The sequence below is a fragment of the Niastella yeongjuensis genome (assembly GCF_900110245.1).
Classification (GTDB): domain Bacteria; phylum Bacteroidota; class Bacteroidia; order Chitinophagales; family Chitinophagaceae; genus Niastella; species Niastella yeongjuensis.
In genome coordinates this window covers 288,358-346,028 of sequence record NZ_FOCZ01000002.1, presented here as the reverse complement: position 1 = coordinate 346,028, position 57,671 = coordinate 288,358, and the positions used below count along the sequence as shown (strand labels likewise).

Below are 57,671 nucleotides of genomic sequence, written 5' to 3'. Positions count from 1 at the left end.
GAATGTGCAAAGAGATACAACAGCCCGATATGCCCTATATTGCAGGCCTAAAAAAAAGCAGAGGGCAGAAGGCAGAAGGCTGCAAATGAAATACTAGGGGCCTTGCGTTCTGCGTTAAGCTTTCGGCGCTAAGCATTAAATAATCATTCCAAGATGAAACGAACTGGATTAGTACTGTTGATCATTGCCGGATTATTTTCCTGTAAAGACAAAGACGTTCCCAATGTATCGAATATAAAGGTTGATCTTACCGTAAAGCGGTTCGAAAAAGATTTCTTTTCCCTAGATACCAATCATATCATGAACTCCATGGAGCAGCTGGGCCCTAAATACCCGCTTTTCCTGGGCGACTTTTTATACAATATTATGGAACTGCCGGGGCTTAGTGATACCAGCGTACAGGAACACGCATTGCTGAAAAAGTTCATTGGCGACTACAAAACGGTAAAAGATTCAGCCGACCAGGTATTCAAAAACTTCAGCGATATTGAAAAGGACGTAAAAAAGGGTTTGCAGTTTGTTAAATATTATTTTCCTGCTTATAAAGCACCTTCGCAGCTCATCACCTACATTGGTCCCATGGAAGGTTACAGCGATGTGATCACACGCGATGCACTGGCCGTAGGTTTACAGCTGCACATGGGCAGCAGCTACTCCCTGTATCAAAGCAGCATGGGCCAGGCGGTTTTTCCTGGTTATATTTCCCGCCGGTTCACCCCCGATTATATTGTGGTGAACTGTATGAAAAATATCATCAATGATATTTCGCCCGAAAAAAGCGGCAGCAAGCCCCTGATCGAACAAATGGTTGAAAAAGGAAAGCGGATATATGTGTTGGATAAGATCCTCCCCTATACCGCAGATTCGCTTAAAACCGGTTATACAGCTGCACAGCTCACCGGATGTTATAAGAACGAAGGGCTTATCTGGAACCACTTTCTCACCCACAATTTATTGTTCACTATTGAACCGGCTGATATCAGGCCTTATATGGAGGAAGCGCCTAACACGCCTGAGATCAGCGAACAATCACCCGGGGCCATTGGCATCTTCGTTGGCTGGCAGATAGTAAAAAAATACATGACTAAACACAGCGACCTTTCGTTAAATGAGCTGCTGAATACGGATGCCCGAGGGATTTTTGAAGAAAGTAAATACAGACCGAATTAGTGAGTAGTGAGCAGTGAGTTGTGAGTGGGCGCCCGAAATTCGAGGCTCAAAAAAACCGGCAATTCCACTGGATTTTAGGCACCCCAGCGCGGCAAATCGCGACGGGGCCTTTTCAACGTGTTAACTCGCCAACCTGTTAACTCGTCAACGTGTCAACTGATCAACTACTTCTTCCCTACCTTTTCCCGAAGCATTTCCCTTACCGTCTGCAGGTCGGTAATATCCTTAAATGCATCTTTCGGTACCAGGAAAAAGGAGCGGGCATCGAAATAGAGGTGAAAAAAATAAGGGCTTTCAATAAAATAGCTGAATTTCTTCCAGTCCCAGCCTTTGGAACCCTTGGCAGTTTCCAGCATTACGCCTTCGCCTTCAAAATGCATGGTAAAATGATCTTTGAAGGTGAGCGCCTTGCGATAAATACTGGCTGGCAAAATGCGCCAGATCACCAGCATCAGCAGGAACCACAAAAAAGAGAATATTAAAAAAGAGACAGGTTGTATTTTCTTCAACGCAAACAGTACCGCAGAGGTAATGGCAAATACATTGATCAAAACCAACAGGATCTTGATTTCAGGACGCATTAAAAAGTGGTATCGCAAGGCTTGAATTACCTGCTTCTTATCATAACCAAATTGAACTGTCATTCAGTTTTCCCCCATTAAGGGCGTAAAAGTAAGAATTCCCAGACAAGGCTGGGATAAAAACAGGGTCCAAATTAATGAACCCTGTCCAGCAGTGCACATGAAACTATCCCGCCGAAGCGGGAATGTCCTGTTTTCAGGGCAAAATTGTTCTTAATGGCTACACTTGAGGTTTAGTAATTCGTTCGAATAATGTAGTGCAGAGGGCAAAAAGGCTTCGTGTTGCAAAAGTATTGTGGAAAGTGGCGGTTTACAATACCACTTTGTGGTGGGGTGCGAAATGACGTAAATTATTAACATAATGGATATCAACGACATAAGAATAAAACGCATATTGGGGTGATCGGGTATATTTGACTGGGGGGTGGGATGGTGGGGATGAGATGATCGGAACAAAAATGCCCAGTAACCCGAAAAAACAGGATACTGCGCAATAAATAAGTTTAATGGGTTAAATGGATTCTCATCGTACTCCGCGACCACATTTAGCACGGCCATTGGCTGCTTCATATGGTGAAATAAATCTTGTACAGGAGGCAAAAAAAATAAGGCAGATAACTGCCAGTAAGAGAGATCTCCATTTCATGTGCATGGGGTTGGGATTTAGGGATAAACGTACCTGGCTTTTAGATTAATACTTTAAAACATATAAATAAATGCTAAAGCGAATGAATCTCCGACATTTGAGATAGGATTTCACCCTATTTTCCCGGGATTTCATACCATTTCCCCGGGGTTTTAAACAAAAAATCCGCCCATTGACATGAGCGGATTAAAATTTATAAAATATAACCGTCCAAAAAATGAGCTTAAGGCGGTCTTCACAATCACAGTCTACTAACTACACCCCATGCTATTACCGCAATTGAGGCATTTATAGCAGGTTCCGCTGCGGATGGTAATATGCCCGCAGGTATTACAGGCCGGCGCATCACTTTGCATGCTTTTCGCGGCAGCATTGATGGCATCGATGCCTGCTTCTGCTTTTTTAACAGTGGCTTTTACGGGTTTTAAAGATTCTGCTTCTGGTGTTTTTGTAGGTTTACCGGGAACAACCCGTACATCACTCAATGGAGGCGTTTTCTTATCATACTCCAGTGATGTGGGAATTTCATCCCATTCATCTACTCCGGTATTCATTACTTCCGGCTTGTCGAGTACATGTACCAGGTCGGTTCTACCCAGGTATTCATACGCCAGGGCACGGAAAATAAAGTCTACAATTGAAGTGGTGCTCTTAATGTTCGGGTGATCAACCATACCTGCCGGATCAAATCGGGTGAACACAAACTTCTCAACATACTCTTCCAACGGCACCCCATATTGCAGGCCAATGGAAATAGCAATAGCAAAACAATTCAGCATACTACGCATGGTAGCGCCTTCTTTTGCCATGTCGATAAAGATCTCTCCTACCGTTCCATCGCCATATTCTCCAGTGCGTAAGAACAATGCCTGTCCGTTTATTTTGGCCTTTTGTGTAAAGCCACGGCGTTTGGCCGGTAAGGTTCTGCGTTCAACAATACGCGCCAGTTCCCGTTTCAGTTTGGTATCGGGCGAGGCCTGCACGCGTTTTTGTACCTCACCCAGCAACTCGGTGATGGTAAGTTTGCCCAGGTCAACAATGTTCGATTCCTGTGGTTCAGCGGCTGTTGTGGTTTCGCTGGTCTCGTCTTCTGCTTTCTTCTTCTTATCGCTCTTATTGCTGAGCGGCTGACTTAACTTGGAACCATCGCGGTATAACGCGCAAGCTTTTAAGCCCAGTTTCCAGCTCATCATGTACGCATCGGCAATTTCATCTATTGTTGCCTCATTGGGCAGGTTAATGGTTTTTGAAATAGCACCACTCAGGAAGGGCTGTGCGGCGGCCATCATGCGAATATGGCCATGGGCATGAATGTACCGTTGTCCCTTTTTACCGCACTTGTTGGCACAGTCAAAAACGGGCAAATGTTCGGCCTTCAGGAAGGGGGCGCCTTCAATGGTCATGGTACCGCAGATGTAATCATTGGCGGCTTCTACTTCTTCGTCGGTAAAGCCTAATGCTTCCAGCAGGCTCCACTCGAAATTAAAATACTGTTCGGGTTTGAATCCCAGGCGTTGCAGGCATTCTTCGCCAAGCGTGTACACATTGAATACGAATCCGATCTCAAAGGCAGATGCTACTGCGGCATCTAACTTTCTTATTTCTTCAGCTATAAATCCTTTCTCGCTTAATGTCTGGTGATTGATATGCGGAGCGCCTACAAAAGTACCTGCGCCTACTGCATATTTTACAATACTTTCGATTTCACGTGTTTGATAACCCAGGTTTTTCAATGCGGTGGGTACACTCTGGTTAATGATCTTGAAGTAGCCACCACCACTGAGTTTTTTAAATTTAACCAGCGCAAAATCGGGTTCCACACCAGTGGTATCGCAATCCATAACCAGGCCAATGGTGCCGGTAGGGGCAATTACAGTAACCTGTGCATTGCGATAACCATATTTCTCGCCTAACTGTACCGCTTCATCCCATGCTTTTGTAGCAGCTTTCAACAGGTAATCCGGACAATATTTTGCTTTTATACCCTGAGGTTTTATGTGCAGTTTTTCATAGTCATCTGCATCATAGGCGGCCAGGCGGTGGTTGCGCATAACCCGCAACATATCTTCGCGGTTCTCTTCAAACCGGCTGAAGGGCCCCAGTATAGATGCAATTTCTGCCGATGTTTTATATGCAATACCCGTCATGATAGCGGTGATAGCGCCAGAGATACCGCGGGCTTCTTCACTATCATAAGGAATGCCCATCACCATCAACATGGAACCCAGGTTGGCATAACCAAGGCCCAGCGTACGATAATCGTAGCTCAGCTGCGCTACTTCTTTTGACGGGAACTGTGCCATCAGCACAGAGATCTCCAACACTACCGTCCACAAACGGCAGATATATTCAAAACCTGCTACGTCGAATGTATTGGTAGTCTCGTTATAAAAACGGCGCAGGTTGGCCGATGCCAGGTTACAGGCCGTATTATCTAGGAACATGTATTCACTACAAGGATTGGAAGCGTTGATGCGACCGCCTTTGGGACTGGTATGCCACTCGTTGATGGTGGTATCATACTGCGTACCAGGATCGGCACAACGCCAGGCAGCATAGGAGATCTGGTTCCATACTTCCTTAGCCGGAATGCGTTTCATTACACGGCCATCGGTGCGGGCTTTTAATTCCCAGTCTTCATCATTCTCCAGCTTTTCGAAAAACTCATTGGAGATGCGAATGGAGTTGTTGGAGTTTTGTCCGCTCACGGTTCTGTATGCTTCGCCTTCGTAATCGCTGGGATAACCTGCGGCGATGAGTGCGCCTACTTTCTTTTCTTCTTCAACTTTCCAGTTTATGAATTCCATGATCTCGGGGTGATCGAGGTCAAGACAAACCATTTTGGCTGCCCTGCGGGTGGTACCACCGCTTTTGATGGCGCCGGCTGCACGGTCACCGATCTTTAAAAAGCTCATCAACCCACTGGAAGTTCCGCCGCCGCTTAATTTCTCCCCTTCGCCTCTGATGTGTGAGAAGTTAGTTCCTACCCCACTACCATATTTAAAGATGCGGGCTTCGCGCATCCACAGATCCATGATCCCACCTTCGTTCACCAGGTCATCTTCCACGCTTAAGATGAAACAGGCATGTGGTTGTGGACGTTCATATGCTGAGGTTGATTTCTTTAATTGACCATCAACAGGGTCTACATAATAGTGCCCCTGTGGTTTGCCTTTAATGCCATAGCTTTCAAACAAACCTGAATTGAACCATTGCGGGCTGTTAGGTGTGCAGGACTGGTTCAGGATACAATGCACCAATTCTTCATAAAAAATAGTGGCATCCTGCTCTGAAGCAAAATAGCCATGTTTTTCACCCCATACCCGCCAGCAGTTCGCCATACGGTGGGCCACTTGTTTTACCGATGTTTCGCGACCTAAAGACCCATCCTGTTGGGGAACGCCTGCCTTGCGGAAATACTTCTGGGCCAGAATATCTGTAGCAATCTGACTCCAGTGTTTGGGCACCTCCACATTGTTCATTTCAAACACCACTTCACCACTTGGGTTGCGAATAACCGACGTTCGGTAATCGTATTCAAACTGATCAAAAACGGACACTCCATCACGGGTGAATCGGCGATTGAACTGTAAGCCTTTCGATTGCTTTTTAATGGCCATTGGTTAGTAAGTTTTTAACATGATTAAATCAAGGTGAAGGGATACGGGGTGAAGAACGAAAGTATCTTTCAACGGCCACATTTCCGAGCCTGAAATATGCACAGCTGTGGAAAAAGGATGTGAAAAATACTAAGATGCAAGCTGGTTGTGACTTACTTGATTTTTGCACAGAATACGGCGTAATGTTGATTACTTTTTAGGGAAATCTTCATTTTCTTTGCCCCCATGTCCTTTTATAAACAATTAACGTGGGTGATGGTTGGAATGATCGCTGGTTATAACAGCCGGTCACAGATTGCTTTATCTGGCTGGGCTACAACGAATAACCAGTTCTCGATCTCACGTAAAGTAGTGTATCAGTTAGAGGCCAGTTTCCGCAGTGATCCCCAAAGACAATACCTGCAAACCTTTTTATTACGGACCGGTGCTTTTGTACAATTGAACAGCCAGTGGAGTGTGGGCGGCGGCTATTGCCTTACCGACAACCGCCGTACAATTAGCGGCACTACCGGCTATGCCGCAGAGCATCAGGCACTTGAACAGGCCTGGTATATTCATCCCGTTTATTTTGGTACCGAAGGGCATCGCCATAAAACTTTTATGCGGCACCGGCTGCGGCTCGAAAACCGGTGGCTGCCCAACCTGGTAGAGGGAAATGATGACCTGAAAAAAACGGGAACTTCCTTCAGCAACCGGTTACGTTATCAGCTCAGGGAACAGATTCCCCTGGTTTCATTCGTAAACGACTTTAACAAAGGCACTTATGTGTTGCTGCAAAATGAATTCTTTTTTAATGTGAGCGGCCGGCAGTATGTAAATGGCAAGTGGTTCGATCAAAATCGCAGCCTGGTAGGCGCCGGTTACCGGTTCAACCGGCATATTGACCTGGAGTTATCGTACATGTTACGGCTTATCAAAGATGCGGCAGCGGGATGGTCGCACGAAAACCTGGTTCAGGTGACTGCTTTTAGCAGATTATAATGCCCTGAATAACAATAAACGGTAAAAGTTTCGGCACGTTATCGCCCCTTTGGAAAACTTTTTGCATTTTTGTAGTCACCAATAGCCCAGCATGACGAATCGCATATATCAATCTTTACTGCAACATAAGGCGAATGGACAGAAGTCTTTTGCGGTACTGATTGACCCAGACAAGGTTACGGTAGATAAGATAGATGAATTGACCGCATTGGCAATTGAAGCAAAAGTGGATTACTTGCTGGTGGGTGGAAGCCTGGTTGTTACCAACCGCCTCGATGAGGTAGTACAGCAAATAAAAAAGAATTGCAATATTCCGGTGATCCTGTTCCCGGGCAGTCCATCGCAAATAACTTCATATGCCGATGCTTTGCTTTACCTGTCGCTTATTTCCGGTCGCAATGCAGAACTGCTGATCGGTCAGCACGTTATTTCTGCTCCGTTTGTAAAACAAAGCCGGTTAGAGATCATCTCAACCGGGTATATGGTCATTGACGGTGGCGCTCCCACAACCGTTTCTTACATCAGCAATGCGGCACCTATACCTGCCGATAAAAATGAAATTGCTATGTGTACCGCCATGGCCGGTGAAATGCTGGGCATGAAGCTGATCTTTATGGATGCAGGCAGCGGTGCCAAACGCCCCATCAACGAAAGCATGATTGAGAAGGTGGCGCAGGTAATTGAAGTGCCACTTGTAGTTGGTGGCGGTATACTTGACCCTGAAAAGGCTTATCTTAATTGCAAAGCCGGTGCCGATATGATCGTTATTGGGAATGCCATCGAGAAAGATGCTTCGCTGATAAAAGAAATGAGCGCCGCCATCCATTCGGTGCCTACCCGTATAGTTTAGTTTATTGAACAATTTGACTGTTTGATTGTCTTATTGCAGAAAGGTGCTTACACAATTAATTTGGGAATTAGCTAAAATTTTACACCAAAAATCCCCATTGATTGTAAAAAGTTGTTTTTCTTTGCGGTGACAAAATCTATTGATTTAAAAGCATACCCGTTTAAAATGCAAAAAAATCTCACCATAATACTCGCTGATGTAGTCGCGCAAGCCGTGATTACTATAGTGCGTGGGGTTTTTCCTGTACGTCTCAGTACAGTTTTTTTCTTCCAACCTATCCCCGTAAGGGTGCGACGTTGATACTCACTGACCATACAGCATGCTTTGTGGTATTTGGAATGAACCTCATTCCAACAAGCCCTCGTCTCCGGCACGATGTTTTAAGCCGTTGCATTTTTCACATTTAGCCTTGTTTCAAAAATGGAAACCCAACATCAATTTCAGGTAATTGTAGCCAACGAATCACACCTCAGCTTTGCTCAGATCATATGCGATGAAATGGCCGCATCGGCCAAAGCCCGCGGAACCGGTATAGCTAAACGTTCGCCCGATTATATACAACAGAAGATGCGTGAAGGAAAAGCAGTGATCGCTTTTAACCAGGATGGCATCTGGGCCGGCTTTTGTTACATTGAAACCTGGAGCCATGGCGAGTATGTTGCCAATTCGGGGCTGATCGTTTCGCCCAACTTCCGCAAAGGCGGCCTGGCAAAAGCTATTAAGAAAAAGATCTTTGAGCTTAGCCGGCAAACCTTCCCCGAGTCAAAGATCTTTGGTCTTACTACCGGCCTTGCCGTTATGAAGATCAACAGCGATCTCGGTTACGAGCCCGTTACCTATTCAGAGCTTACGCAGGATGAAGCCTTCTGGGCCGGTTGCAAAAGCTGTGTGAACTACGATATTCTCATGAGCAAAGAGCGCAAGAACTGTTTGTGCACCGCCATGCTGTATGATCCTAAAGATCACTACGAGCCAGAGGAAACAAAAGAGTTCTTCGAAGAGAAGAAGAGCGTGTTCGAGCGCCTGTTACGAATAAAACAATGGAAATTGCTGAAGCCTTTCTTTAAGGAAGATAAAGACTCCAACACCCCTTCTGGCGGCGGAGCCGGCAAGATCAAATCTTTTTTTCACTACTTTTTTAATCTCTAAAAACAATTCTTGCGAAGATGGCAAAGAAAGTTGTTCTCGGTTTTAGCGGTGGTTTAGACACTACATTTTGTGTAAAATACCTGGGCGAAGACCAGGGCTACGAAGTGCACAGCATTATTGTAAATACCGGTGGTTTCAGCGATGAGGAATTGAAGAAAATTGAAGAGCACGCTTATAATCTGGGTGTAAAAACACATACAACAGTTAACGCCATAAAAGGATACTACGATCGCATTATAAAATACCTCATTTACGGGAATGTGTTAAAGAACAACACCTATCCTTTAAGTGTGAGCGCCGAACGGTTGAGCCAGGCCCTGCACATTGCAGAGCACGTAAAGAAATTAAACGCCGACGCCGTAGCACATGGCAGCACCGGTGCCGGTAACGACCAGGTTCGTTTCGACATGGTATTCCACATTTTGATCCCCGGTGTAGAGATCATTACCCCTATCCGCGATCTGAAACTGAGCCGCGAAGCAGAAATTGAATACCTGAAAGGCAAAGGCGTGAACATGAACTTCGCCAAAGCCGTTTATTCTATCAATAAAGGCCTGTGGGGAACCAGCGTAGGTGGTAAAGAAACATTGTCATCAAAAGGTATGCTGCCAGAAGAAGCATGGCCAACCCAGGTTACCCAAACCGGCAGCGAAGAAGTAAAACTGCGCTTTGAAAAAGGAGAACTGAAAAAGATCAACGATAAAGAATTCGCTCACCCCAGCGAAGCCATCCAGTACCTGCAAACCATCGCCGGTGCATATGGCGTTGGCCGCGATATTCACGTAGGCGATACCATCATTGGCATTAAAGGCCGTGTAGGTTTTGAAGCAGCCGCTCCCATGGTGATACTGAAAGCACACCACGCGTTGGAAAAGCACGTACTCACCAAATGGCAGTTGAACTGGAAAGACCAGCTGGCCCAATTCTATGGCAACTGGTTACACGAAGGACAGATCATGGACCCCGTGATGCGCGATATTGAAGCGTACCTCGAAAATTCCCAGGCCCATGTAACCGGCGACGTATTTGTTCACCTGCAACCCTATCGCTTCCAGATCATCGGTATTGAATCAACCTATGATCTTATGAGCAGCAAGTTTGGCAAATATGGTGAAATGAATACCGGCTTTACAGGCGAAGACGTTCGTGGGTTCAGCAAAATATTTGGTAACCAGACTTCAATCTGGAAATCGGTTACAGAAGAGAATGAGAAGAAATAGTTGATCAGTTGACCAGTTAACAAGTTGGCGAAGGAGATTGATAGTGTTTATAAGGTTGACAGAGTTGACAATGGGTCAATTCACAATTAAATGAATTTTATGAGTAAGAAAGTAAGAGTAGGCATAATAGGAGGAGCAGGATATACCGGTGGTGAATTGCTCAGGTTACTGGTCAATCACCCACAAGTTGAGATCGCCTTCATAAATAGTAAAAGCAATGCCGGCAATCCCATTTCGCAGGTGCATGCCGACCTGATCGGTGAAACAGACCTTCTGTTTTCTGATGATCTTTCCCCCTTACAGGATGGCAGCGTAGATGTTATTTTCCTGTGTGTGGGACATGGCGATGCCCGCAAGTTCTTATCGGAGTATACTGTAAACGATAAAATAAAGATCATCGATCTGTCGCAGGATTTCAGACTTGCCCCGAAATCTTCGATCGGCAACCGGCAATTCGTATACGGATTGCCTGAGTTGAACAAAGACCAGATCAAAAGTGCACAGAATATCGCCAACCCCGGTTGTTTTGCTACCGGTATTCAGTTAGGCTTGTTGCCCCTGGCAAAAGCCGGCCTGCTGGGCCCGGTTTATACCACCGGCATTACAGGTTCTACCGGGGCCGGACAAGGATTATCGGCCACCTCGCACTTCAGCTGGCGCGCCAATAACATTCAGGCGTATAAAACGCTAACCCATCAGCATTTAAAAGAGATCACGCAGTCGATTCAACAACTGCAACCCGGCTTTTCGCCGGTAACCGCAGAAGGTTCATCAGAATCATTGAGCTTTATTCCCTGGCGTGGTGATTTTACCCGCGGCATTTTCATCAGTTCCCTGGTCGATTGCGACTGGAAACTGGAACAGCTGATTGAACTGTACAGTGACTTCTATAAAGGCCAGCCTTTCACCGTACTGAGCAAAAGCGAGATTTTTTTAAAGCAGGTAGTGAATACCAATAAATGTGTTATTCAACTGGAGAAAATAGGCAGCAAACTGGTGGTGCACAGCGCCATCGATAACCTTACCAAGGGCGCCTCCGGCCAGGCAGTTCAGAATATGAACCTGATCTTCGGATTAGAGGAGACTGCCGGGCTGAAATTGAAAGCGAATTATTTTTAATCATAACGGCGGAGTGGGCAACCACGATGTAAACATTTACAACCATGAAACTCTTTGACGTTTATCCTGTCAACAACATCGTCATAGATAAGGCTAAAGGCTCTTATGTATGGGATGACAAAGGGGAACAATACCTTGACCTGTATGGCGGTCACGCGGTAATTAGTATTGGCCATACCCATCCGCATTATGTAGAACGATTAACCAATCAGTTAAATAAAGTCGGCTTCTATTCCAATTCGGTTAAAATGCCTTTGCAGGAAGAACTGGCGGAAAAACTGGGTAAATTATCCGGCAAACCCGATTATCAGTTATTCCTGATCAGCTCAGGCGCAGAAGCTAATGAAAATGCCCTTAAGCTGGCCTCCTTTCACAATGGCCGCAAAAAAATAATAGCGTTTAAGAAAGCTTTCCACGGACGTACCTCCCTGGCAGTTGCTACCACTGACAACCCATCTATAGTAGCACCGGTGAACCAAACATCGAATGTGATCTTTCTTCCCTTCAATGATGTAGCAGCGCTGGAAGCCTGCTTCGCAGAACAGGGTAATGAAATTTCCTCGGTGATCATCGAAGGCATACAGGGCGTGGGCGGCATCAATGTAGCCAGCGAATCATTTTTACAAGCCATCCGTCGCTTATGTGATCAATATGGCGCGGTATACATTGCCGACAGCGTACAATGCGGTTATGGCAGAAGCGGTAAATTCTTTTCCCATGACTGGGCAGGTGTAAATGCGGACATCTACACCATGGCCAAAGGCATGGGTAATGGTTTCCCTGTTGCCGGCATCATCATTGCTCCGCATTTACAACCCAAACATGGGATGCTGGGCACAACATTCGGCGGTAATCACCTGGCCTGCGCAGCAGCCCTGGCAGTAGTAGAGACTATTGAGAAAGAGAACCTGATTCAGAATGCAGCCGAAATAGGTGAATACCTGATGACTGAACTGAAAAAAATACCCCAGCTGCAAAATGTACGTGGCCGTGGTTTAATGATCGGGTTTGATGTACCCGAACAGTTCAAAGACCTGCGCAAGAACTTGCTGTGGAAACACAAGATCTTCACCGGCGAAGCAAAACCAAACGTGATCCGGTTGCTGCCTTCGCTGGCCCTGCGCAAAAAAGATGCAGACCAACTGCTGGAAGCCATCAAAGAAGAAATTCAGGTAGGCGCTGAAAGCATGGCAAAATAAATTGAACGGTAACATTATTATTCATTCTCCTTTCCGCTACAGGCATGAAAAATTTCACAAGTGTACACGATGTCCCCAGTATCGACGAGCTGGTAATTAAGGCCCTCTCTTACAAAACCACTCCGTTTATAGACAAATCTTTGGGAGCTGGTAAACGTATTGGTTTATTGTTCCTGAACCCAAGTATGCGTACGCGCCTTAGTACCCAGATCGCAGCCCAGAACCTGGGTATGGAACCCATCGTGTTCAATGTAGGTCAGGAAGGCTGGGCACTGGAGTTTGAAGACGAAGCCATCATGAGCGGAAGCACCGTAGAACACGTAAAAGATGCTGCGCCCATCATGGGTAATTATTTTGACATTCTGGCCATTCGCACCTTCCCTTCCTTAAAGAACCGGGAAGACGATTACAGCGAACTGTACATAAAACAATTCATAAAGTACGCCGGCATTCCGGTGGTAAGTCTGGAAAGCGCTACCCTGCACCCGCTGCAAAGCCTTACGGATATCATTACCATTACAGAATCCCTGAAAAAGAAACCACTGCCGGCAGGCAAAAAGCCCAAGATCGTTCTTACCTGGGCCCCCCACGTAAAACCATTGCCGCAATGCGTGGCCAATAGCTTTTCGCAATGGGTGAACGCCTGGGGACAAGCCGACTTTGTGATCACTCACCCCGAAGATTATGAGCTGGACGAACAATTCACCAAAGGCGCTACCATTACACACAACCAGGATGAAGCGTTAAAAGACGCCGACTTTGTATATGTGAAAAACTGGAGCACCTTTAAAGATTACGGTAAGATTTACACCAACGATCCCGAGTGGATGCTGACCAATAAAAAACTGGCCGTTACCAACAATGCCAAAGTTATGCATTGCTTACCGGTTCGCCGTAATGTGGAATTGAGCGATGAAATACTGGATGGGCTCAACAGCATTGTTACCCAGGAAGCCAGTAACCGCGTTTGGGCAGCACAGGCCGTACTCAGTGAAATACTCGAATCGTTAAAATAAACAAGCAATCGGTGTCTACATTATATGTTGTTAAGATAGGCGGTAACATCATCGATGATGAAAAGAAGTTATCGGATTTTCTGAAAGACTTTGCGGCAGTAAAAGGCCAGAAGATCCTGATCCATGGCGGTGGCAAACTGGCCACCAAACTGGCCGAACAAATGAACGTTCCGCAACAAATGATCGATGGCCGGCGCATTACCGACGCAGAGACCCTGAAGATTGTTACGATGGTATACGCTGGTTATATCAACAAGAACGTGGTGGCGCAGTTACAGGCCAATAACTGCAATGCTATTGGCTTAACCGGCGCCGATGGTAATGTTATTCTTGCCCATAAAAGGAATCACCCCACCATCGATTATGGTTTTGCCGGTGATGTGGATGCCATCAATACCAGCCTGCTGAAAAGCATCCTCGATCAACAGATTGCCGTGGTAATGGCCCCCATTACCCACGACCAGAAAGGACAGCTACTGAATACCAATGCCGATACCATTGCACAGGAAGTAGCCACATCGCTGAGCAAGTTGTACGATGTGCAGTTGATCTATTCATTCGAAAAAAGCGGGGTGCTGCTCGATGCCAATGACGACAGCACGGTCATCAACTCCATTGACCCTTCCTATTATCAGCAATTAAAATCCGAACAAAAAATATTCGCCGGCATGATCCCTAAACTGGATAATGCTTTTGCCGCGCTGACCCGTGGAGTAAAGAAAGTGATCATAGGCAAAGCTGAACAGTTAACTGATCTCATCACCGGTAAGGCCGGAACAAGCATTGTACATGAGTAATACCAATTTACATACACTGCAACAAAGCGCTATTGAATTGCTTAAGCAGTTGATCAGCACCCCTTCCTTCAGCAAAGAGGAAGATAAGACAGCTGACATTTTAAAATCATTCCTTGAAAAGCATGGTGTGCCGGTTAAAAACGTGCAATACAACGTATACGCCCGCAACGCGCACTACGACGAGAATAAGCCCACCATCTTATTAAACTCGCACCACGACACTGTAAAGCCCAATAAGAACTATACCCTCGATCCGTTTACGCCCATTGAAAAAGATGGAAAGCTATTCGGTTTGGGCAGTAATGATGCCGGTGGTCCGCTGGTATCATTGATCGCTACCTTTCTCCATTTTTATAACAGAAACGATCTTAAATACAACCTGGTGCTGGCAGCTTCTGCAGAAGAAGAGATCAGCGGGAAAGACGGGATTGAACTGGTTCTCCCCCACATTGGCAAAATTGACTGCGCCATTGTTGGTGAACCCACTCAAATGCAAATGGCAGTGGCTGAACGCGGCCTGATGGTACTGGATTGCGTAGCTCATGGCAAAGCGGGGCACGCCGCCCGTAACGAAGGCGAGAACTCGATCTACAAAGCCATAAAAGATATCGAGTGGTTCCAGTCTTATCAATTCCCCAAGGTATCTGACCTGCTGGGACCAGTAAAAATGAGCGTTACGGTAATCGAGACTGATAACAAACAGCACAACGTGGTACCTGCCCATACCAAATTTGTGGTGGATACCCGCGTAAACGAGCTGTATTCCTTCGAAGATATTCTGGAAGTGATCCACAAAAACGTGCAGTGTGAAGTGATGCCCCGCAGTACTCGGCTGCGTTCCACCTCTATCGCACTCGACCACCCATTGATAAAATCGGGCGTGTCATTAGGCAGAACCTACTATGGTTCCCCTACTACCTCCGACAAAGCCCTGATGCCCTTCCAGGCATTGAAAATGGGCCCGGGTGATTCGGCAAGGAGCCACACGGCCGATGAGTTTATTTACGTGGAGGAGGTTAAGGAAGGGATAGCGTTGTATGTGAAGCTGCTGGAGGGAATATTGTAGTTGCCGTTGCCGGTTACCAGTTACCGGTTACCAGGGAATACAGAATATGGTTAATACTTTGATTAGAGTGCATTTTATAACAAAAATCACTTCAATCATGTCAAGTTACAGGGATTTGGAAATCTATAAAGAGTCAAAGCGTCTGGCTGTTAATATTCATAAAATGATCTCTCGGCAATGCTGAGCTATATAATAATTTGAGAAGTGATTATGATCTGCTAAGTAAAAGAATCAATAAATATACTCAGTGGGTAGAATCAAACCTCAATGGCATTAATTAATAAACCTGGAAACCGGAAACTGGTAACTGGCCCCCCGGTAACCGGTAACTGGCAACTGGAAACCATTACACAATGAAACTCTGGAGCAAAGAGACCACCAATACATCACAATTAGTCGAAACATTCACTGTCGGCAGAGATAAAGAATTTGATATCCTGTTAGCGAAATACGATGTGCAGGGTTCTATGGCGCATGTACGCATGCTGGGCGAAGTAGGTTTAATGACGAAAGAAGAAGCAGACATTGCTATAAAAGGCCTGCAGGAAATAGCTGCCGAGATTGAACAGGGCCGCTTCAAAATTGAAGAAGGCATTGAAGATGTACACTCCCAGGTTGAATTTTTGCTCACCCAACGCATTGGCGATGCCGGTAAAAAGATCCATAGCGGCCGCAGCCGTAACGACCAGGTTGCAGTGGATATAAAATTATACCTGCGTGCCGAAGTGCTGGCCGTTAAAGAGGAAGTAAAACAAACCTTTGACCTGCTGATAGCTCAAAGTGAAAAATTTAAAGACCATTTATTACCCGGATATACCCACCTGCAAATTGCCATGCCCTCCTCCTTCGGATTGTGGTTAGGCGCTTATGCGGAAAGCCTAACGGATGACATGGAACTGCTGGTGGCCGCCTACCAGGTAGCCAATAAAAACCCGCTGGGCAGTGGCGCTGGTTATGGTTCTTCTTTCCCCCTGAATAGAAGACGCACTACCGAACTGTTAGGGTTCAAAACCTTAAACTGGAATTCGGTATATGCGCAAATGAGCCGGGGCAGAACAGAGAAAGTTATTGCAACCGCCGTTGCCGGCGTTGCCAGTTCCATTGGCCGCCTGGCAATGGATTGCTGTTTGTATATCAGCCAGAATTTTGGCTTTATTTCCTTCCCATCGGAATTAACAACCGGCAGCAGCATTATGCCGCATAAAAAGAACCCTGATGTGTTTGAACTGATCAGGGCAAAATGCAACCGCCTGCAGGCTGTCCCTAACGAACTGGCTTTATTATTAGCCAATCTGCCCTCAGGTTATCATCGTGATCTCCAATTGACCAAGGAGATCTTATTCCCGGCTATTGAAGAACTAAAAGCCTGTTTGCAAATGACCCGGTTAATGCTGGAGAACCTGTCGGTTAAAAGCAATATCCTGGACGATGAGAAATACAAATACCTGTTTAGTGTAGAAGCGGTAAATGAGCTGGTGAATAAAGGCATTCCTTTCCGCGAAGCCTATAAAGAAGTAGGTAACCAGATTGAAAAAGGCGAGTTCAACTTCGACTATAAAAAACAACTCCACCACGTGCACGAAGGCAGCATTGGTAACTTATGCAATAAAGAGATTGTGGAAGTAATGGATGGAGTATTGAAGAAATTCTAGTTTCAGGTTGCAGGTTCCAGGGCTCCCTGTAACCTGCAACTTGTACTTTGTAACTATCTCTTTAAAGATTCCTGCGAAACTCTGGCAGGTGTATCTTTCCCTGCAACAATAGAAGTAGAACTAATAGCAATAGCCCTGATAATGGCCGCCATATTGTTCATATCGAGTGTTTCAATTTCATCTTCCTGCGTGTGATAAAATTGCTCGCTGTCCATTTTTGAAGTAGAAATGGTATGCGCAGGTACGCCCTGCCTGGCCAGTGTGGCATTATCACTTCTGTAAAACAATTGCTGGTCGGGATATGGATCGGGATAGAACTTAAAATTGGTTCCCTCCAGGTTCTTCTCCAGTATCTTGCCCATATCGGTTTTTTCGTAACCGGTAATAAAGGCTGAGTTGGTACCCCATTTACTTTCAGTACCGATCATTTCTATATTAAACATCGCCATTACCTGGTCGGGATTGAAATTCTGGGAAAAATATTGAGAACCAAATCCACCACTTTCTTCTCCTGTAAAAGCTACAAAGACGAGTGTGCGTTCGTTCTTTTTTTGTTTGGCAAAATAGTTGGCCAGCATGATCACGGCAGTAGTACCCGCTGCGTCGTCATTGGCTCCGTTAAAAATACTATCGCCTGCTGCATTGGCTTTGCCAACACCCAGGTGATCGTAGTGACCGGAGAAGATCACATATTCATTCTTCTTTGATTTACCCGGTAGTATACCCACCACGTTTTTCAGCGGTCTGCCACTTACGGTTTGTTTGTATTGAATGGAATATTCGCCTGCCTCTTCTTCTGACAATACCATTACGATATCACCCTTGGGACTGAACATAGAAGATCGTTTAATTCTTTCAAACATCGCACGTTGTGCCGTATCAACCATCAGCAGGTAATTGCCGCCTTCACCCCTGATCTTCATCAGAAGGGCTGACAACACATCATTTGCTTTTACAACGATCTGCTTAAAACCTGATGACTGATTTATTGATATGTCTTCTTTGCCAGTAAGCACCGCCACGTTTTTTTCAGTAAGCGGTTTTCCATTCATGGTTCCATTAACAGAAACCGGTGTAGTGCGCAACATGGAAAAATCCTGTAAGAAGGAGGTACCATTACCGGCTTGTAAACCTGCCTTTTTAAATTCCGCAGCAATGAAATCAGCTGCTTTGTCTATTTCGGGAGAAAATACCCGGCGGCCACGCAAGTCATCGGCTGACAGCGTTTTCTCAATACGCTCCACCTCTTTGGCATTGATGATCTTGTCTATGGATTGGGAAAAAACAGTTTGCTTTACCAGCAACAATAGGATAAAGTACGAGTAGCGCTTAACCATGAATTGTAATTTTTAACAAATTTCGTCTTTTATAAACTCATCATTTCTTTGAACTTCACCGTTTGTCTACGGCTCACTTCTATCTTCTCACCCCCTTTCAGCTCCAGCAACAAACCGCCATTGAAGTAGGGCTCAATTTTATCGATCAAACGCAGGTTCACAATATGTTTACGATTGGCCCTGAAGAATGTTTTTTCATCCAGCCTTTCTTCCAGGGCATTCAGTGACTTTAAGATGAGTGGTTTATTGGGGCCAAAGTATACTTTGGCGTAGTTGCCCACACTTTCGAACAACCGGATATCCGACAGCTTTACAAACCAGCAACGCTCGCCGTCTTTTACAAATACCTGGTCGTTCTCGCTTAAAATACTGCGGTTGAAATTTACCGGCACCATGGGTCCCTGTTCACGTTCTTCCTGCAGGTGCAGTTTTTGAATGGCATCGGCCAGTCTTTTGGGTTCTACTGGTTTCAACAGGTAGTCGAGCGCATTTACTTCAAATGCTTTCAGTGCAAATTCGTCGTAAGCTGTGGTAAAAATAACGTGGGGTGCTTTATCCAGTTCCGACAGCATATCGAAACCGGTTTTACCGGGCATGCTTATATCAAGGAAAATAAGATCGGGATTTATATTCTCTATCTTTTCCACTCCTTCACCGGCATTACTTGCCTCTGCCACTACTTCAATTTCCGGAAAATCCATAAGCAGTTTCCGAAGCTCACTTCTGGCCAGCCGTTCGTCGTCGATAATGATGGCTTTGATCATAACGGGTTTTATTTTTATTAAACGGGGATCAGTATGCGGGCTTCCACCAGGTCAGATCCCACTTGCTTTATTTCAAAGTTAGCTTTTTCACCAAACAATAACTGTAGCCGGTTACGGGTGCTCAATAAGCCAAAACCATCGCCCTCCTGAATATGTCCGTTCAAATAACCCGTATTCAATACTACCAGTTCATGGAAATTGTCTTTAAAATCAGAGATCACTTTTACCAGTCCGCCACCTACCTGTTTGCCGATCCCGTGTTTAATGGCATTTTCCACCAGCGTTTGCAGCATCATGGGGGGCACCGGTTGATCGAGTGTATCTTCATCTATCTGGTATTCAATCTTCAACCGGTCTTCAAAGCGGATATACTCCAGCGCCAGGTAATCTTTTACGATCCCCAGCTCTTTTTCAAAAGGCACCGTTTCCACCTTTTCTACCTGCATACTGCTGCGCAGAATATTGCTCAGCTCCGTAATGGCATTGCGCGCCCGGTTTGGGTTCTCATCTATCAGCGCCCTGATGCTGTTAAGGGCATTAAAAATGAAGTGCGGATTTATGTGCGCCTTTATGGTTTTCAACTCCAGTTCTTTTACCAGCGATTCCAGCCTGATCTTATCCAACTGCGCCTGCCGGGTTTTTACAATGTAGTGGTACGCGAAATAGATCAGGTTCCATACAATGATGATAAAAAAATACCCCAGCGAAATGCGGATCATTTTGTTTAGAAAGGTCAGCACCCGCTGTTTATCCGATTCAAATTCCAGCCACTCTTCCAGTTTCGCAATGGTAGAACCATACACGAGGGTGAACGCTATAGAAATTAAGATTATGTAAACCACCTGCTCATTAACCGGCTTTTCAACCAACTTGTATTTTTTGATAAAAGCACGCATTATGTGGGTGATAATAAACCCCAATGAGGCTTCCGATACCAGCGTCTGGTAAAAATAGGGCTGCACGCGGGTACGCAGGGTAAGATAGAAAAATATAAACAACACTATATAGGCGCTCCAGCCTATGATCTGGCAAAGCCAGTAATATGGAATTCTACTCTTCATCATGCTAGTTGGAACTGTAACAAATCTAGGCAATTAGCCCACTCTGGTTTGGTATTTGGGATATATGGCGGTAATAAATAGGTTACCGGCGCTACAAAGTAGTAAAATTGTCAGGGAAATGAGCTTGTATTTTACAAGCGGCAGCCCGGTTTTCCGTGGCCCGCTTTTTTGTTCTGTTAAAATATAAGCTTTATTAGGGCTCATGATTTAAAGCTGTATTTTTGTTACCAAATTTTCTAAAAAGATGGACATTACACCCGGCCCATTGTTGACTACCATCAATTCCCCAGCCGATCTTAAGCAGTTGACCAGAGAACAGTTACATCAACTTTGTGATGAATTGCGGCAATACATTATCGATGTAGTTAGTGTACACGGAGGGCATTTTGCCGCCAGCCTGGGTGTGGTAGAGCTTAGCGTAGCATTACATTACATTTACAATACCCCTTACGACCAACTGGTGTGGGACGTGGGGCACCAGGCGTATGGCCATAAGATCCTTACCGGCCGCCGCGATGAATTTCATACCAACCGCAAATACCACGGCCTCAGTGGTTTTCCCAAACGCAGCGAAAGCGAATACGATACATTTGGCGTAGGCCACTCGTCCACCTCTATCTCTGCCGCCCTGGGTATGGCCATGGCTGCCAAATACAAAGGCGAGAACCGCAAATCTGTAGCCGTAATTGGCGATGGCGCCATGACAGCCGGTTTGGCGTTTGAAGGGATGAACCATGCCGGTGTAGCCGATTCTGATGTACTCATTATCCTGAACGATAACTGTATGAGCATTGACCCCAACGTGGGTGCGCTCAAAGAATATCTTACCGATATTACTACCTCTCCTACTTATAACCGCCTTAAAGACGATATCTGGAAGGCACTGGGCAAATTACCCGTTGGGAAGAACTTTACCCGCGAAATGGGCAGTAAGCTGGAGCATAGTATCAAAGGCTTCCTCAACAAAAGCAGTAACCTGTTTGAAGCGCTGAAGCTGCGGTATTTTGGTCCTATCGATGGCAATAACATCACCAAACTGGTTGATACCCTGCAAGACCTGAAAAAGATCCCCGGGCCCAAATTATTGCACGTGATCACTACAAAAGGTAAGGGTTATGCCCTCGCTGAAAAAGAACAAACACTGTGGCATGCACCCGGTTTGTTCGACAAGATCACCGGTGAAATTTATAAAAAGAAATACGAAACGCCCCAACCGCCCAAATATCAGGATGTATTTGGACATACCATCATAGAACTGGCTGAAAAGAACGACAAGATCTTTGGCGTAACACCTGCTATGCCTTCAGGTTCTTCGCTCAAATTCATGATGGAGAAAATGCCCAACCGCGCTTTTGACGTAGGCATTTGTGAACAACACGCGGTAACCCTCAGCGCCGGTATGGCCACACAGGGTATGCGGGTGTTTTGTAATATCTATTCCTCCTTTATGCAACGCGCCTACGACCAGGTAGTACATGATGTAGCCATTCAAAAACTACCGGTAGTAATGGTACTCGACCGGGCCGGACTGGTTGGCGAAGATGGACCTACCCACCACGGCGCTTACGATATCGCCTTCATGCGTTGTATCCCAAACCTGGTTATCAGCGCCCCCATGAATGAAAGTGAATTGCGTAACCTCATGTATACCGCTCAGCTGGATACTATGGAATCGCCATTCGTGATCCGCTACCCGCGCGGTCAGGGTGTAATGCCAGAATGGAAAACGCCTTTCGAAGAAATTCCTATCGGTAAAGGCAGAAAGATCAAAGACGGTCAGGATATCGCCATTCTTTCCATAGGCCATCCGGGTAACTTTGTCACCACTGCTATCCGCGAATTGAAGATGGATGGACTGAACCCCGCACACTACGATATGCGTTTTGTTAAACCGCTTGATGAAGCTTTGTTACACGAAGTATTCAGCAGGTACGACAAGGTGCTTACGGTAGAAGACGGTACAGTTACCGGTGGTTTTGGCAGCGCTGTTCTGGAGTTTATGGCTCAACATAACTACAAAGCTGAAGTGAAAATATTAGGTATCCCCGATGCCATTGTTGAACATGGTACCCCAAAAGAATTGTATCACGAATGTGGTTACGATGCCCCGGGAATTGCCGCTGCGGTACGTGAGATGATGAAGGGAAAAGTTACCGTTAGTCAGTTACTCGGTTAGCAAGCCAATCAGCTAAACATACCAGGGACCGGCGCCAGAATTTGGTAGCCGGTTCTTTTTTCCTTTAACATTTTATTGGCAACGATAGTCTGTGGATTATGGGAAAGGCATCCTCTTGTCTACTCCATAACCCTGCAACAAGAAACGAATCCCGCTGCCCATTGCCAAAGCGATGGCTGCCCCATGGTATCGACTGCATTTTTACAAAAGCTCGGGCAGCTTATTGATAAATCACCACAGCCGATCCTGTTGTATATATTTGACAAAAACTAAACAGCCTCTGCGTAAGCAAAGGCTGTAATAATTTATAATACTGATTCCGGTTGTCTGTCGGGATCATCATCAGGGTTAAGCGGTCCCATATCGGGATCTACGTCCTGTTCCCAATTTTCGTTCAATTCAATGATGAAGTTATTACGTCCCTCACCTACCATGATGGTCATGTATTTCATTTGTATCAGCTCAAGCATCGACAGGAATATGAAGATGGCATGTATGCGGTCCTGACAAACATCGAAGATCTTATCAAATGGCATTACCTTTTCTCTCTTCACTTTATCCAGCGCGTACACCCTGCTTTCTTCCATGGTGTATGCATATTTCACCACGGTATGCACCGGTTTTACGTTCCGCTGGTCAACACGCTTCATTACCTTTTCAAAGGTCTTCATCAATTTGAAAAGTGTAATAGTTTGAATTTCAGTTCCCTCTCCGTTTTCCTCCCCAATACTGGCAATTTCCTTTGCCAAATTACCACGGCGTACCATCAGCATACGAATGGCTTCCATTTCGGCCATTTTAGCCGATGCTTCCTTAAAACGTTTGTATTCAAGGATTTTGTCAACCAGTTCCTGACGGGGATCAATTTCATTACCCTGAGCATCCAGTTCTTTACGTGGTAGTAACATCCTGGCTTTGATGCGCATAAGGGTGGAAACGAATAAGATAAACTCGCTCGACAACTCAATGTTCAATTGCTCCTGACCATGAATATATTCGAGAAAATCCTTTATGATATTACTGATAGGAATATTATAAATATCCAACTCATCCCGCTCAATAAAGAACAGTAACAGGTCAAACGGACCCTCAAACTGCGGCAACTTGATCTGATACGACGGTGTTTGATTCACTTGCAAATATTTTTAACCCATCCCTACACTGGCGGGAGCCAACAAACGTACGCCAAAAAAACAATTGCAGAAAATTACAGGCCTCCCTGAGCGCATTTTGTATATAACTTGTGAAATGGCGCCCGGGGAATGACCTGAGGCACCTAACAATCAATTATTTAGAACTTTCGCTGATAGCCAATGCCAATGAATTGCCTTACCTGTAGCCGGGCTGCATTTTTGTCTTTTCCAAAACTCTTTTGATCATCATCATAAATAAAATCGGCTCCGACATTAAAACCGAACCCTTTGTATACATTCATACTGATCAGGTTGGTCATGAACACATCAATATTCTGTGGATTGTGTTTATAATTTGAGAACAGGTCGAGCTTGGCTTTGTAGGTCAGATTTTTAATTATTTCCCTGTTTACGGTGGCTGTTAAATAGGCACCAATCTCATTGCGAACTGTTTTGCCTGAATCTACCCCATAAGCCCCTTTGGCTGATAATTCATCATCATTCACTATGACCCAGCGACTGGTTATAGGTGAAAGGAAGAGTGAAAATGTAGGACTTGGTTTCCAATCCATACCCGCTGCAACGATCACATAGGCCGGGGACAAAAAATTTGATGTTTTTATCTTGGTGGTATCATCAGGATAGGTAAACCCTGCAGTAAACTGCGACCGGAAATTAAACAGTCCCGTCAGATACATATGATCAAAGAGCTGACAGCCGTACTTCGATATAAGATCAATACGGTCATTTGTTTTACGGGTACCCAATGATGTGGAATTAATATACCCTATTTCCAGGTCAAGGCTATTATCCCATGAATGAATCCCCTTTTTGTAAAATGCATGCAGGTTTAATATTCCGTTGGAATTAAAAGAGAATTGATCACCACCCGCTGCCCAGTTGTTGAGCGAAGTTTGACCCACTGTACCGTTGAACATACCACCTGTTTTCCAGGTCTTGACCGTAGTGTCACTTTCATCTTTCTTGATGGTTTTTCCTGATTCACCTCTTAGATCCTGAACGGTTTTGTCTTGTGCAATACCAGTAACTGTTATGCAAAAAACGGTTACAACGGCCATGGCCAACTTCTTCATATTATAAATTGAATGGATTAAAAAAAAGGCATTTTGATTTGTACCAAAATGCCTTGCAAATATAAAAACCACATAGGTTATTTCTTTAATGCATCTCTAATTTCACGCAATAAAATTATATCCTCGGGTGTAACGGTGGGTGCTGCTTCTTCTTTTTTCTTGAACCGGTTTATACCTTTCACTATCAGGAAAAGTATGAATGCAACAATTATGAAGTTAAGTATTGCCGAAAGGAATACTCCAACCTTAACGGTGCCCATTATAACCAGTTTGTCCAGGTCCTGCAGGTTAGCAGCGTCGAGGGCAGGTTTTAATAACAGGGGCGTTATAACATCATCAACCAACGAACTAACAATCTTACTAAAAGCCGCGCCAATGATAACACCAATTGCCAGGTCAACTACGTTGCCCTTCATGGCAAACTCTTTGAATTCTTTCATCATACCCATAAAATATAGTTTTAGTTGTTAATGATATTTAGAACTAATATATTAAATTTTTAACCCATTGACCCCAAACGTACTAATAAATCCCCATTAACCTTTTTTCAATCCGGGAAATTGCATGTCCAGTTTCTCCAGCGTCTTCAGCAAGGCGCTGGCTATAACGTATTCCTTATACCAGTTTTGATCGGCAGGCACAATAGTCCAGGGTACATCGTTACAATGTTCAAAACAATCTTCATACGCAGCCATGTAATCGTCCCACAACTTGGCTTCTTGAAAATCGCTTTCGTTGTACTTCCATTGTTTGGCCGGGTTATGAATGCGTTCCTGTAAACGCTCTTGTTGTTCTTCGGGCGATATATGCAGGTAGAATTTCAGGATCTGTGTATTGTTATGCTCCACTAACAACTGTTCAAAATCATTGATCGCCTTCATGCGCTTTCTGGCTGTTTTATCGTCGATCATTTTATGCACCCTGGTCACCAGTACATCTTCATATTGCGAGCGGTTAAACAACTGGATCATACCTTTTGACGGAGCGGCTGCATGTATGCGCCATAAAAAATCATGACTCGCCTCTTCGGAGGTAGGTACCTTGAATGAGTGTACGCGTACGCCCTGTGGATTCATGCTGGTAAAAACCTTTCTTACAAGACCGTCTTTCCCGCTGGCATCCATTCCCTGCAAAACTATCAACACCGAATGTATCGATTCGGCATACAATAAGTTCTGCAGCTGATCGAGCTTCGCCAGTATACCAGTCAATTTTTCTTTTGTTTCTTCTTTGTTCAGGTCTTTGGGCGCCCGGGTACTGATTTCCTTCAGTTTAATATTAGCCATGGAAATATGTTTATTTCAAATTATCACTTTTCAAAGTTAATACCTGATTTTTGAACAAATATTTGCATGTCAGTCACAAGAGATAGCCTTATCGGTGGACTTGTTTTCACTGCACTCTGTATCATCTGGGGAAGTTCATTCATCCTCATGAAGGAAGGAATGAAGTTTTTAAGTCCTTACCAGGTAGCCACCATCCGCATACTCAGCGCGGGGGTGGTGTTATTACCCGTTGCCATCCGCCACTGGAAAAATATTCCAGCCAATAAGCTGGGTATTGTTTTTCTATCAGGAATATTGGGCAGCTTTATTCCGGCTTATTTATTCTGCCTGGCTGAAACAAAGATCGATAGCAGCCTGGCTGGCTTTCTCAATTCACTTACACCTGTTTTTACCATATTTACCGGATTGTTATTCTTTGGCCAGGTATTTCAATTGCACAAATTAACCGGCGTACTGATAGCCATCAGCGGAATGCTGGTATTGCTGTTTGCCAAAGGAAATGTAAACGTGCAGTACTTTTCTTACGCCAGTTTTGCGTTGGTGGCAACCGTTCTGTATGGTTTGAATATAAACCTGGTGGGCCGTCATTTAAAAGAGATCGGCTCGCTTTCTGTGGTAGCAGTTAGTTTTGCTTTATTGTTGCTGCCTTGCTTAATAATCCTTTGGTTTACCGGTTATTTCTCCCTGCCGCTTTCTCAAAAAGGCATTGTTTTTTCAAGTAGCGCTTCTTCCCTTTTAGGTATTATGGGAACAGCTGTAGCCACAGTCCTTTTTTATATTTTGATAAAACGCTCCGGTGGATTGTTTGCGTCCATGGTAACCTATGGCATTCCGTTTATTGCTTTATCGTGGGGCGTATTGGCGGGAGAAACGATCAATGGCTGGCAGATACTTGGGCTGGTAATTATTCTGGCAGGAGTATATGTTACAACCAGATGGAAGAAGAAAGAAACAGGAAGCAAGATGTAGGAAGTACAAAAAGAAAAAGTAGGAGATCTGAAATAAGCGAGCGTCTTACCTCAAACCTCCTACTCCTTATTTTGAAAATTAAACGGTCATAATTTCTTTTTCTTTAGCCGCCAGGTGTTTATCAACCAACGAAATGTAGCGGTCGGTCATTTCCTGGATGTTCTTTTCGGCATCTTTGCACACATCTTCACTTAAACCATTCTTTTGTAATTTCTTCACCCCTTCCATGGCGTCGCGGCGAATATTGCGGATGGCTACTTTTGAATGTTCACCTTCGCCCTGTGCTCTCTTCACCAGTTCCTTACGCCTTTCCTCGGTTAATGGGGGCATAAATAACCGGATCATATTACCGTCATTCTGTGGATTAATTCCAATGTTAGCGGCAATAATGGCCCTTTCAATAGGCTGAAGCATATTTTTTTCCCAGGGTTGAATGGTTAAGGTACGCGCATCGGCTACCGAAACATTTCCCACCTGGCTAATAAGTGTAGGTGTTCCATAATAATCAACTACAATACCGTCTACCAGGTTTGGATTGGCTTTACCGGCACGTACTTTTACTAATTCCGTTTCCAGGTGACTAATGGCTTTATCCATGCCCTCCTGGGTTGATTCAATAATAATATTTAATTCATCTGACATAGGAAGAAATATTAAATGCCTGCAAACCTACAAAAAATGAATGGCTTCAGATACAAAGTTACTGCTTTGCGGTGCCAATTTGCAGTTACAGGTTACAGGTTGCAGGGCTTGCTCTGATAAATCGGGACTACAAGGCTTAAAATGTGAATTTCAACCTGGTACTTGAAACCTGGAACCTGGAACTAATTCTTATGTTCCAGAATGGTATCGGTAGTAAGCGGTACGATCTTGGAGCTTTTCAATTCGCCATCGGTTGCCTCCATGGTTTTAGCAACATACAGGCGTGCACGTGGCCGGGTATAGTACAGGGCTGCAATGCCGGAAAAGAATATGGTCAGAATAGCCAGGATGATCCAGGTGCAACCCAGGTTACGACCTGCATAAGCAGCCACTATGAACAGCATATTGATCGATACCAGTGCAATAGTTATAAACCGGTGTGAATAACCTCTGTCGAGCAACAGGTGATGAATGTGATTTCTATCGGGACTAAAAGGTGAACGACGGTGAAAAGCTCTTATCGCAAACACCCGCAGGGTATCCATTAAAGGTATTACCAGTATGGCTACGCTGATGGCCGGTGATGCAATAACAGGTACCGCTATATCGGTTTGATTGGCTACGCTGATGAATTTTACAACCAGTATGGCATTCACCAATCCTATGAGCAGTGATCCCGTATCACCCATGAATATTTTTGCCGGTTGAAAATTAAAGATCAGGAAAGCCATCAGACTGCCGGCCAGTGAAAAGGCCAGGATCGAATAAGGCAGCATGTTAACCTGTAGGAAATAAAAACCGAAGACGGTAGAAGCCATCAACCCTAATGTACCAGCGAGCCCGTCGATACCATCGATCAAATTAAACGAGTTAATGATCACGATGATGGTCAGGTAAGTTAACAACAGGCTGAACATTTCAGGCAATTCATGTATGCCCAAAAAGCCATACATGCTCTTTATCTGAACGTTTCCTTTGTAAATGATGAGGAAGGCAGCCAATACCTGGCCAATGAACTTCTTGATGGGTGATATTACCAGAATATCATCCTTCAACCCCAGGAAGAAGATAACAAATGCTGCTGCAAAATAATATTGGAAGTCACTCGCAGACTGGTAAGGGATAGCAATGAGACAAGCCAGCATAAACCCGGCAAATATCCCCAGACCACCTAATGAAGGAATTGGGCTTTGGTGCACTTTTCTTTCATCAGGAATGTCAAATAGTTTTTTCTGTTCTGCAACGGTAATAATTACCGGGATAGCTAAAAAGGTAATTGCGAATGAAATAGCTATAGAGAATAATACATCAAACATCAGCCTGATTTTAGTCTTGGAAATAAAATACGTGCTACTAATCGGGCCGGTTGGGGCTCACACACAACAAAGCAACGCAAATTACAGCGTATTTTCGGAATTCCAACTATTAATAACACTTACTTTAATTAGTAAATTCCTTTATAAAACGGCATTTGATATAAAAATATTGGGAAAGTTTAATTTGATTTATTGATACAAAACAATTCCTGTAGTTTTGCAACCAAATTTTAATTGCGCTATGCCAGCTTTAAAGGACATTGCTACACAAATTCGCAGGGATATAGTTCGTATGGTTCATGGTTGCGCTAGTGGCCACCCAGGGGGTTCATTGGGCTGTACTGAGTACTTTACTGCCTTATACTTCAAGGTAATGAAGCATAATCCTCAGTTTGATATGGACGCCCGCAATGAAGATGTTTTCGTATTATCGAACGGACATATTTCACCAGTATTTTATTCTACTTTAGCCCGCGCAGGTTATTTCGATGTAAAGGAACTGGCAACTTTTCGTAAAATAGACTCCCGTTTACAAGGTCACCCTGCAACGCACGAACACCTGCCCGGTATTCGCATTGCCTCGGGTTCTCTTGGCCAGGGCATGAGCGTAGGCATAGGCGCTGCGTTGACCAAAAAGCTCAATGGCGAAAATACTACAGTATATACCTTACATGGCGATGGAGAACTTGATGAAGGTCAGAACTGGGAAGCTATCATGTTTGCAGGTGCTAAAGGCGTTGATAACCTTATTTCTACAATTGACTGGAATGGTCAGCAAATTGATGGCCCTACCGATAAAGTGATGAAACTGGGCGACCTGGGTGCTAAATTCGAAGCTTTTGGCTGGGATGTGGTACATCTCGACAAAGGAAACGATGTTGACGCGGTAGTTGCAGGTTTGGAAGAAGCCAAAAAACATACAGGTAAAGGCAAACCAGTTGTTGTTCTTATGAGAACAGTAATGGGCGCCGGTGTTGATTTCATGGAAGGCCACCACGAATGGCATGGTATTGCGCCCAACGATGAGCAGCTGGCTTCAGCCCTTGCTCAATTACCAGAGACACTTGGCGATTATTAATAAGAAGCTTTATAATATTATAGCCCTTCCGATCCATCGGGAGGGCTTTTTGTTTTATGTAAGGATTCAAAATCACTACCTTTATAAGTAGTTAAATATTATATACGTCTCATATGCATGGGAAAGAAAAGTTCACTACCTCCCAATCCCTTAACTCCTCAATTCAATAGGTTGCAATGCAGCCTTACGCGAAGGGAACCAGGAGGCCAGAAAGGCTACCAGCGATACGGTCAGCAACACCAGCAGAAAATCGGTTGCGACTAATTGTACCGGGTAGTAATCAATTAAAAACGTGCCGCCTTGTATAGCAATGATCTTATACTTCACCTGGGCCCAGCAGAAGATGACCGCCAGTATCACACCGCCCAAACACCCAATACCTGCTAACAGCAACCCCTCCGTCAAAAAGATCTTTTGTATCAGTTTATTATTGGCACCCATCGATTTCAATACCTGGATGTCTTTTTGTTTTTCCAGCACCAGCATGGTCAAACTGCCGATCATGGTAAAAGCAGCCACGATCAGCATCAACGTAAGAATGCCATAAATAGCCCACTTCTCCAGGCTCATTACACTGTACAAACTTTGATTTTGCTCATACTTCGTTTCTACTGAATAGGTTATCCCCAACAGTTGCTGTATTTCCTTTTGTACGTCTTTATCCTGTACACTACCATGCAGGCCCATCTCAACGCTGCTGTATTCATTTGGCCCCAGTCCCATCAACCCTTTCATGAAATCCAGATTGGTGATGGCGTATTTGTTATCTATATCCTGTTGAATTAAAAAAGTACCGGAAGTAGCGATCTTGGCAGCCTGTACCGACTGATATGGATCAGCGACATTGAAGTTCATGCCGCGTTTAAAAGCATATACGGAAAGCGGGTAAAGGTATTTATCGCTTTCAATACCTACGGCATTCTCTACCCCATTGCCCAAAACAAGCGAAGGCTCCTCTGCATTACCGGTTTGAAAATTACCCCGGATCAGTTTCTGGGCCACACCGGCCACTGACTCATAAGAGGTATCGACTCCTTTGAGATTAACAGGTACCACCACATCGCCATTTATAAGCAATGTTTTTTCTTCTGCTACCAGGCTATAGGCATGTACTCCTTTTATAGCTGCCAGTTTTTGCAGCTGCTGTGGCGTGAGAATTATGGTTTTGCCCGATTTGGCTGAGATCTTTATATCGGGATAGAACGAAGAATACAATGACTTTACCAGTCCTTCAAATCCGTTGAACACACTTAGTACTACAATAAAGGCAAACGTAATACCCATAATGGCAACAATGCTCACCCATGCAATAACATTGATGGCATTGGTACTTTTTTTCGCTTTAAAATATCGCCAGGCAAAAAGAAAGTTCAATAGTTTGTGTTTTGGGTACTATAATCTTTTCTATTGTTTGTTCTTGTCGTCGTCGGGATTGATCTTCTTGAACAATTCTTCCATTTTAAACACATGGTCCAGCGTATCATCGAGATAAAACTTCAGTTCGGGCATGCGCCGTAACTGTTTGGCCACGCGGGCGGTGAGCTCCCTTTTTATTTCCCAGCCTCTTTCTTCAATCTTTTTCAGGGTGCTGTCGGCATCCTGAACCTGGAACAAACTCAGGTATATCCGGGCTTCCAGCAGGTCGGGCGTCAGTTTTACGGAAGTAATGGATACCATCCCTCCGTCGATCATACTCAGCCCCAATCGCTGAAAAATCAGATTTAATTCTTCGTTTAGTAAACTTCCCACCTGTTTTTGGCGTTTCCCTTCTTGCATTTCCTTAACGGTTTAATAGCCGTAAAATTAGTTACTTTGCACCGTTTACTCATTATTTAACTGATTCATGAAGCGATTTTCAAGGATTTTCTTTTACCTGCGGGACCAAAAGAGCAGAATTGTAGGATACTTAGTTTTCAACCTGTTATCTATAATTTTTTCGCTGGTTTCGCTGGCAATGTTGGCTCCTTTCTTAAAACTGTTATTTTCCAATGAACCACCCCTTACCGTAAGACCGGCTGTTCAATGGAACTCCGAGGGGTTGATGAACCAGCTGAAATATGGGTTGTCATACCTCATCATTCACTACGGCTATACACAGGCCCTGATCGCCATTTGTGTGTCCATTATACTTTCCATCTTATTTAAAAATCTGTTTTTATACCTGGGGTTCCGTATGCTTATTCCGCTGCGCAACCGCATTATGACCAATTTCCGGGAAGACCTGTATAATAAGATATTGGTGCTGCCCGTAAGCTATTTCACCGATCAGCGTAAAGGCGATATGATGTCGCGTATGAGTAACGACATGAATGAGGTCGAGTGGAGTGTCGTGGGCGCCCTGGAAGGATTGATAAAAGACCCGCTGAACATCATCATAGTACTGGCTTCCCTTATCTTCTTAAGTCCCGGACTGTCCCTGGTGATGCTGATATTATTACCCGTAGCCGGATTTATCCTTGGTAAGGTGAGTAAAAGCCTGAAAAGACAGTCTAACGAGGCGCAGGAAGAACAGGGGTTAATGTTAAGTATTCTTGATGAAACCCTGGGTGGTTTACGGGTAGTAAAAGCCTTCAATGCCGAAAAACTGATGCGCGACCGTTTCTTTGGTACCAACAACCGCCTGAACAAATTGCGTATACAAATGGCCTTCAAACGCGACCTGGCGTCCCCTATGTCGGAGTTCCTGGGCGTAATGATCTTTTGCTGCATCCTCCTCATTGGCGGGTACATGGTGTTCAACGGCAAAGGTCTGGCGCCTGAAGCCTTCATCACCTACCTTTCTTTGTTTTACCAGATCATTCAACCGGCCAAATCACTTTCCCAGGCATTTTATAATATGCGTCGGGGCGCTGCTGCCATCGACCGGGTTGAAGAGGTATTAGTTGCACCTGTAATGGTAAAAGAATCGGATAATCCCCGTCAGCTGCAAACATTTGGCAGCAGGATCGAGTTCAAAAATGTAACCTTCAAATACGACGACATCACCATTCTCGATAACATTAACCTCACTATTGAAAAGGGTAAAACAGTTGCCTTTGTAGGCTCCTCCGGCGCCGGTAAAAGTACCCTGGCCGACCTGGTACCTCGTTTTCATGATGCCACCACCGGCGAACTGCTGATCGATGGCGTTAACATCAAGGAATATTCGTTGCTGTCGTTGCGCGATCAAATGGGTATTGTAACCCAGGAGCCCATCCTGTTCAACGATACCATTGCCGCCAACATTTCCCTGGGTAATCCGGTGGCCAATATTGCTGAAATTGAGCAGGCCGCCCGTATAGCCAATGCCCATGATTTCATCATGAAAAAAGATGAAAATTATCAAACCAATATAGGCGACCGGGGTAGCAAACTGAGCGGTGGCGAACGCCAGCGCCTCACCATCGCCCGCGCTGTATTAAAGAACCCTCCTATTCTTATCCTCGACGAAGCCACCTCCTCTCTGGATACCGAAAGCGAGCGACTGGTTCAGGATGCCATCAATAAAATGATGGAAAACCGTACCAGCATTGTTATTGCACACCGGTTAAGCACCATCCGCCACGCCGATGAAATAATCGTTTTGCAAAAAGGGAAGATCGTAGAACGGGGTACACATGATACCCTGATCGGCCAGAACGGCTTCTACAGAAAACTGGTTGAAATGCAGGAAGTTAAGTAGTCACAGGTTACAAGTTTCAGGTTGCAGGGTTTTCTTTTTTAAAACCTTTCCCTGTAACGTGTTACCTGAAACCTGCAACCAGTATTTTGCTATCGTCCATTAACTACTAATCATATTACCTGCTGTCAATAGATTCAACCATTCAGCCATGAAAATGCCGCCAAATTATCTAAATAGCTAATTTTCGGATTAAATATTTAAACATACTACATGAAAATGGCTGCTACCAAAGGCAGGTTATTGCCATGCCTGTTACTGATTGCGATATCAACCCATGCTCAAAAACAGAATTACACCTTTGAACAGATCTTCAAGAACGGTGAAACCAATGTTGTAAAACAACTACCAACGGTTAAAGGCTGGGCAGACGACGCCCATTATCTGCTTACGCAAAAAGAGGCCGACGGCCACCTGTCAACCACCATGGTAGATGTAAAAACCGGAAAAGCAGTCCCCTATCCCGATATGGATATGAGCCAGCTGCAGCCTTCTACCAGTATTTCCGGCGGTATAAACATCACGTTCTCCCCCAATAAAAAATATGCAGCCTACACCAAAAAAGATAACAACCTGTATCTCTATGATGTAGCTGCCGGCAAAGAAACAAAGCTGACTACCGATGGATCTACCACCATTTTAAACGGCTACAGCAGCTGGGTGTATTATGAAGAGATCCTTGGCCGCGCCACCAAATACAAAGCATTCTGGTGGAGCGACGACAGCAAACACCTTTGTTTTATGCACTTCGACGAATCGCAGGTGCCCGTATTTCCCATTTATGTGGCTGATGGCCAGCATGGTTATCTTGAAAACACCCGCTATCCCAAGGCTGGTGATAAAAACCCCGATGTTAAGATCGGTATCGCCTCCGTTGACGCCAACAACATTGTTTGGGCCGATTTCAATGCTCAGGACGATCAGTACTTCGGCGCCCCCGCCTGGTCGCCCGATGGGCAATTATGGATCCAATGGATGAACCGGAAACAAAACAACCTGAAGTTTTATAGCATCAACCTCACCGATGGCAGTAAAAAAGAGGTGTACGATGAAAAGCAATCTACCTGGATCGACCTGGATGAAAGTGAACGCATCACTTTTCTCCCTGCAGGGAAAGGTTGTATTGTAAAAAGCGATCGCGATGGCTGGGAAAACTTATACTACTACGATAACAACGGTCAGTTAAAGAATGCCATCACCAACGGCAATTTTTGGGGAACCAGCATCATAAAGATCGATGCCAAAGCAAACGTGGTATATTTCAAAGCCCGCAAAGAAAACTCGGCCCGTTTTGATTTCTATAAAGCGGGGTTAGATGGTAAAGGCCTTACCCGACTGAGTTTTGGCGAATACAGTCATGACCTCATCAGCGTTTCGCCCAACGGCAGTTATTTTATTACCGGTTATTCAAACCTGAGTACACCGCCCGCGCTGGCCCTGGTTGATGCCAAAGGCAAAGTGGTAAGGGAAGTGGCCAGCAGTAAAGGAAGCAGCTTTAATGATTACAACCTGCCTAAAAGCGAGTTGAAATATGTTACTTCAACCGATGGTACGTTTGAGTTACCAGTTCTGATCACCTACCCCATCAACTTCGATCCTGCAAAAAGATACCCGGTGCTTATCAGTATTTATGGGGGCCCTAATGCCGGTACTGTATACGACCGCTGGCGGCCAACCGGCTCCCCTGCGCAGTGGTTTGCACAGGAGGGTATGATACAGGTTGCCTTTGATAACCGCAGCAGTGGCCATTTTGGCAAGAAGGGTTTGAACTATATTTTCCGTCAGTTAGGTAAATATGAAATTGAAGATTTTATGGCCTGTGGCCGCTGGTTAAAACGCCAGCCCTGGGTAGACAGCAACAAGCTGTGTATTACCGGTGGCAGCTTTGGTGGTTATATGACCTGTATGGCCCTCACCTATGGTGCCGATGTATTCCCATATGGCATAGCCAATTCTTCGGTAACTGACTGGCAATATTATGATACGCATTACACCGAACGCTTTATGAATACGCCCCAGGACAATCCGGAAGGTTATAAAAACACGTCGGTTTTAACGTATGCCAATAAATACAAAGGATTGTTGCGTATTGTACATGGCACTTCAGACGACAATGTACATATGCAAAACAGCCTGGTATTCATCAATAAGCTGGAGGATATGAAAAAGCATTTTGAATTTATGCTGTATCCCGGCGAACGCCATGGCTTTATCGGTGCGAAAGGCGTTCATAGCCGCTATGAGGCTTACAAATTCTATTATCAGTACTTACTGGAGAAGCCGATGCCGGCAGCTTTTTGGGCACCTGACAGCGCGCAGAAAGGATTTTAGAGACAGGTGGTATGAAATTTCTGTCTTCTTAAACAAACAAAGCCCCCTCGGTATAACCAAGGGGGCTTAATAATTTAATGTATAACTGGCATAACAAACCCATTCCACTAAAAGCAGAATGATTACCAACCGATTGGCAAACGACTATTTATTCATCATTTGCTTGGCCTCGATGCTCAGGGTAGCGTGCGGTACCGCGCGTAACCTGGCTTTATCGATGAGTTTACCGGTTACCCGGCAAATGCCATACGTTTTGTTTTCGATGCGCATCAGAGCTTTCTCCAGGTGATCAATGTAATTGATCTGACGGCTGGCCATTTGGGCCAACTGCTCCCGTTCCATACTCATACTGCCATCTTCCATGGTCATGTAGCGATTTTCGTTTTCATCGCCACCCATTTCATCTTTGCGGGTTATTAAACCCTGTAAATAAGTAAGTTCTTTTTTGGCCTGCTCTGCTTTTTTCAGGATCAGGTCTTTGAACTCGCTCAGTTCGGCATCACTATATCTCATGGTTGGTCCTGTTTGAATGTTTTCTGGTTGATCTAATACTGATTTCGTGAATTCCGGTTCGTATCGACGCGATGTTTTTGTCTTTATTTCCGGAATCACCACTTTTACCGGTTTTGGGGGCTCCGGTTTTTTAGGTGGTGGAGGTGGAATAACCGGTTCCGGTTTTTTGACTTCCACCTTTACTTCCGGCTTTTCGACCTTAACAGGAGCCTCCACTGTCTTTTTAATATCTTTAATTTCTTTTATATCAACGTGTTTGGCAACAGGCTTAGCCGTATCAGGTGCATGGGATGGTTTTGCATGTGCCTTGGCAGCAACCTCGTGGTGAGCAACGGCCGCGTGTTTTATCGGGGCCTTCTTTTCAACAGGTGGCTTAACTGCCTTTTTTGCAGCAGGCTTAACATCCTTTTTAGCAACTATTTTTTTTGCAGCAGATTTGGTTGCCCCCACAACCGGACGAGCCGATTTTTTCGGGGCAATCGTTTTTTTTGCTGGCTTGGCCGCCTTTTTCTTGGTTGCCATACATTTACGCTTTTTTAGTAACGAACACTTTTATTGGAATATCGTTCACTTCAATTTCGGTGCCATCTGGTAATTCAGGTACTAGTTCAAGTTTGTCTGCCAAAATTTCCGCACAAATATAATTATTAAATTGGGCGATCGATTGATTCAACTCCTGGTGTTCAGTTACTTTTACCAGTATTCGATCAGTGAGTTCAAAACCACTGTCTTTGCGGATTTTCTGGATACGGTTAACTAATTCGCGGGCATTTCCTTCGCTGACCAGTTCTGGGGACACGGTTACATCCAAAGCCACGGTGAGAGCATCTTTATTGGCCACCATCCACCCGGGGATATCTTCACTGGTGATCTCTACTTCATTAGTCTGTAATATTAAGGGTTCGTTGTCAATTTGCAATGAAATTGTACCATCTTTTTCCAATTTGGCTATGTCTTCCTGGGTAAATTCGGCTAATGCTGCTGCCACCGCTTTCATTTTTCCACCCAACTTCTTACCCAATACCGTATAATTTGGCTTTATCTTCTTTTTAATAAACCCGTTATCCTCCGTTAGGTACTCTATCTCCTTGACATTCACCTCACTTTTTATCAGGTCTTCCACCAGTTCTATCTGGTTTTTCATGTGTTTGTTCAACACAGGGATCAACACCTTTTGCAGGGGCTGGCGCACCTTGATATTCACCCTTTTACGCAATGATAATACCAGCGATGAGCTGTCCTGCGCCAACTGCATACGTTCTTCCAGGGAAGCATCCACGGCGGCTGGGTTACTAACGGGGAAATCGGCATGGTGTATCGATTCTACCTTATGCCTGCCGGTTACTGCGTTCAGGTTCTGGAACAAAGCGTCGCTAAAGAAAGGCGAAATAGGCGCCATCAGTTTCAACACCGTTTCCAGGCACTCGTACAGGGTTTGGTAAGCACAGATCTTATCATGTTCGTACTCCCCTTTCCAGAACCGGCGGCGGCACAACCTTACATACCAGTTGCTTAGGTGTTCATCCATAAACTCTTCAATAACGCGACCAGCCTGTGTAGGCTCGTAATCGTCCATGTACTCCGTTACCTTCTTTACAAGGGTGTTCAGGGAAGACAGGATCCAGCGATCGATCTCTGGCCGTTGCTCCAGTGGTATATAGGCTTCTTTAAAAGCAAATCCATCTACATTGGCATACAGCGCAAAGAACTGGTAAGTATTATATAAGGTACCGAAGAATTTACGCTGCACTTCTTTGATCCCTTCCAGGTCGAATTTCATGTTCTCCCACGGCGAGGCATTCGTGATGAGGTACCAGCGGGTGGCATCGGCGCCGTATTGTTCAATGGTTTTAAACGGATCAACCACATTACCGAGGCGCTTACTCATTTTGTTTCCGGTCTTATCCAGCACAAGCCCGTTCGAAACGCAGGTTTGATAAGCAACAGAATCAAATAACAGACCAGCTATAGCGTGCAGGGTATAGAACCAGCCGCGTGTTTGGTCAACTCCTTCGGCAATAAAGGAAGCCGGGAAGTTTTTGCTGAATGGTTCTTTGAAAGGCATGGGGTCGCCGGCTTTCAGTTTTTCATGATCGAGGCCCCATTGCGCATATGGCATGGCACCGCTATCGAACCAAACGTCAATCAGGTCGGGTACGCGTTTCATGGGTTTGCCCGATTCGCTCACCAACACAATCTCATCTACATAAGGTTTATGCAGATCGAGGTCGTTCATAAGGCGGGCATTATTGGTACCCAATGCTTTATCTGCTTTAGCCGCTTCTTCTTTCAATTGAGGAACCGAACCAATACATTTTTCTTCAGCGCCATCTTCGGTTTTCCAGACAGGTAAGGCGGTACCCCAGAACCGGCTGCGGCTCAGGTTCCAGTCAACCATGTTTTCGAGCCAGTTGCCAAAACGGCCTTCACCGGTTGACTTTGGCTTCCAGTTAATGGTTTTGTTCAGGGCCACCAGCCTGTCTTTCAGGGCAGTAGTTTTTATAAACCAGGCATCTAACGGATAGTACAACACCGGTTTATCGGTTCGCCAGCAGTGTGGATAATTATGCTCATATTTTTCAACCTTGAAGGCGCGGTTCTCTTTTTTCAGTTTTACGCTGATGTCAACATTCACATCAACATAATCTTTCTCGTCTTTATAATTCTTTACGTACCGGTTGCTGAACTCGCCCAGTCCTTCCACGAATTTACCGGTACGGTCAACCAGCACCAGTTTTTCCAGTTTACCGTATTTATTTATCCCGCTAAAACCGCCGATATTGTATTTGCTACCAACCCTGAAGTCATCTGCACCAAAATCAGGGGCGGTGTGTACGATACCGGTACCATCTTCGGTAGTAACGAAATCACCGATCAATACCCGGAAAGGTTTGGCATCGGGATTCAGTGCCGTGATAGATTCCATAGAGTTAGCCTCGTAAGGCAGCAGCTGCTCATACTGGCAACCCTCTATTTGAGCACCTTTGAATTCGGTAAGTATTCTCCAGGGCAGCACTTTGTCGCCTTCTTTGTATTCCTCAAAACCGGTGTTTTCGGCTTCTGGTTTAAAGTATTTACCCAGCAGGTCTTTGGCCAGCACCACGTTAACCGGTAAATGTGTATAGGGGTTGAAGGTTTGCACCAGCACATAGTTGATGCGACCTCCTACTGTTAAGCCCAGGTTCGATGGCAGGGTCCAAGGGGTGGTGGTCCAGGCCATGAAGAAAACCTCTTTATTCTGATCTTTGATGGCATCGAACAGAAAAGCTGATTTTTCATCTTTCACTGCCTTGAACATAGCCACGGCGCTGGTATCTTTTACATTTCTATAGCAACCTGGCTGATTCAGTTCGTGCGAACTAAGACCGGTACCAGCCGCAGGAGAATAGGGCTGAATGCTTACGCTTTCGTACAACAATCCCTTTTCATACATCTTGCTCAGCAGGTACCAAAGGGTTTCTATGTAATTGTTCTCGAAGGTGATATAAGGTTCGTTCAGGTCAACCCAATACCCCATTTTCTTGGTGATGTCGTCCCATTTATCTTTGTACCGCATTACGGCCTCGCGGCATTTGCGGTTGTATTCTTCAACAGAGATCTTTTTACCGATGTCTTCTTTGGTGATGCCCAGCTCTTTTTCTACCCCCAGCTCAATTGGCAGGCCATGGGTATCCCAACCGGCTTTGCGGCTTACCTGAAAGCCACGCATGGTTTTATAGCGGCAAACCAGGTCTTTTAAAGTGCGGCTGATAACGTGGTGAATTCCCGGCATTCCGTTGGCGCTGGGCGGACCTTCATAAAACACAAAGGAAGGAGCATCGTTACGCAGCGACACACTTTTCTCAAATGCCTGGTTTTCATTCCATTTAGCTAACATTTCCTGTTCTATAACAGGCAAATTCAATTTCTGAAACTCTCTGTAGTTAACTGCCATATAATTCCGGGTAAATCTGTTTAAACACTGTTGTTTGGAGCTGAAGAAAAATATAGTACATTCCGCAGCCCGAAAAGTGTGCAAAGGTACTGAAAAGTTGGCGGATAGGGTTTAGCAGTTAGCTGTAAGCCAGTGCCTGTACAACAGGGGCTTAGATACCGCAGGCCAGGAAGGGACATACCCCGGACCTGACAGGGATAAACTCCCTATCAGGTCCCTGCCTGGTCCCTGTGAGGTCCCTGTCAGGTCCTTGTGAGGTCCATTGCAATTAGGCACCAAACTGCTTCAAACATCCTGCGCCTCTCCTGTTAACCAATATTTATTTGCAATTGGTAGTCATCCACTATACCCTCGTTGTTTCAACATGTTTTATACGAAGTACAAAACGTGTGTTTTACCACTAATTTTTTTTATCATAATTCTTAAGAAATCGAGCGGTTTTGAGGTTATAGTTATACCGTACCCGGTATAATGAAACTTATTTGGGTATTAGGGAAGTTGTTTGAAGATTTTTAATGAAGCATGTGATTTTATGCTGGGTTTATCCACAAAAATGACGTTTGGCATAATTTATGGAACTATTTAGGAGCTCTTTACAATACCAATAAATGTTGAAAATAATAGCGACTTGAAATGTGTGATTGAGTGATTTTTGGTACGATATTTTCTAAGTATTAAGTCCTTAACACAAACGCTCTTAACAACGATTACTGTTTACCTCATTATATGAAAAACCTTTTCTACGGTTTAGGGTTTAGGGGTTAAAAAGGGGAGTAGTCCTGCTCCCCTTTCCTTTAAAATTCTAAAACTAAGGAAAGGTTTTTCTTTTTATACCTTTTTGTAATCCGCTACCTTCCCGTTTTTAATCTCTGGTTATGCCTGTGGAAAACCATCCAGGCAATTATGCAGTGCCTACGAACGCAGCCCGTTTTCGGGAAGTAAAGACATTTGTAACCCTTTAGTAAAACCTCCGGTTGGAGGTTTTTTTATTGACAACTCACTTTTTCGTTCTGATATTTTTATAGATCTTGATAGCACTCATTAAGACCATTACAAAACCAATAAGTCCCACCAGTCCCCACACCACACTCATGTTTTGTTTTACGGTTGCCAACATTACTATAGCAACCAGAAAGATAGTTGCCACTTCATTCCAGATGCGCAGCTTTTGTGAACTGTATTTGAATACGCCACTCATTTGCTGTTTATAAATAGCATGCAGCGAAAAATGATACGCATATAGACCCAGTACAAAAAGGAGTTTTATCAATAACCAGTCGGGCAGTACGCCCAGTTGCCACCACATTAACGGACCAAATATAAGCGTGAGCACCGCCGATGGCCAGGTAATGCCAAACCAAAGGCGTTTGATCATGATGGTGAAATGTTTGCGCAGAATGCTTTTCTCCGGTTCCTCTTTCTCCCCTGCTTCGGTGTTATACACAAAAAGCCGAACGATATAGAACATACCACTGAACCAGGTTACAATGAAAACGATGTGTAGTGCTTTGATGTAGTTATACATAGGAATAAGTAATCGCTATGGTGCTATGATAAAATATTCAACATTCTATATTTAGTACTCTTTTATCCAACTCGCAATTGCCTTCACCCACATCGGATGCACATTCATACAGGGGATCAGTGTTAACGATTCACCACCAGCCGCAATAAAGGCTTCTCTACCCTGCCCGGCTATTTCTTCCAGGGTTTCCAGGCAATCACTTACAAAAGCCGGACAAGCTATCAGTAATTTCTTTACGCCTTCCGACGGGAATTCCGTCAGTCGTTTTGCGGTATAAGGTTTTAACCATTCATCTCTACCTAAACGTGACTGAAATGCATAGCTGTATTTATTTGCCGGTATCTGCAGCATCTCAACCATTTTCTTTGTAGTGAACAGGCATTGGTGCCGGTAACAATACTTGTGTGCTTCACTGTTTATTTCACAACAATTATCAACCTTTAAGCAGTGGTGTCCCGTTACATCTGTTTTATGTACATGCCGCTCAGGAATACCATGATAGCTGAACACAATATGATCGTATTCCTGCTGTAAGTAGGGTTTTATGCTTTCGGCCAATGAATCGAGGTACAGGGTATTATCATAAAAGGGCGGAATAATAGTTAGCTTGAAAGAATATTTTCCTTTCACATGTGCTTCTTTTGCATATTCCACCGCAGTTTCATAACTGCTCAACGCATAATGGGGATACAAAGGTACCAGCACCACTTCTTCCAGGTCAGGATCTTTTTCCAACAGTTCATCGTAGGCAGTCCAGGGGGCCGGCGTACCATACCGCATAGCCAGCGCCACAGGTTCTGTTACCTGTTGTTGCAAAGCCGCCTGTAATTGCTTGCTCAATACCATTAATGGAGAACCTTCCTTAGTCCAGATAGTAGAATAGGCATGGGCCGATTTTGGCGCCCTGAATGGAACAATGAGGCCTTTTACCAATAATAACCGGCTCAGGTAAGGCATATCGATTACCCGTTCATCCATCAAAAATTCATTCAGATACCGACGAACATCCTTCACTTTGGTCGAATCGGGTGACCCCAGATTCATTAATACTATACCTTTTTTTGTAGTTGTCATAATAATTGGCTGCAAAATTAATCAGGTTAACAACTTAAAAATCAAATTTATTCCGGTGTGGGTAGCCTGCCTACCCCGTCGCCGGCTCTTTTTTACCGGCCGATGACATATCCGTTCACCAGGACGAGGACATTGTCACATTTTTCAAAAAACGAGGGGCTGAAGCGCCAAATTTGCCTTAACGGTCATTTTTAACAGGGTATTGGGCTCATTTTACCGGTGCTGATTTCGTCCGAAATCCGCATCCCGACTGAGAAATTCTGTTCTTTAACATACTGCATGGTTCCAACCAAACAAACGTTCGCAATAACCCACAATTCATTCTGCAAAAACATCAATGAATTTACTCATATGCGCAGATGATGATAATCAGACAGTAAAATGACATTGAAATGACAGACATATTAGGACATTGACGAGTCCGAAAGTATTTTTGCAGTGTCACTTTTCAGAATTCAGTATTCATGCACGGAAACAGTACCAAGGATATCACAAAGTTTTTCATAGCCGGGATCAATTACAAAAAATCCGATGCTGCGATTAGAGGCCAGTTTGCAGTGAGTAATGATCAATACGCTACCCTACTTTCCAAAGCCCCCGAATTTGGTTTGCATGAGTTATTTGTTTTAAGCACCTGTAACCGTACCGAAATTTACGGTTTTGCAGAAAGTGCCGATCAACTGATCAACCTCCTGTGCACCCAAACCGAAGGAAACGCTTCCACTTTTACCCAATTAGCATACATAAAAAAAGGGATGGCCGCCATTGAGCACCTTTTCTCTGTTGCTGCCGGTATCGACTCGCAGATACTGGGTGATTATGAAATTGTAGGGCAGATTAAACAGGCAGTGAAATTCAGCAAAGAACATGGCTTTACCGAAACCTTTATGGAACGTTTGGTAAACTGTGTGCTGCAATCTTCAAAGGCCATTAAGAACCAAACCAACCTCAGCGGTGGCACCGTTTCGGTTTCCTTTGCTGCGGTTCAGTACATCCGCGAAAAAATAACAGACATCTCCAATAAAAAGATCCTGTTACTGGGTGTTGGTAAAATTGGTCGTAATACCTGTAAGAACCTGGTTGATTACCTGAATGCCGACCACATTACCCTTATTAACCGCACCCACGATAAAGCCGCCCAACTGGCAGAAGAGCTGAACCTGCATCACGCTCCGCTGACTGAGCTGGCTGAAAAAATAGAGACCTCCGACATTATACTGGTAGCTACTAATTCGGTAGAACCCACCATAAAGAAATCGCACCTGGAAGGCAAGGGCGAAAAACTGATCATCGACCTGTCGGTTCCTTTCAATGTAGAAGAAAGCGCCCAGGAATTACCCAACGTACACCTGGTGAATGTTGATGAGCTGTCGAAACTGAAAGACGAAACCCTGCAAATGCGGGAAGGTGAAGTACCCAAGGCCATGTCCATCATTCAGGAACACATCGACGAATTCCTGGAATGGTTCGAAATGCGCAAGCATGTACCGGTATTCAAAGCCGTTAAAACGAAATTAAAAGAGATCCAGACCTTTCCATCTTACATACGACTTTCACCCGAATTAACTGCGGTTCAAACTAAAAACGCCGACGAGAAAATACAACGGGTAATAAATGGCATGGCTTCTAAAATGCGCCAGAATAACCAACGTGGCTGTTATTATATAGAAGCTATCAATGAGTTTATTGCGCCGTCGAACTAGGGCAGAAGGCAGAAGGCAAAGGGCAGAGAGCGAATGGCGGTTAATTATTTACCAATTGCCGATTCAGTATTGCCGATTGCCGACTGCTGTTTATTAGCTTTGCAGAAATTTTGAACAAGTACTAGATGAATAAAGTTTTCCGCATTGGCACCAGGGAAAGTCAGCTTGCGGTATGGCAGGCTACTCAAGTCCAAAACCTGCTGTCGCAACGTGGCTTTGCCGCCGAACTCGTATATATTAAAAGCGAAGGTGATATTGACCTTAAGACCCCCTTATACGAAATGGGTGTACAAGGCATTTTTACCCGCAGTCTCGATATTGCCTTGCTTACCGACCGTATAGATATTGCCGTGCATTCCATGAAAGATGTGCCCACGCAATTGCCTGCCGGCATCACTACTGCCGCTGTTTTAAAGAGAGCCTCGTATAAAGACCTGTTAGTTTACAAGGGCGAGTTGCCTGAAATACTTAACGAAGGACGAAACAACGCGAGCCACTCACCACTCACCATCGCAACCAGCAGCATTCGCCGCAAGGCACAATGGTTGAACCGGTACCCGCACCACACCATCGACAACCTGCGCGGTAATGTAAATACCCGCTTAAAGAAACTGGCCGAGAGTCCCTGGAATGGTGCCATCTTCGCTGCAGCCGGCCTGGAAAGAATCGGCCTGCGTCCTGAACAATCTATTGAACTGGACTGGATGTTGCCCGCCCCTGCACAAGGCGCCATAGTAGTGGCCTGCCGCAGCAATGATCAGGTCGCTTTTGATGCCTGTCAACTATTCAACGATGAACACACCGCTATATGTACGGCCATTGAAAGAGATTTCCTTCGTGCGTTACTCGGTGGTTGCTCCACTCCCATCAGCGCACTGGCAACCATTATGAACGACCAGGTTCATTTTGAAGGCAACATTCTGTCGTTAGACGGTAAAGAAAAAGCTACCATCGAAAAAACAATAGCTATCAATAATAGTAACAACCTGGGCAGTATTGCTGCAAAAGAATTGCTGCAGAACGGCGGCCAGGAAATTGCAGACCAGATCCGACATGGCAAATAAGATTTCGATATTAAGCACAAGGCCTTTGGAAAAGGCTTTGCTGGAAGCTGCCAAGGCAAAGGATGTCCAGATCGATATCGTGTCGTTCATTGATACTTCACCGGCACAAACAACCGGTCTTAAAGAGGAGATCGGTAAAATATTAAAACAACCAGCCGCCGTTGTGTTCACCAGCATGAATGCAGTAAACACCGTAGCGGCTTATATAAATGGTAACAGGCCCCACTGGGATATTTTCTGCATCGGGAACACTACCCGGCAGCAGGCTGCCCGGTATTTTGGCGAACAGTCGATACAGTCAGTTGGTAACAACGCTTCAGATCTGGCCGATAAAATGATCGCCAGTAAACAGGTTAAACAGGTGGTATTTTTCTGTGGCGATCAGCGCCGGGAAGAACTGCCCGGCAAACTGCGGCAAAACGGAATAGCGGTTCAGGAAGTGATCGTTTATCATACCATCAGCACGCCTCACAAAGTAGAAAAAGCGTATGATGGTATTTTGTTTTTTAGCCCCAGTGCAGTACAAAGTTTCTTTTACGCCAATGCCGTTCCTGCGTCGACTGTATTATTCGCTATAGGTCAAACAACGGCCGATGCCATAAAATCATTTACCCATAACCTGATCATTGAATCTGAGCGGCCCGGTAAAGATGAACTGGTAAAAAGAATGTTTCAATTTTTTAAAAAGTAACACCACTACATATTATGCTGCAAAACGATTTGTTATTAAGAACACTGAAAGGAGAACAAGTAGAACGTCCCCCCGTATGGATGATGCGCCAGGCCGGCCGGTATTTACCCGAGTACATGGTCTTACGCGAAAAGTATGGCTTCTTTGAACGTTGCCAGACACCCGAACTGGCTTGCGAGATCACCATTCAACCCGTAGATATTATTGGTGTAGATGCAGCTATCCTGTTTTCCGACATCCTGGTAGTGCCACAAGCTATGGGCCTGGAAGTTCAGTTGATAGAAAGTAAAGGCCCCTTGTTACCTGAGCCTATCAAAAATATCAATGACCTGAATCGCGTGCGCGTAGCCGATGTAGATGAGACATTGAATTATGTTTTTGATGCCATCAAACTGATCAAAAAAGAATTGAACGGCCGTGTTCCTTTAATTGGCTTTGCGGGTGCCCCCTGGACGCTGTTGTGTTATATGGTGCAGGGTAAAGGCTCCAAAACATTCGACGAAGCCAAGATCTTCTGTTATACCCAGCCTAAAACCGCACATAAATTATTACAGATGATCACCGACACCACCATTGCCTATCTGAAAGGACAGGTGAAAGCCGGTGTAGATGTAGTTCAGATCTTCGACAGCTGGGGTGGCCTGCTGGGACCTGAAGACTTTGAGAACTTCTCTTTAAAATATATCCGCCAAATCGTTGCTGCACTGAAAGACGAAGTAGCTACCATCATCTTCGCTAAAGGTGCCTGGCACTCGCTGCAGCCAATGGCCGCTACCGGTGCGCATGGCTTAGGTATCGACTGGTGCATTACACCAGCTATGGCCCGTCAACTGGCAGGCCCCAACGTAACCCTGCAGGGGAATTTCGATCCCGCTAAATTGTTATCACCCATACCAGTGATACAAAAAGAAGTAAAGAAAATGCTGACCGAATTTGGCGGTCAACGCCACATTGCCAACCTGGGCCATGGTATTTTACCGAATGTACCGGTTGATCATGCGAGAGCATTTGTTGATGCAGTGAAAGAATATAGACAGGTTGAAAAGTTGACCAGTTAACAAGTTGATAAAGTTGACAGGGTTTCACGATTATTATTGACGATATGAATATTAAAGAGAATTGGATTAATTATATCCACGGGTTGCAGGATAAAATCTGCGCAGCCCTGGAGCAGGAAGATGGCAAAGCGACCTTTAAAGAAGACCAGTGGCAACGTGCCGAAGGCGGTGGTGGTAAAACCCGCGTAATTGCCAATGGGAATGTATTTGAAAAAGGCGGTGTAAACACGTCTGTTGTATTTGGCGAAGTAACCGACGCCATGCGCAACCAGTTAAAGATCGATGGCAAAAGCTGGTTCGCCTGTGGTTTGTCACTGGTATTACACCCGGTGAATCCGTTTGTACCAACCGTTCATTGTAATTATAGAATGTTCGAGGTGTATGGCAATGATCCCTCCCGCTCTATTGGAGAGGGTCGCGGGGAGGCCCTGGCTGCAGCTGATCGTTGGTTTGGCGGCGGCACAGACCTCACTCCTTATTATTTGTTTGAAGAAGATGCCAAACATTTTCACCAAACGTATAAGAATGCCTGTGATGCATTTGACCCCGGTTTTTACCCAGCCTTCAAAAAAGAATGCGATAACTATTTCGTGAACTGGCATCGTAATAAAGAACGCCGGGGTATTGGTGGTATCTTTTATGATCACCAGCGTCCATCGGCCAGGCAGGATGTTGATTTCTGGTTCAACTTTGGTAAAACCTGTGGCGATTCATTTATAACCGCCTATTTACCTATTGTACAGAAAAGAAAACAACTACCTTATACCGAACAACAAAAACACTGGCAGGAGATCCGCCGCGGCCGGTATGTTGAATTCAACCTGGTACATGACCGGGGCACGTTGTTTGGGTTGAAAACAAACGGCAGAACAGAAAGTATCTTAATGAGCCTGCCGCCTACCGTACGCTTTGAATACGACTATAAACCTGAACCCGGGAGCGAAGAAGACAAACTGTGGCAAGCCTGTTTGAACCCGGTTGAATGGGTATAATAAATCTCTAAATCAGAAAATATTAGTTATGTATTTACAACGTCGAAACCGCATATTACGCCAGTCGCCTGCCATCAGAAGTATGGTGGCTGAAACTATTTTAACCCCGAATGATTTTATTGTCCCCCTGTTCATCAACGAGGGCGAAAACTATAAAGAAGAAATTGCTTCCATGCCGGGCTATTACCGCATGAGCCTCGACAACACCGTTAAGGAAGTAAAGGAACTGTGGAACATGGGCATAAAAAGCGTGTTGTTATTTGTTAAAAGCAAAGACGAACTGAAAGACAATAAAGGTACCGAAGCATTAAACCCCAAAGGGTTAATGCAACGCAGCATTAGGGCAGTTAAAGAAGCCTGTCCCGATATGTTGGTGATGACCGATGTAGCCCTTGACCCATTCTCTTCTTTCGGTCATGATGGTATTGTAGAAGGTTCTGACATTGTGAATGATGCCACTGTAGAAGTACTGGCCCAGATGAGCGTAAGTCATGCCCAGGCTGGCGCCGACTTTGTAGCTCCCAGCGATATGATGGATGGTCGCATTGCCGCCATTCGTGAAGCACTGGAAGAACATGGGCTGAACAAAACCGGGATTATGAGCTACAGCGCCAAATACGCTTCCTGCTTTTATGGTCCTTTCCGTGATGCACTCGACAGCGCCCCTGGCTTTGGCGACAAGAAGACCTACCAGATGGATTACAGCAACCGTATTGAAGCGGTTAAAGAAACCCTGATGGATGTAGAAGAAGGCGCCGATATCGTAATGGTAAAACCTGCGCTGGCCTACCTGGATATTATCCGTGAAGTAAAGAATGCTGTGTCTGTACCCGTTAGTGCGTACAATATCAGTGGAGAATATGCCATGATTAAAGCTGCAGCCAAAATGGGCTGGATAGATGAGAACAAAGCCATCCTGGAAACCCTTACCGCTATTAAAAGGGCTGGCGCTGATCTCATTGCTACCTACTTTGCCAAAGATGCCGTTAAACTAATCAGCTAAAGTACTTAACTATGATTGAGAAAAGCATTGCATTATTCAACCGGGCACAACAAAGCATTCCCGGTGGTGTAAACTCACCCGTTCGGGCTTTTAAAAGCGTGGGCGGCACACCGGTGTTCATGAAATCGGCCAAAGGCGCTTATATGTTCGATGCCGATGGTAACCGCTATATCGACTACATCAATTCCTGGGGTCCCATGATCCTCGGCCATGCTTATGAGCCGGTGGTAAAGGCCATCCAGGAATATGCACAATACTCCACCTCGTTTGGTGCCCCTACCGAACTGGAAATTGAAATGGCCGAACTCATCATCAGCATCGCACCCAATGTGGACCTCATTCGCATGGTAAGCAGCGGTACCGAAGCGTGTATGAGCGCCATCAGGCTGGCGAGGGGATATACGGGTCGCAACAAGATCATCAAGTTTGAAGGTTGTTACCATGGTCATGCTGATTCGTTCCTGGTAAAAGCGGGCAGCGGTGTAGCCACGTTCAATATTCAAACCGTACCTGGCGTTACAGCAGGTGTAGCCAACGATACCCTTACCTGTGCGTACAACGATCTGGACGCCGTTAAACAACTGGTAGCCGAACACCACAATGAAATTGCCGCCATCATTATAGAACCCGTTGCCGGTAACATGGGTTGTATTTTACCCCAGGAAGGTTTCCTGGAAGGCCTGCGTGCCATCTGCGATCTGCAGGGTATTGTATTCATCATGGATGAAGTGATGACCGGATTCAGACTGGCACCCGGCGGTGCACAAGAACGCCTGAAAGTAAATGCCGACCTGGTCACTTATGGTAAAGTGATCGGCGGCGGTATGCCAGTAGGCGCCTTTGGTGGTAAAAAAGAGATCATGCAACACATTTCTCCATTGGGCAATGTGTACCAGGCAGGTACGCTAAGCGGTAACCCGCTGGCCATGATCGCCGGATATGTAATGTTGAAAACACTGAAGGAAAACCCCTCCATTTATAAGCACCTGGAAGAATCGACCAATTACCTGCGTAAGGGATTAGATGAAGTGCTGAAAGCAAGTGGCACCCCATATGTGATCAACCAGTTGGGTTCCATGATCAGCATACATTTCAGCGAACACCCTATTACCAATTTCTCCTCGGCAGCTGCTGCCAATAATGAGCTGTTCAAGAAATTCTTCCATGCCATGCTGAAACGCGGCGTGTATTTACCGCCTTCTGCATTTGAAACCTGGTTCCTCTGCAATGCATTAACCAGGGAAGACCTTGACATGACCATTCAAAAAGCAAAAGAAAGCCTGCAGGAGATATTATAAAATAAATGATATCATATTAGCTGCTAAATATTTTAAATTAAGCCGTTGATGGATTAAAACTCCGGATACGGCTTTTTTTATTAATATACATAGTAAACCTCAAAGCTATTTATGCGACCTTTTACTCAACGACTTGCTTCTATCGATGTATTCAGGGCATTGACTATGCTGCTGATGATCTTTGTTAACGATCTGTGGACCCTGAAAGATATTCCACTCTGGTTAGAACACACCCAGGCCAACGAAGACGGCATGGGTTTGGCAGATACGGTTTTCCCTGCTTTTCTTTTTATAGTAGGTCTTTCTATCCCTTTTGCCATTGGCAACCGCTGGGCAAAGGGCGCTTCGCAAAGCAACATCCTTGGTCATATATTCATTCGTTCCTTCGCCTTGCTCGCAATGGGTTTCTTTCATGTGAACCTGGAGAATTATAACAACGCGGCAGCCTTTCTCCCTAAACCAATATGGGAGATCCTCATCACCATCAGCTTCTTTTTTATCTGGCTCGATTATCCATCTACCTTTTCAAAAAGAAAAAAGATAATCTTACAGTGCATTGGTACCGGGTTGCTGGTGTTTTTAGCGGCCGTATATAAAGGCGAAGAAAAAGGACAAACAGTTTGGCTGCACCCACAATGGTGGGGAATATTGGGATTGATTGGCTGGTCGTATTTATTATCGGCCCTTGTATTCCAGTTCTCAAAAGGAAGGCTTTCGATTTTAATTGGCGGATTTCTTTTCTTCACCCTGTTTAACGTCGCCACCAAAGCCGGCTGGCTGCATATGCTGACTTCCATCAGACATTATGTATGGATAACAGGCGATGGTTCTTTACCTGCCCTCACCATGGCCGGTATTCTTACCGCTGTATTGTATTCGTCATTAGCTGAAAAGGGACAATACAACAAATGTTATATGCTTTTCTTATTACTAGGAGCACTTATGTTAGCCGGCGGATTCGCCATCAGACCACTGGGCGGTGGCATTTCAAAAATACATGCTACCCCTTCCTGGATAGCGATCTGTACCGGCATCAGCATATTGGTATTTACCGGATTGATCTGGCTGGTTGACTGCAAAAAGAAACAACACTGGTTTGATATTATAAAACCTGCGGGCAACAGTACGCTTACCGCCTATTTACTTCCCTATATATTTTATCCGTTGGTTCATCTGGTGGGCATCGGTTTACCTGCCTTCTTATTAACCGGTGCAGCGGGTTTAATTAAATCGCTGGTGTTTGCCTTGCTGATCATTTTGCTGACGGGATTATTGTCTAAATGGCGGATACGGTTAAAAATTTGACCTCATCAAACACTAATGTTAATGAGTTCTAAATTATGAAAGCACAAAATGCATATAAAGGTTTTTATATGTATCTTTATGCTTTCATAGGATAAGGTTTAATGGTTAATGGTATTTGATTAGTACAGCCTTCTCGATTTATCGGGAAGGTTTTTTCTTTTTCTACCACACCAGATCATAAAACCGGTAACAGGCAAACTGGCGGCGATCAATGACGCAAAGAAAGCTAATATCTTTCCGGGCAAACCCCATATAGCGCCCACATGAATATCATAGTTCATTCTAAGTAACTTGTCGGCTCCCTTCGCGTCTTTAAAGCGGCCGTATATATGACCAACCGATAATTCCTTTAAACTATACTGATCAAAAAAGCGATAATCTGTTTTCCAGTAAGTATACGCATCTGTGTTCACGGCTACTTCAATGGCCGATTTATCGGTGCCGGGAAAATGCATTTCAATTGTTGCAGCATCCTTGTGCTCCTGTTGCATTTGCCTCCACAATTGATCAACCGGTAAGACTGCTGCCCGGGTTATTTTAGTGGTATCTGACAATGGCTCCTGATAGGTCAATGATTTTTTACCACCTGCTGTTTTATAAATGGCATTGGCCAGTAATTGCCAGCCAAAGATCAAACCGGTTATGGCCATGAAAATAACTACCCACGTCATATAAAAACCCAACACATTGTGCAGATCGTAATTCCTCCGCCGCCAGGCAGCATTCCATTTTAAGGAGAACCGTTGTTTGGCCGCTGCTTTATTTCTTGGCCACCATAAAATGATCCCCGTGATCATCATCACCAAAAAAATGATGGTAGCATAAATGGTAATGCGCTGTCCAACCGTTTCAGGTAACCACAAATAATAATGGCCCAGCAATACGATCCTGAAAAAGTCGCGGTCCATATTCTTTACCTTCAATACGGCACCACTATATGGATTTACAAATAGGGTATAGTAATACTCATTGCCCTGTTCGAAATTATAAAAGGTGGCGATCACTGCTTCGTTGCGGGTTCCATATTGCACACTGTGCAGGTGTTTGCCCGGCAGCTGCTTTTCAGCAATATCTTTTAATTGGGTCGGTTGCAGATAAGGAGTGTTTTGCGGTGCCACATTCCGGTAGGCCTTGCCCGTTAGTTTTGAGATCTCGGCCTGAAATGCATACAAACAGCCGGTTACGGCAATAATAAAAACAACGATCCCCGAGGTAAATCCCAGCCACAAATGAACTTTTCCAATGATCTTTTTAACGGTCATATTATAAAATTGCGCAAACCACGCAGATAGTTGCTACAAATATGCTGTTCCTAAATCGGAGTACCGTTATACTATCGGTAAAATGGTTTACGCAAAAGGGAAAAAGGGGCGGCAAGGAAAATTAGTGCAACAGTAATTCACATGGTTTCAATCCGGTTTGCTTTTTAAAGGCAGTGGAGAAGTGTGAGATAGAAGAATAGCCCAGCATCATAGATACTTCGGTTACGGTTAACCCTTTCTCATATAATAAATACCGTGCATGCTCCATGCGCTGGCTTTGGTAGAAGTCGAAGATGGTAGTGCCGTATAATTCTTTAAACCCTTTTTTCAGATAGCATTCATTGATGGCTACTTTACGGCTCAGTTCTTTAATAGTAATAGGCTCACCAATATGTTGCAGTAAGATCTCCCGGGCTTTCACGATCTTTTCGCGATCGGCTTCATTAGCCAGGAATTTGCACTGGAAGGGTTCAATTTCTTTATCATCACCCAGCATACATTCGAGGCTGTACAACAACAGCATCTGGCTTTGGCCATTGATAAAGATATTCTCCAGGCTATCTGTATAGGAATGTCCTAACAATGCTTCCAGCACCTGACGGGTGCGGCCGCATAAAGGAAGAATTTTTGAGAAAGAAGAAGGATGTACAAATTGCAATACCTCATCGGTAATGGTCTTCAGCTTACCGGGTTTTACAAATTGCGACAGGTGTACAGACAGGAAACGGAAAGTCATAACATCGATGCTTTCTACTCTTTCGGCACAGGCCTTCGAAGTATTCAGTTTACACTGATCGCATTCCACATCTTTCTGATTGCAATACATATTACCCGAAATACAAAAACGAAGCTCCACATAGTTCTCCTGGGGCGCAGCCTTTTTGTAATGATATACCAACACACCGGTATCCTCAATATTCCATTGTGAATGTTTCCGGTATCTTTTAATGGCATACTGAACCGAACCAGGCATCTGTTGCTCTTTTTCCTGCAACAGTTGTAACTGATCGTGCATGATCGGTTGCTTGTAAGCCATTGAAAGTATATCAGGCGGATTATACATATACGGACGCAAATTTACAGGTACAACGTTAAAATTCCCAATGGTTTGTCGGTTGAGGCGTCATGGAAATGTCAGAATACAGCTGTAAGCTCTAAGCCGTAAGCGGTAAGCAAATACAATGATAATCTGCAAACCATGCGTTTACACGATAAGCCGGGAACTAAAACGTACTGAACAATTAAATTGTTCGATCAACAATTTAAATTGATTTATGGCCAATTCAGGAATGCCGACTGCCGATTCAAATTAATCGAAGCTTTGGTTGCTTGAAGAAGACATCTTCAGCAAACGGTCGTACTGTTCGGGTGAAAGGTCGTTGTAGAAGAAGTAAACCGGATCGAGGTGACGGCCATTTTTATGTACTTCATAATGGCAGTGGGGACCGGTTGATTTACCAGTACTGCCTACCCAGCCGATGATTTCACCACGTTTTATTTTATCGCCGGGTTTTACTTTAATGCGGTACATGTGGCCGTACAGGGTTTCATACCCATAGCCATGGTTCAATACTACGTGATTACCATAGCCATTACCCAAATTACCAGCCACTTTTACCGAGCCATTGGCTGTTGCGTAAATGGGTGTACCCTGGGGAGCGGCAAAGTCGAGGCCGGCGTGCATTTTTACAGTTTTATACACGGGGTCAATACGATAACCAAAACCGGAGGCCAGGCGTTTCAGGTCGCTGTTGCTAACCGGCTGAATGGCTGGCGTACAGGCCAATAGCTCCTCTTTGTTCTTGATAAAGCTGGTTATTTCAACATATGATTTTTCCTGGGCGCCCATGCGGTTTTCCAGATTGTGGAGGGAGCGTACAATTGAGTTTTCCAGCTCGTAATTGGTCATGCTGGCCACCATTTCATTTTCTTTCTGCTGGGCCATTTCCTTCGCACGCATACTGTCAGGGATGGGGTTGGCCTCGAAAATGGTGCGGTAAATATCGTTATCCCGTTCTTCCAGCTGGGTCATGCGTTGCTGCATTTTGGCCACCTGCTCGTCCAGCACCCAGTAGCGCTCCTGCAGCTGTTCATTGTACTGCATCAGTCTTTTTTCATTACTGGAGGGGAAGTATTTATAAGCGACGGAAACGATTATTACTGAGGTAACTATAGCTGCCGAAATAAAACCGAACACTCGCAGCAGCTTTACGTGCAGCGGAGTCTCCAGTTTTTCATAACGGAGTGTATTGGTATTATAGTAGTACTTTATTTTCTTCATGGATACAAGCCGATTACCAAGGTTGCTTTTCAGCAAAACAGCCCGAATTAAATTACCTTTGCTGCCGTTGCCACATCGGTAACAGTTACAAATATAAAGGCTTAAGAGTCAATTTTTATCAAAGATCGTTCCGTTTATGATGACCAGCGCAGAAATACGACAGCTTTTCATGGATTTTTTCCGTAATAAGGGACACGAAATTGTACCATCGGCCCCTATTGTGGTAAAGAATGACCCTACCCTGCTTTTTACCAATGCGGGTATGAACCAGTTCAAAGATTACTTCCTCGGAAATAAAAAAGCCCCCTTTCCCCGGGTGGCGGATACCCAGAAATGCCTTCGCGTAAGCGGTAAACACAACGACCTGGAAGAAGTAGGCGTTGATACTTACCACCATACCATGTTTGAAATGCTTGGCAACTGGAGCTTTGGCGACTATTTTAAAAAAGAAGCCATTGCCTGGAGCTGGGAACTGCTCACCGAAGTGTACAAAATACCAAAAGACAGGTTATATGTCACTTATTTTGAGGGGGATGCCTCAGAAAACCTGGCTAAAGACGAAGAAGCATTTAATGAATGGAGCAAATATGTAGCTCCCGAACGCATTTTGCCCGGTAATAAGAAGGACAACTTCTGGGAAATGGGTGATACCGGCCCTTGCGGTCCCTGCTCTGAAATTCACGTTGACTGTCGTACCGACGAAGAAAGAAAACAACAAAGTGGCGCTGAACTGGTAAATAAAGACCATCCCCAGGTGATTGAGATCTGGAACAATGTGTTCATGCAGTTCAACCGCAAAAAAGATGGTTCCCTGGAGTCTCTTCCCGCCAAACACGTGGATACCGGGATGGGCTTTGAACGCCTGGTTCGGGTGTTGCAGGGCAAACAATCCAATTACGATTCTGATGTTTTCACCGGCACACTCGCAGCCATTGAAACGATCACTAAAAAGAAATACGATCCTAACACGCCGGAAACAAGTGCCGACTGGCATAAGGCTGTAGCCTTCCGGGTGCTGGCCGATCATATTCGCGCCATCAGTTTCACAATTGCCGATGGTCAGCTGCCTTCAAATACGGGAGCCGGTTACGTGATCCGCCGTATTTTGCGCCGGGCCGTTCGTTATTATTATACATACCTCGATTATAAACAGCCCTTGCTGCACCAGCTGGTGCCGGTGCTGGCTACCCAGTTTCAAACTGTTTTCCCTGAACTGCAACAGCAACAGGATTTTGTTGCCAAAGTGGTAAAAGAGGAAGAAGAAGCGTTCCTGCGTACCCTGGAAAAAGGGTTGAAGAAGATCGATGAGATCATCGGTTCTACCAAAAACAAAACCATCGACGGTTCAGCCGCATTTGAACTGTACGATACCTATGGCTTTCCGGTTGACTTAACCAAACTTATTGCCCGGGAAAACAATTTAGAGGTAGATGAAGAAGGATTCAAAGCTGAAATGCAACAGCAAAAGGACCGCGCCCGCGCCGCTACTGCTATCAGTGCTGAAGACTGGGTTGTGTTGAATGAAAATGGCAGCACCAGCTTTATCGGTTACGATCATACCCAGGCCGAAGCCAAAGTAGTGAAGTACCGGAAAGTAACCGCCAAGGGTAAAACATCGTTCCAACTGGTGTTGAACACCACTCCTTTCTATGCGGAAAGCGGCGGACAGGTTGGCGATACCGGTACGTTGTTTTTTGAAGGCGAAGAGGTAGCCGTGGTAGATACCAAAAAGGAAAATGACCTTATCATTCACTTTGTGGAGAAACTGCCGATCAATATAACCGGTATTGTTGATGCCCGCATCAATACAACACGCCGGGCCAGAACAGCCGTTCACCACTCCGCCACCCACCTGCTGCACGCAGCTTTGCGTAAAGTACTGGGTACCCATGTGGCGCAAAAAGGCTCCCTCGTAAATGATGAATACCTCCGTTTCGATTTTTCGCATTTCGCCAAAATGACCACCGACGAAATTGCAAAAGTAGAAGCCCTTGTAAATGAAAAGATCCGTGCCAACATACCCGTTGTTATAAAAGAACTGCCCAAGGAAGAGGCCC

The 57,671-nt window shown here is 44.9% G+C and carries 45 protein-coding genes (1 of these 45 running past the window's edge); 25 read left to right on the top strand and 20 right to left on the bottom strand.

Annotated elements, in window-relative coordinates; genetic code table 11:
- The first annotated feature begins 153 nt into the window (after nucleotides 1–153).
- Nucleotides 154–1,170: a gliding motility lipoprotein GldB gene (gldB, locus tag BMX95_RS06100; RefSeq protein ID WP_081201092.1), complete on the top strand. Its 1,017-nt coding sequence runs from the start codon at nucleotides 154–156 to the stop codon at nucleotides 1,168–1,170.
- A 164-nt stretch (nucleotides 1,171–1,334) separates the two neighbouring features.
- Here gldB and BMX95_RS06095 read toward each other — a convergent pair whose 3' ends face one another.
- Nucleotides 1,335–1,814: a YcxB family protein gene (locus tag BMX95_RS06095; protein WP_081201091.1), complete on the bottom strand. Its 480-nt coding sequence runs from the start codon at nucleotides 1,812–1,814 to the stop codon at nucleotides 1,335–1,337.
- 834 nt (nucleotides 1,815–2,648) lie between these two features.
- Nucleotides 2,649–6,017: a vitamin B12-dependent ribonucleotide reductase gene (locus BMX95_RS06090; RefSeq protein WP_177193681.1), complete on the bottom strand. Its 3,369-nt coding sequence runs from the start codon at nucleotides 6,015–6,017 to the stop codon at nucleotides 2,649–2,651.
- 225 nt (nucleotides 6,018–6,242) lie between these two features.
- Between BMX95_RS06090 and BMX95_RS06085 the strand changes: the two genes are divergently transcribed.
- The 10 genes from BMX95_RS06085 (at nucleotide 6,243) to argH (ending at nucleotide 17,066) form a co-directional block, all read left to right on the top strand.
- Entirely contained in the window at nucleotides 6,243–6,998 is a 756-nt protein-coding gene (locus BMX95_RS06085) for a DUF2490 domain-containing protein (protein WP_081201090.1), read from the top strand.
- Nucleotides 6,999–7,089: 91 nt separating this feature from the next.
- Complete coding sequence (locus BMX95_RS06080) at nucleotides 7,090–7,848, top strand: phosphoglycerol geranylgeranyltransferase (protein ID WP_081201089.1); 759 nt, start codon at nucleotides 7,090–7,092, stop codon at nucleotides 7,846–7,848.
- A gap of 420 nt (nucleotides 7,849–8,268) precedes the next feature.
- The gene (locus tag BMX95_RS06070; RefSeq protein ID WP_081201087.1) at nucleotides 8,269–8,997 is read left to right on the top strand and encodes a GNAT family N-acetyltransferase; all 729 of its coding nucleotides are present in this window, start codon (nucleotides 8,269–8,271) and stop codon (nucleotides 8,995–8,997) included.
- A gap of 17 nt (nucleotides 8,998–9,014) precedes the next feature.
- On the top strand, nucleotides 9,015–10,217 hold the full coding sequence (locus BMX95_RS06065) for an argininosuccinate synthase (protein ID WP_081201086.1): 1,203 nt from the start codon (nucleotides 9,015–9,017) through the stop codon (nucleotides 10,215–10,217).
- Nucleotides 10,218–10,316: 99 nt separating this feature from the next.
- Nucleotides 10,317–11,336, top strand: coding sequence for an N-acetyl-gamma-glutamyl-phosphate reductase (gene argC / locus BMX95_RS06060; RefSeq protein ID WP_081201085.1), 1,020 nt, complete (start codon nucleotides 10,317–10,319; stop codon nucleotides 11,334–11,336).
- Between the two features lie 44 nt (nucleotides 11,337–11,380).
- Nucleotides 11,381–12,535 carry an aspartate aminotransferase family protein gene (locus BMX95_RS06055; RefSeq protein WP_081201084.1) on the top strand — a complete coding sequence of 385 codons (1,155 nt, stop codon included), beginning with the start codon at nucleotides 11,381–11,383 and terminating at the stop codon, nucleotides 12,533–12,535.
- Nucleotides 12,536–12,579: 44 nt separating this feature from the next.
- Nucleotides 12,580–13,551, top strand: coding sequence for a Rossmann-fold NAD(P)-binding domain-containing protein (locus tag BMX95_RS06050; protein ID WP_081201083.1), 972 nt, complete (start codon nucleotides 12,580–12,582; stop codon nucleotides 13,549–13,551).
- A gap of 11 nt (nucleotides 13,552–13,562) precedes the next feature.
- Nucleotides 13,563–14,348 (top strand): acetylglutamate kinase, encoded by a 786-nt coding sequence (gene argB / locus BMX95_RS06045; RefSeq protein ID WP_081201082.1) that lies wholly within the window; start codon nucleotides 13,563–13,565, stop codon nucleotides 14,346–14,348.
- Nucleotides 14,341–15,414: a M20 family metallo-hydrolase gene (locus BMX95_RS06040; RefSeq protein WP_081201081.1), complete on the top strand. Its 1,074-nt coding sequence runs from the start codon at nucleotides 14,341–14,343 to the stop codon at nucleotides 15,412–15,414. Before argB ends, BMX95_RS06040 begins: the two co-directional genes overlap by 8 nt.
- A 353-nt stretch (nucleotides 15,415–15,767) precedes the next feature.
- The gene (gene argH, locus BMX95_RS06035) at nucleotides 15,768–17,066 is read left to right on the top strand and encodes an argininosuccinate lyase (protein ID WP_081201080.1); all 1,299 of its coding nucleotides are present in this window, start codon (nucleotides 15,768–15,770) and stop codon (nucleotides 17,064–17,066) included.
- Between the two features lie 53 nt (nucleotides 17,067–17,119).
- Here the strand turns inward: argH and BMX95_RS06030 are convergent, their stop codons facing one another.
- The 3 genes from BMX95_RS06030 to BMX95_RS06020 are packed head-to-tail and all read right to left on the bottom strand — an operon-like array spanning nucleotide 17,120 to nucleotide 20,231.
- Nucleotides 17,120–18,403, bottom strand: coding sequence for a M20/M25/M40 family metallo-hydrolase (locus tag BMX95_RS06030; protein WP_081201079.1), 1,284 nt, complete (start codon nucleotides 18,401–18,403; stop codon nucleotides 17,120–17,122).
- 29 nt (nucleotides 18,404–18,432) lie between these two features.
- Nucleotides 18,433–19,167 (bottom strand): LytR/AlgR family response regulator transcription factor, encoded by a 735-nt coding sequence (locus BMX95_RS06025; RefSeq protein WP_177193680.1) that lies wholly within the window; start codon nucleotides 19,165–19,167, stop codon nucleotides 18,433–18,435.
- A gap of 17 nt (nucleotides 19,168–19,184) precedes the next feature.
- Complete coding sequence (locus tag BMX95_RS06020; protein ID WP_242673143.1) at nucleotides 19,185–20,231, bottom strand: sensor histidine kinase; 1,047 nt, start codon at nucleotides 20,229–20,231, stop codon at nucleotides 19,185–19,187.
- 241 nt (nucleotides 20,232–20,472) lie between these two features.
- On the opposite strand from BMX95_RS06020, the gene dxs reads away from it, so the two are divergent.
- Nucleotides 20,473–22,404 carry a 1-deoxy-D-xylulose-5-phosphate synthase gene (dxs, locus tag BMX95_RS06015; RefSeq protein WP_081201078.1) on the top strand — a complete coding sequence of 644 codons (1,932 nt, stop codon included), beginning with the start codon at nucleotides 20,473–20,475 and terminating at the stop codon, nucleotides 22,402–22,404.
- A 305-nt stretch (nucleotides 22,405–22,709) separates the two neighbouring features.
- Here the strand turns inward: dxs and BMX95_RS06010 are convergent, their stop codons facing one another.
- The 4 genes from BMX95_RS06010 to BMX95_RS05995 all read right to left on the bottom strand — a co-directional run bounded on the left by BMX95_RS06010 (nucleotide 22,710) and on the right by BMX95_RS05995 (nucleotide 25,917).
- Entirely contained in the window at nucleotides 22,710–23,537 is an 828-nt protein-coding gene (locus BMX95_RS06010) for a segregation and condensation protein A (protein ID WP_081201790.1), read from the bottom strand.
- A gap of 158 nt (nucleotides 23,538–23,695) precedes the next feature.
- Entirely contained in the window at nucleotides 23,696–24,631 is a 936-nt protein-coding gene (locus BMX95_RS06005; protein ID WP_081201789.1) for a DUF3078 domain-containing protein, read from the bottom strand.
- 77 nt (nucleotides 24,632–24,708) lie between these two features.
- Complete coding sequence (gene mscL, locus BMX95_RS06000) at nucleotides 24,709–25,074, bottom strand: large conductance mechanosensitive channel protein MscL (protein WP_317043931.1); 366 nt, start codon at nucleotides 25,072–25,074, stop codon at nucleotides 24,709–24,711.
- Nucleotides 25,075–25,167: 93 nt separating this feature from the next.
- Entirely contained in the window at nucleotides 25,168–25,917 is a 750-nt protein-coding gene (locus tag BMX95_RS05995; protein ID WP_081201076.1) for a PPK2 family polyphosphate kinase, read from the bottom strand.
- Nucleotides 25,918–25,983: 66 nt separating this feature from the next.
- On the opposite strand from BMX95_RS05995, the gene BMX95_RS05990 reads away from it, so the two are divergent.
- Nucleotides 25,984–26,886: a DMT family transporter gene (locus BMX95_RS05990; RefSeq protein ID WP_081201075.1), complete on the top strand. Its 903-nt coding sequence runs from the start codon at nucleotides 25,984–25,986 to the stop codon at nucleotides 26,884–26,886.
- A gap of 78 nt (nucleotides 26,887–26,964) precedes the next feature.
- Here BMX95_RS05990 and frr read toward each other — a convergent pair whose 3' ends face one another.
- Nucleotides 26,965–27,528, bottom strand: coding sequence for a ribosome recycling factor (frr, locus tag BMX95_RS05985; protein ID WP_081201074.1), 564 nt, complete (start codon nucleotides 27,526–27,528; stop codon nucleotides 26,965–26,967).
- 182 nt (nucleotides 27,529–27,710) lie between these two features.
- Nucleotides 27,711–28,844, bottom strand: a complete 1,134-nt coding sequence (locus BMX95_RS05980; RefSeq protein WP_081201073.1) for an MraY family glycosyltransferase — start codon at nucleotides 28,842–28,844, stop codon at nucleotides 27,711–27,713.
- 241 nt (nucleotides 28,845–29,085) lie between these two features.
- Here BMX95_RS05980 and BMX95_RS05975 point away from each other — a divergent pair, with 241 nt between their 5' ends.
- Nucleotides 29,086–29,922 (top strand): transketolase, encoded by an 837-nt coding sequence (locus BMX95_RS05975; RefSeq protein ID WP_081201072.1) that lies wholly within the window; start codon nucleotides 29,086–29,088, stop codon nucleotides 29,920–29,922.
- A 150-nt stretch (nucleotides 29,923–30,072) separates the two neighbouring features.
- Here BMX95_RS05975 and BMX95_RS05970 read toward each other — a convergent pair whose 3' ends face one another.
- Both BMX95_RS05970 and rbfA read right to left on the bottom strand, forming a co-directional pair.
- On the bottom strand, nucleotides 30,073–31,296 hold the full coding sequence (locus BMX95_RS05970) for an FtsX-like permease family protein (RefSeq protein ID WP_081201071.1): 1,224 nt from the start codon (nucleotides 31,294–31,296) through the stop codon (nucleotides 30,073–30,075).
- A gap of 30 nt (nucleotides 31,297–31,326) precedes the next feature.
- On the bottom strand, nucleotides 31,327–31,698 hold the full coding sequence (gene rbfA / locus BMX95_RS05965; protein ID WP_081201070.1) for a 30S ribosome-binding factor RbfA: 372 nt from the start codon (nucleotides 31,696–31,698) through the stop codon (nucleotides 31,327–31,329).
- A 67-nt stretch (nucleotides 31,699–31,765) separates the two neighbouring features.
- Here rbfA and BMX95_RS05960 point away from each other — a divergent pair, with 67 nt between their 5' ends.
- Both BMX95_RS05960 and BMX95_RS05955 read left to right on the top strand, forming a co-directional pair.
- Nucleotides 31,766–33,583 carry an ABC transporter ATP-binding protein gene (locus BMX95_RS05960; RefSeq protein ID WP_081201069.1) on the top strand — a complete coding sequence of 606 codons (1,818 nt, stop codon included), beginning with the start codon at nucleotides 31,766–31,768 and terminating at the stop codon, nucleotides 33,581–33,583.
- Between the two features lie 210 nt (nucleotides 33,584–33,793).
- Nucleotides 33,794–35,911 carry a S9 family peptidase gene (locus BMX95_RS05955; RefSeq protein ID WP_081201068.1) on the top strand — a complete coding sequence of 706 codons (2,118 nt, stop codon included), beginning with the start codon at nucleotides 33,794–33,796 and terminating at the stop codon, nucleotides 35,909–35,911.
- A 144-nt stretch (nucleotides 35,912–36,055) separates the two neighbouring features.
- On the opposite strand, the gene BMX95_RS34425 is transcribed toward BMX95_RS05955, so the two are convergent.
- The 4 genes from BMX95_RS34425 to hemH all read right to left on the bottom strand — a co-directional run bounded on the left by BMX95_RS34425 (nucleotide 36,056) and on the right by hemH (nucleotide 42,957).
- On the bottom strand, nucleotides 36,056–36,946 hold the full coding sequence (locus BMX95_RS34425) for a TraR/DksA family transcriptional regulator (protein ID WP_107686029.1): 891 nt from the start codon (nucleotides 36,944–36,946) through the stop codon (nucleotides 36,056–36,058).
- Nucleotides 36,947–36,950: 4 nt separating this feature from the next.
- Nucleotides 36,951–40,358 carry an isoleucine--tRNA ligase gene (gene ileS, locus BMX95_RS05945; RefSeq protein WP_081201067.1) on the bottom strand — a complete coding sequence of 1,136 codons (3,408 nt, stop codon included), beginning with the start codon at nucleotides 40,356–40,358 and terminating at the stop codon, nucleotides 36,951–36,953.
- A 997-nt stretch (nucleotides 40,359–41,355) separates the two neighbouring features.
- Nucleotides 41,356–41,883 carry a CopD family protein gene (locus BMX95_RS05940; RefSeq protein WP_081201066.1) on the bottom strand — a complete coding sequence of 176 codons (528 nt, stop codon included), beginning with the start codon at nucleotides 41,881–41,883 and terminating at the stop codon, nucleotides 41,356–41,358.
- Between the two features lie 51 nt (nucleotides 41,884–41,934).
- Nucleotides 41,935–42,957: a ferrochelatase gene (gene hemH, locus BMX95_RS05935; protein WP_081201065.1), complete on the bottom strand. Its 1,023-nt coding sequence runs from the start codon at nucleotides 42,955–42,957 to the stop codon at nucleotides 41,935–41,937.
- A gap of 464 nt (nucleotides 42,958–43,421) precedes the next feature.
- Between hemH and hemA the strand changes: the two genes are divergently transcribed.
- The 8 genes from hemA (at nucleotide 43,422) to BMX95_RS05895 (ending at nucleotide 52,071) form a co-directional block, all read left to right on the top strand.
- Nucleotides 43,422–44,660, top strand: coding sequence for a glutamyl-tRNA reductase (gene hemA, locus BMX95_RS05930; protein ID WP_081201064.1), 1,239 nt, complete (start codon nucleotides 43,422–43,424; stop codon nucleotides 44,658–44,660).
- A 125-nt stretch (nucleotides 44,661–44,785) separates the two neighbouring features.
- Nucleotides 44,786–45,724, top strand: coding sequence for a hydroxymethylbilane synthase (hemC, locus tag BMX95_RS05925; RefSeq protein WP_081201063.1), 939 nt, complete (start codon nucleotides 44,786–44,788; stop codon nucleotides 45,722–45,724).
- Between the two features lie 25 nt (nucleotides 45,725–45,749).
- On the top strand, nucleotides 45,750–46,415 hold the full coding sequence (locus tag BMX95_RS05920) for a uroporphyrinogen-III synthase (protein ID WP_177193679.1): 666 nt from the start codon (nucleotides 45,750–45,752) through the stop codon (nucleotides 46,413–46,415).
- 14 nt (nucleotides 46,416–46,429) lie between these two features.
- Nucleotides 46,430–47,473, top strand: coding sequence for a uroporphyrinogen decarboxylase (hemE, locus tag BMX95_RS05915; protein ID WP_081201061.1), 1,044 nt, complete (start codon nucleotides 46,430–46,432; stop codon nucleotides 47,471–47,473).
- A 44-nt stretch (nucleotides 47,474–47,517) separates the two neighbouring features.
- On the top strand, nucleotides 47,518–48,465 hold the full coding sequence (gene hemF, locus BMX95_RS05910) for an oxygen-dependent coproporphyrinogen oxidase (RefSeq protein ID WP_081201060.1): 948 nt from the start codon (nucleotides 47,518–47,520) through the stop codon (nucleotides 48,463–48,465).
- Nucleotides 48,466–48,493: 28 nt separating this feature from the next.
- Nucleotides 48,494–49,468, top strand: a complete 975-nt coding sequence (gene hemB / locus BMX95_RS05905) for a porphobilinogen synthase (RefSeq protein ID WP_081201059.1) — start codon at nucleotides 48,494–48,496, stop codon at nucleotides 49,466–49,468.
- Nucleotides 49,469–49,479: 11 nt separating this feature from the next.
- Nucleotides 49,480–50,766 carry a glutamate-1-semialdehyde 2,1-aminomutase gene (gene hemL / locus BMX95_RS05900; protein ID WP_081201058.1) on the top strand — a complete coding sequence of 429 codons (1,287 nt, stop codon included), beginning with the start codon at nucleotides 49,480–49,482 and terminating at the stop codon, nucleotides 50,764–50,766.
- Nucleotides 50,767–50,877: 111 nt separating this feature from the next.
- Nucleotides 50,878–52,071: a heparan-alpha-glucosaminide N-acetyltransferase domain-containing protein gene (locus BMX95_RS05895; protein ID WP_081201057.1), complete on the top strand. Its 1,194-nt coding sequence runs from the start codon at nucleotides 50,878–50,880 to the stop codon at nucleotides 52,069–52,071.
- A 119-nt stretch (nucleotides 52,072–52,190) separates the two neighbouring features.
- On the opposite strand, the gene BMX95_RS05890 is transcribed toward BMX95_RS05895, so the two are convergent.
- The 3 genes from BMX95_RS05890 to BMX95_RS05880 form a co-directional block, all read right to left on the bottom strand.
- Nucleotides 52,191–53,333 carry a PepSY-associated TM helix domain-containing protein gene (locus tag BMX95_RS05890; RefSeq protein WP_081201056.1) on the bottom strand — a complete coding sequence of 381 codons (1,143 nt, stop codon included), beginning with the start codon at nucleotides 53,331–53,333 and terminating at the stop codon, nucleotides 52,191–52,193.
- A 121-nt stretch (nucleotides 53,334–53,454) separates the two neighbouring features.
- Nucleotides 53,455–54,396: a helix-turn-helix domain-containing protein gene (locus BMX95_RS05885; protein WP_081201055.1), complete on the bottom strand. Its 942-nt coding sequence runs from the start codon at nucleotides 54,394–54,396 to the stop codon at nucleotides 53,455–53,457.
- A 246-nt stretch (nucleotides 54,397–54,642) separates the two neighbouring features.
- Nucleotides 54,643–55,614, bottom strand: coding sequence for a M23 family metallopeptidase (locus tag BMX95_RS05880; protein ID WP_242673142.1), 972 nt, complete (start codon nucleotides 55,612–55,614; stop codon nucleotides 54,643–54,645).
- A 136-nt stretch (nucleotides 55,615–55,750) separates the two neighbouring features.
- Between BMX95_RS05880 and alaS the strand changes: the two genes are divergently transcribed.
- On the top strand, nucleotides 55,751–57,671 hold the 5' portion of the coding sequence (gene alaS / locus BMX95_RS05875) for an alanine--tRNA ligase (protein ID WP_081201053.1). 716 nt of this gene lie beyond the right edge of the window; only the first 1,921 of its 2,637 coding nucleotides appear in the window; it begins with the start codon at nucleotides 55,751–55,753; its stop codon lies beyond the right edge, outside the window.

Coding starts and splice junctions, on each gene's coding strand:
- gldB (WP_081201092.1), top strand. CDS start 154: ATGAAACGAACTGGATTAGTACTGTTGATCATTGCCGGATTATTTTCC.
- BMX95_RS06095 (WP_081201091.1), bottom strand. CDS start 1,814: ATGACAGTTCAATTTGGTTATGATAAGAAGCAGGTAATTCAAGCCTTG.
- BMX95_RS06090 (WP_177193681.1), bottom strand. CDS start 6,017: ATGGCCATTAAAAAGCAATCGAAAGGCTTACAGTTCAATCGCCGATTC.
- BMX95_RS06085 (WP_081201090.1), top strand. CDS start 6,243: ATGTCCTTTTATAAACAATTAACGTGGGTGATGGTTGGAATGATCGCT.
- BMX95_RS06080 (WP_081201089.1), top strand. CDS start 7,090: ATGACGAATCGCATATATCAATCTTTACTGCAACATAAGGCGAATGGA.
- BMX95_RS06070 (WP_081201087.1), top strand. CDS start 8,269: ATGGAAACCCAACATCAATTTCAGGTAATTGTAGCCAACGAATCACAC.
- BMX95_RS06065 (WP_081201086.1), top strand. CDS start 9,015: ATGGCAAAGAAAGTTGTTCTCGGTTTTAGCGGTGGTTTAGACACTACA.
- argC (WP_081201085.1), top strand. CDS start 10,317: ATGAGTAAGAAAGTAAGAGTAGGCATAATAGGAGGAGCAGGATATACC.
- BMX95_RS06055 (WP_081201084.1), top strand. CDS start 11,381: ATGAAACTCTTTGACGTTTATCCTGTCAACAACATCGTCATAGATAAG.
- BMX95_RS06050 (WP_081201083.1), top strand. CDS start 12,580: ATGAAAAATTTCACAAGTGTACACGATGTCCCCAGTATCGACGAGCTG.
- BMX95_RS06040 (WP_081201081.1), top strand. CDS start 14,341: ATGAGTAATACCAATTTACATACACTGCAACAAAGCGCTATTGAATTG.
- argH (WP_081201080.1), top strand. CDS start 15,768: ATGAAACTCTGGAGCAAAGAGACCACCAATACATCACAATTAGTCGAA.
- BMX95_RS06030 (WP_081201079.1), bottom strand. CDS start 18,403: ATGGTTAAGCGCTACTCGTACTTTATCCTATTGTTGCTGGTAAAGCAA.
- BMX95_RS06025 (WP_177193680.1), bottom strand. CDS start 19,167: ATGATCAAAGCCATCATTATCGACGACGAACGGCTGGCCAGAAGTGAG.
- BMX95_RS06020 (WP_242673143.1), bottom strand. CDS start 20,231: ATGATGAAGAGTAGAATTCCATATTACTGGCTTTGCCAGATCATAGGC.
- dxs (WP_081201078.1), top strand. CDS start 20,473: ATGGACATTACACCCGGCCCATTGTTGACTACCATCAATTCCCCAGCC.
- BMX95_RS06005 (WP_081201789.1), bottom strand. CDS start 24,631: ATGAAGAAGTTGGCCATGGCCGTTGTAACCGTTTTTTGCATAACAGTT.
- mscL (WP_317043931.1), bottom strand. CDS start 25,074: ATGATGAAAGAATTCAAAGAGTTTGCCATGAAGGGCAACGTAGTTGAC.
- BMX95_RS05995 (WP_081201076.1), bottom strand. CDS start 25,917: ATGGCTAATATTAAACTGAAGGAAATCAGTACCCGGGCGCCCAAAGAC.
- BMX95_RS05990 (WP_081201075.1), top strand. CDS start 25,984: ATGTCAGTCACAAGAGATAGCCTTATCGGTGGACTTGTTTTCACTGCA.
- frr (WP_081201074.1), bottom strand. CDS start 27,528: ATGTCAGATGAATTAAATATTATTATTGAATCAACCCAGGAGGGCATG.
- BMX95_RS05980 (WP_081201073.1), bottom strand. CDS start 28,844: ATGTTTGATGTATTATTCTCTATAGCTATTTCATTCGCAATTACCTTT.
- BMX95_RS05975 (WP_081201072.1), top strand. CDS start 29,086: ATGCCAGCTTTAAAGGACATTGCTACACAAATTCGCAGGGATATAGTT.
- rbfA (WP_081201070.1), bottom strand. CDS start 31,698: ATGCAAGAAGGGAAACGCCAAAAACAGGTGGGAAGTTTACTAAACGAA.
- BMX95_RS05960 (WP_081201069.1), top strand. CDS start 31,766: ATGAAGCGATTTTCAAGGATTTTCTTTTACCTGCGGGACCAAAAGAGC.
- BMX95_RS05955 (WP_081201068.1), top strand. CDS start 33,794: ATGAAAATGGCTGCTACCAAAGGCAGGTTATTGCCATGCCTGTTACTG.
- BMX95_RS34425 (WP_107686029.1), bottom strand. CDS start 36,946: ATGGCAACCAAGAAAAAGGCGGCCAAGCCAGCAAAAAAAACGATTGCC.
- ileS (WP_081201067.1), bottom strand. CDS start 40,358: ATGGCAGTTAACTACAGAGAGTTTCAGAAATTGAATTTGCCTGTTATA.
- BMX95_RS05940 (WP_081201066.1), bottom strand. CDS start 41,883: ATGTATAACTACATCAAAGCACTACACATCGTTTTCATTGTAACCTGG.
- hemH (WP_081201065.1), bottom strand. CDS start 42,957: ATGACAACTACAAAAAAAGGTATAGTATTAATGAATCTGGGGTCACCC.
- hemA (WP_081201064.1), top strand. CDS start 43,422: ATGCACGGAAACAGTACCAAGGATATCACAAAGTTTTTCATAGCCGGG.
- hemC (WP_081201063.1), top strand. CDS start 44,786: ATGAATAAAGTTTTCCGCATTGGCACCAGGGAAAGTCAGCTTGCGGTA.
- hemE (WP_081201061.1), top strand. CDS start 46,430: ATGCTGCAAAACGATTTGTTATTAAGAACACTGAAAGGAGAACAAGTA.
- hemF (WP_081201060.1), top strand. CDS start 47,518: ATGAATATTAAAGAGAATTGGATTAATTATATCCACGGGTTGCAGGAT.
- hemB (WP_081201059.1), top strand. CDS start 48,494: ATGTATTTACAACGTCGAAACCGCATATTACGCCAGTCGCCTGCCATC.
- hemL (WP_081201058.1), top strand. CDS start 49,480: ATGATTGAGAAAAGCATTGCATTATTCAACCGGGCACAACAAAGCATT.
- BMX95_RS05895 (WP_081201057.1), top strand. CDS start 50,878: ATGCGACCTTTTACTCAACGACTTGCTTCTATCGATGTATTCAGGGCA.
- BMX95_RS05890 (WP_081201056.1), bottom strand. CDS start 53,333: ATGACCGTTAAAAAGATCATTGGAAAAGTTCATTTGTGGCTGGGATTT.
- BMX95_RS05885 (WP_081201055.1), bottom strand. CDS start 54,396: ATGTATAATCCGCCTGATATACTTTCAATGGCTTACAAGCAACCGATC.
- BMX95_RS05880 (WP_242673142.1), bottom strand. CDS start 55,614: ATGAAGAAAATAAAGTACTACTATAATACCAATACACTCCGTTATGAA.